This window comes from Rhizorhabdus sp. (genome assembly GCF_018006725.1).
In the GTDB taxonomy this organism is placed as follows: Bacteria; Pseudomonadota; Alphaproteobacteria; order Sphingomonadales; family Sphingomonadaceae; genus Rhizorhabdus.
Window position 1 is genome coordinate 1 of the sequence record NZ_JAGMXV010000010.1, and the last position, 49,646, is coordinate 49,646.

Genomic DNA, 49,646 nt, shown 5'->3' on the forward strand with positions numbered 1-49,646 from the left:
GCCGGCCTCCTGCTCCCGCAGGATCCCGATGATCTGCTCTTCCGTGAACCTTGATCGCTTCATTCGTCCGTCCTTTGGTCGGGCGGACTCTAGCTATTCCTGGCTGAGTTTCAGGGGGTCACGTCAGCGGTTATCCTGCGCAAGCGCGGAAAGCCGTTTGATTGCGAGCGTTGATTCCATATTTCCATGTTTATGGAATTATGGAATCGCGTCAAGCATAATTGCCGAGCCTCAAAAGAGGCTCAGCTGTCGTGAAGATTCGACATGGGCTTTCCATTCTTTCGACCGCGCCATGTGGTCGAGCCAAGCCGTGACATAGGCCACTGGGCCTCCGGCTTCATCGATATCGTTGCAGCCGGTGAAGTGGGAGCGATAGCCGGTTTCGGTGATCGGCAGCGGCGCCTTCTCGGGACTGATCGAGCGGATTTCCAGGTGAGCGGTCGTCACCTTGGCGAAGTCCTCCCCCATGTTCAGCCAGTCGGGTTCGTAGCTAACCAGGATGGTGATGCCTTCCCAGTCGAGGGTAGTGGTCGTCATGTTGCGTTGGTCGGTCATGGCTTGCTCCCGTGTTGCGCCGGATGGCGCGGTGGACGAGAGCGCCCCGCCGTTCGCAGGGGCCTGATGGGAACAGGCCGCGCGTCAGCGCGCCGGCCGGCCGGGGCTGTAGCTGCACGCAGCTTTGCGGAGGAAGCGGGCCGCCTTGGACATCCGGCGCGAACGTCGAGGTTTCGTCCTACCACCGCGCATCGGGCGACGGCGGATGCAGCGATCCGATCCCGCAATGCACACCATCTCATGTGATGGGCATCATCGGCTGACATCGACGACGATGAGGTCGCGGAAGATGGGCGCGGCGGCGAACCGCCGCGCCACTACTTAGGCACTCTCCGAGGTGAGGCTGCCGGTCGCTCGCTCTTTGCGGAACGGCAGCAACAGTCGGGAGATAGCTGGCAGCACGAAGAGGGTTAGCGCTGTCGCGGTGATCAACCCTCCGATCACCACGATAGCCAGGGGCTTCTGCACCTCTGCACCCGTCCCGTGCGCCAGCGCCATCGGCACGAAGCCAAGGGCCGGTACGAGGCCCGTAACGATGACCGGCCGCACCCGCTGCATCACGCCTTCATGGATGGCGTCCTCAAGCGGCAGCCCTAGGGCACGGTGCTGCAAGATACTGGTCATCACGACCAGCCCGTTCAGCACCGCCACACCGGAAAGGCAGACGAAGCCGACGGCTGCGGAGATGGAGAATGGCATGCCCGTGAGCACCAAGCTGAACACCCCGCCGGCGAGCGCCAGCGGCACCGCCGTGAAGACGGCTATGGCCGGTGCGAACCCTCCAAGGGCGAGGTAGAGCACGCCGAAGATCAGCACGAAGCAGATGGGCACGACGATGCTCATGCGCTGGGAGGCGGCGGCCAGGTTCTCAAACTGGCCTCCCCAGACCACCCAGGACCCGGCGGGTAGGTTCACCTCGGCCTTCACGCGTCGCTGGGCCTCGGCAACGAAGGAGCCCAGATCGCGTCCGCGCACATTGGCTTGCACCACGATGCGGCGCTTGCCGTCCTCTCGGCTGACTTGGTTCAAGCCCTCGGTGAACTCAAAGCGCGCGAGTTCGCGCAAGGGCACCGCACCACGACCATGTGCGCCTTCGCCGGGGAGAAGCACCGGCAATGCACCGAGCGCATCGAGGTCGTCGCGCTGCGCGGCGGGCACGCGCACCACCACATCGAAACGACGATCGCCTTCAAAGACCAGGCCTGCTTCGCGCCCGCCCATGGCAGTGGCGATGGTGTCAGCCACCTCCGTGACCGTGAGGCCGTAGCGCGCGATGGCGGCACGGTCGAACTGGATGTCGAGGGTGGGGAAGCCCTCGGTTTGTTCGACGCGCAGATCGGCAACGCCATCGATCTTCTGCAGGACGCTTGCGACCTGTGCGGCGGTGCGGCTCATCGTATCGAGATCATCGCCGTAGATCTTCACGGCGACGTCGCCGCGCACCCCGGCGATGAGCTCGTTGAAGCGCATCTGAATGGGTTGGGTGAGTTCGTAGTTGTTGCCGACCAAGGTTGCCATCTTGGCCTCGATGCGCTCCAGCACGTCGGCCTTGCTGTCGACGCCGTCCGGCCATTCCGACTTGGGCTTCAGCATGATGAAGCTATCGGATGCGTTGGGCGGCATCGGGTCGGTGGCGACTTCGGCGGTGCCGGTCTTCGAAAAAACCATCGCCACTTCCGGCAGCGTCGAGAGTGCGCGCTCGACCTGCATCTGCATCGCGTTGGACTGCGTCAGGGAAGTCGAGGGGATGCGCACGACTTGAGCGGCCACGTCCCGTTCGTCGAGTTGTGGGATGAACTCGCGACCGAGAAATCCAAAGAGCATGCCCGCGAGCGCAAACACGGCGAGCCCTGCCAGGATGAAGGGCCACGGGCGGAGGATCGCCTGTCGCAGTTGCGGCTCGTAATGGCGTTTGAACCAGCGCAGCGGTTTCACCTCGGTCTCGGCGACTTTGCCCGAGACGAGGATCGCCACCATTGCCGGGACAAAGGTGAGCGACAGGACGAAGGCGGCCGCAAGCGCGAGCATCAAGGTGACTGCCATAGGAGCGAACATCTTGCCTTCGACACCGGAGAAGGTGAGCAGCGGCGCGAAAACGAGGAAGATGATCACCTGGCCGAACACGGTCGGGCGGATCATTTCGCGGGAAGCTTCGACGACCTCACTCATCCGTTCGGACAGGTTGAGCAATCGCCCTTCGTGATGCTGTCGTTCGGCGAGACGCCGGAGGCAGTTCTCGATCACGATGACTGCGCCATCGACAATCAGCCCGAAATCAAGCGCGCCCAGGCTCATCAAATTGCCGGAGACATGCAGCCCATTCATGCCGATGGCGGTCATCAACATGGAGAAGGGGATCACCAGCGTCGCGATGATGGCGGCGCGGACATTCCCCAGCAACAGAAAGAGTGCAACGACGACGAGAAGAGCGCCCTCGGTGAGGTTGCGTTGGACCGTGGCGATGGTGGCATTGACGAGTTTGCTGCGGTCATAGACCGGCTTGGCGACGACACCGGCCGGCAGCGATGAAGCGATGGAATCGAGTTTCTCTGATACGGCGCGCGCAACCGTCCGGCTGTTCTCCCCGGTCAGCATGAGCGCGGTCCCGATCACGACTTCCTGGCCGTTCTTGGAAGCGGCGCCGGTGCGCAGCTCGCCGCCGGAACGCACGGTCGCAATATCCCGCACGGCGATACCGATGCCGCCGCGGGTGGCGACGATGGCGCGTTCGATTTCGTCGATGGACCGGATGCGGGCATCAGCGCGTACCAGGTAGGCTTCACCGCCCCGTTCAAGGAAGTTGGCGCCAACCGAGAGGTTGGTTTGCTCTAGCGCTTCGGCGAGTTCGGTGAAGGAGATGCCGTAGGCGGCAAGCTTCACCGGATCGGGTTCGACCACGTACTGCTTCTCGAAGCCGCCAATGGAATCGAGCCCGGCGACACCGGAGACCGTGCGTAGCTGGGGTCGGATGATCCAGTCCTGCACGGTGCGCAGATAAGCGGCCTGCGCGGTGGCGTCGGTCAGCCGATCGCCTTCCACGGTCAGGAACGATCCGTCGGATTGCCAGCCGGGTTTCCCGTCGACGACACGCGCACCTCGGCCGCCCGGATGGGTGAACTCGACGGCGTACATGAAGACCTCGCCCAAGCCGGTGCTGACCGGGCCCAATTGGGGCTCCGCACCAGACGGCAGTCCTTCCTTGGCCTGGCCCAGTCGCTCAGCGACCTGCGCACGCGCAAAATAGAGATCGGTCGATTCCTTAAAGACGACGGTGACCTGGCTGAAGCCGTTGCGCGAGATGGAGCGAGTCCCCTCCAAACCGGGAATTCCGGCAAGGGCGGTTTCGATCGGAAACGTCACACGCTTCTCGACCTCGACCGGACCCAACGACGGTGCAAGGGTGTTGATTTGCACCTGTTTGTTGGTGATGTCGGGCACCGCATCGATCGGCAGCCGCGTTAGTTGGAATGCGCCGTAGACGGCGACGACGAGGGTGAGGACGACGATGAGCCATCGCGCCCGTACGACGAGGAAGAGAAGCCGCTCAATCATCGTGGCTGGCCTCCGCCTTGCCGAGTTCGGCTTTGAGGAGAAAGGCCCCCCGTGTCGCGACGACCTGGCCGGGCTTTAGGCCCTGCAGGATTTCGGCGCGGCCACCGCTGCGGCGACCGACTGTCACCTGTTGCGCACGGAACCCGTTGGTGGTGCGCACAAACACAACGGAGAGTCCCTCGACGGTCTGTACCGCTTCGTCGGGCACCACGATGCCGGCGGGACCGGCAAGCTTGGGGGTGATGCGAACCTGGAGAAGTTGACCCGCTTGCAGCGCCGATGGGTCGACCACCGTCAGCACGACCGTCGCTGAACGGGTGGTTTCATCGAGCCCGGGCGTGACCGATCGCACGGTCGCCGCAACGGTTGTTCCGTTTCCGAGTTCGATCACCGCTGCATCGCCTGGCGTGATCCGGCGTGCGTCTGCTCCTGCCACCGCCGCTTCGATTTGAATGCGACGCGGATCACCGACACGGAAGAGTTCGGCGTTGGGTTCGACGAAGGCTCCGAGCTGCGCTGGTGCTGCAGTGATCCTGCCGCTAATCGGGCTCGAGACGACGACGGATCGACCATCACCGGACACGCGTGCTGCACCGGCCGCCGTGCGCGCGCGCCGTGCTTCAGCCTCGGCGGCCGCGGCTTCCGCACGGGCCGCGTCAAGGTCTTGCCGCGGGCTTACGCCCTGACCGAACAGCCGCTCTTCACGAGCAAGTTGTTGCCGCGCCAACGCGGCCTTAGCGGACGCCACCGAACGATCGGCGGCGATGCTTGCTGCATCCGCGCTTTCGACGAGGGCGATGGTTTCACCGGCGCGAACCGGATCACCGACACGTTTGAAGATGCGGGTGACGGAGCCGTTCACACGAGCGGTCAACACCGCCTGCCCGTCGGGCGCGGCCTCGACGCTCGCCTGGGCGAGGATCTCGCCCGCGAGGCCACTCGCTGCAACCGGTTGCACGGCGATGCCGGCGGCGGACAACTTCGCGGCGTCCATGACAATGACGCCCGCCTCCCCGTGTTCTTCGCCATGCTCTTCGCCGGCTTCGGTCGTGGCGGCAGGCTTAGCGGTCGTGAGTTTGGCGGCGGTGAAGCCGATACCGAGCGCGGCCAGGATGGCTGCACCCCCGAGCAGATACTGGCGGGACGTCATAGCGGTTCTCCGTACGGCGCGCGGCCTTGCAGCCGGGCCAGCCCGGCTTGCGCGCGCACGCGGGCCAGCTGGGCATCGATGGTGGTGAGACGGGCCGCAGCGAACGTGCGTCGCGCGGTGATGACTTCACTCAAGGGCAGCTTGCCACCCTCGTAGCCGATACGGGTCAGGCGGTAGGCTTCGGCAGCGGCCTCTTCACCTTCACGGGCAGCGGCGACCCTGCTTTCGGCGGCTTCAAGCTGACTAGTGGCGACGCGGGCATCCGCCGTGGCGTCGAGCTGGGCGGCGCGAAGCCGAGCTTCCGCTGCGCTGAGCACAGCCTGCGCCGCCTGGACGTTGCCTTTGTTGCGATCGAACAATGGCAGCGGCATGGAAACACCGGCGACCAGTGCCGAACTGTCGTCTTCTCCGAAGCGGCGCACGCCGACCGACGCCGTCACGTCCGGTGCGCCGGCCATGCGCTCGACACGCACGCGCCGCGCAGCGGCTTCGCGCTCCGCTTGGGCCGTCGATACGGCCGGGGTCGTCAGCGTATCGAGTGCCAGCTGCGATGGCAGCTGAGCTGGTATGTCGAGCACCGACGCGGATAACGAGGTGAAGGGCACGGGCGAACCCGACATCGCCGTCAGGCGTGCGAGGCTGGTGTCACGCTCGACCTTGGCGGCATCGCGATCGGCCTTCGCGGCGCTGACAGCGGCGCGGGCTTGAACGATGCGAACTTCCGCCTCGCGTCCTGCTTCGACCAGGGCCTTGGCGACGCGCTCATCGTCGAGGGCGAGTTTGAGAGCATCTTCGGCGAGGGCGTAACGGCGCTCGGCTGCTTCCGCCTCGGCGTAGGCGACGGCGAGATCGTAGGCGAAATCGGCGCGGGCTTGCGTGAACTTCGCTTGCGCCGCGACGATTTGGGCGTCGCCAGCGGCGATGCGTGCGCCGCGTTTGCCGGGCCATTCGAGCGGCTGGCCGATGGCGAAGGTGGTCTCAGCCCCTTGCATCCCCTGGTAGGGGCCGCGGCCGGAGAAATTCTCGATCTCGACGCTAGCTTCCGGATTGGGCCGCTCACCCGCTTGGGTGCGAAAACCTTGTGCCTGAGCAATGCCCGCGCGCGCCTCAGCAAGACGCGGCGCGTCGGTCTCGGCTTGGATCAGCAAGGCCGAATAGGTCGGTGCTGGATCAGCCAGCGCCGACGTACCGCACAAGATCGCGGCGAGAACCGCGATGGATGCGGTTCGAGGGAGGGCTGCTTTGCGCAGCCGTCCCGCATGGATGAAAGACATAGCTATCCCCTGCGTGTGAAATGACGAGCGGCGCGCACGAAGGCGCGGTACGTCACACGCGGGGTGGGCGTTCCAGTCCGAAGAGTGGTGCTGCAGGCAGGAAGCGTTGTGCGTTCGGCATCCACGTGGAGCGTTGGATGACCGGTTCACTCAGGCTCGTCGTGGGCGGCGGGGCGGCAAAGCCGTGACCATGACAATGGGCCGCGCAGCCGTGCAGGCCACCAGACTTATCTCCATGATCTTCGTGGTCATCCAGGACCGAGGTCTGCTGCGCGAGTTCAGCGGGATGGATCGGCTCGAACGCGTGCGCCGTCGTCAAAAGCAGAAAGCTCGACGCGACGATCACGGCGAGGATCGCCATGAACCGTTTCGCATGCTGTCGAGCTCGCCAAATCATGTAGCGGCTCGGGTGGTTTTGAGTTCGGCCATCGCTTGGCGGATGATGCGCATGGAGGAGGTGAGGAACAAGCCTGCCATGATCGCCGCCACGCCGAGGTCGGCCCATTTAGTGCCGGTCACGGCGACGATACCGGCGGCTGCTAGCACGGCGACATTGCCGATCGCGTCGTTGCGCGAGCACAGCCATACAGAACGGACATTGGCGTCGCCGTCGCGATAGCGCAGCAACAGCAGTGCGGCGATGACATTGACCGCCAAGGCGGCGGCGCCCACGGCGCCCATGGCAATCGCTTCGGGCGTGCCTTCGAGGAAGGTCCGCCATAGCGAGGCACCGAGCACATAGGCGCCCATGACTGACAGGCTGATGCCTTTAGCGAGCGCCGCGCCGGCGCGCATACGAAGGCTCATGCCGAGGACGGCGAGGGTGATGCCATAGGTCAGGCTGTCAGCGAGAAAGTCCAGCGCGTCGGCTTGCAAGGCCATCGAGCCGGCGACCTGACCGGCGACGATCTCGACCAGAAACATCGCCGCGTTGAGGGCGATGACAATCCACAGCACGCGCTTGTACGCGGGCGAAGCGCCGTCGAACGCCGAGGCGACGTCACTGCAGCCGCAATCACCGGCGCGCGGGGTCGCGTCACAAGTGGTTGGAATCATTGCGCTTGAAGTTGCCATGGCGCGGTTCTACATCCTCTAGCCACTAGAGGATCAAGCATAAAGTGGAGGATGTGTGTTCAGCATCGGCGAGTTATCAAAACGCACTGGCGTGAAGGTCCCGACTATCCGCTTCTATGAGCAAGCGGGTCTGCTGCCCGAACCCCCGCGCACACAAGCCGGTCGCCGCCTCTACGGCACGGACGACGAACGGCGCCTGGCTTTCATCCGCCATACACGCGATCTTGGGTTCGAGATGGATGCACTGCGCGCGCTTCTCGAACTCTCCGATCAACCGGATCGTCCCTGTGGCGAAGTCGATGCGATCGCTCGTGCGCACCTGGCGGCCGTCGAAGCGAAAATCAGCCAGCTAACAGCACTGAAGGATGAGCTCGCCCGCATGGTGAAGAGTTGCTCGCATGGGCAAGTCTCGCATTGCCGGGTCATTGAGGCGCTGGCCGATCACAGGCGTTGTGACAGCATCAATCATTAACGAAATGCCGTCTGGGCCTGATCCGAATAAGGACGGAGCGGAAGCGAGCTTGGACCCACGCGCCGGCGATCAAGGTAAATCCCCCCATCCAAGCCTCTTGAGCGCGGGGCAATAAGCAGACCTCGAAGCGCCAGCTCCGGCTATTCGCAGGGCGAGTATCGAGGTGGATGGCAGCGGAATTATATGAGGCCTGTGGAACCTATTGAAGCTGAGGTGCAAGCACTAGTCGCCTAGACCGCAAGCTTAGATCGGCGCGCTGTGTACCAGAAGCCAACGACCAAAACGACCAGCGCCGTCAATTGGGCGAGGACGCCCAGCACCGTCGGGTACAGGCCCAAGATTTCGATGCGCGGTGCGCCACCAAGAGGTTGCACCCCGAGCATGCCGGCTTCTTGCAGTGCCGCCACCCCCTTGCCAGTCAGCACCACGGCGAGGATGGCCATCAGGATGGAGCTCAAGGAGAAGAACTGCGAAATCGGAAGGCGACGGCTGTAGTTGAGCAGCAACCAGGCGATCCCTGCCAGCACGATTACAGCGGCGCCCGCGCCAGCGAGCATGCCCATCCGCCCGCCTTGGCTCCACATCGCCACGAAGAACAGGATCGTCTCGAAAACCTCGCGGTAGACGACCAGGAAGGCGAGGAAGAACAAGAACCAGGCAGATTGCTTCGAGAGGGCTGCAGAGAGCCTCTCGCGAATGTATTTCTGCCAGGCGTCGGCCTGCGCCTTACCGTGCATCCATAGCCCGACCGAGATCAGCACGAGCGCCGCGATGAGCGAACCGAACCCTTCTGTGAGCTCGCGGCTGGCTCCGCTGATGGTGATGATGGAGGTCGCGGCGAGCCAGGTCAGGCCGCCCGCGGCCAATGCCGCCACCCAGCCTCCATGGACGTAGGGAAGCACATCGTTTCGCTCGGCCTTGCGCAGGAACGCGATCATCGCGACGACGATGAGCAGCGCCTCAAGCCCTTCGCGAACGAGGATGGTGAACGCACCGGCGAAGCTCGAGCCGTTGCTTGCCTGATCCGGAGAAACGGTGCGCTCGGCTTGATCGATCAAGCCGTTGATCGTGGCGATCTGCGCGCGCACGTCAGAGACCGGCGCGCCAGCGGCGATGCTAGCGCGCAATTTGCCCATCGCGAGTTCGATCCGCTGCATGAGAGCGGCGTCCCGCGCTTTCAGAATCGGTTCAATCGGCTCGAAACCGTCGAGGTAGGCAGCCAGCGCCAGGTCGGTCGCTTTGCGGCGATCCCCTTGCTGGTAGGCGGCAAGGCTTTCCAAAAGACGGGAGCGAGTGATGTCGAGGGTAGCGGCTCCGGGCTTGGCTGCGACGGCGTCGGGATGACGCCGCAGGAAGGCGGTCAGCGCGATGGCCTTTTCTTCGCCGATCTCTTTGGCCAGGGCGGAAGGCGTCATCTGGCTGAGCGCTTGAAGATTGGGGAAACGCGCGCGCAGCGAGGCGTCGCTCTTCCAGAGCTTTTCGCCACGCGCGGCGTCTTCGTCGGTGAAGGCGAAGCGGCCGACATAGAAGGCGAGCGCCCATTGCTCGTCGTTCGGCAGATGCGCAAAGCTCGTCATCGCCGTGCCGTCGAGGCCTTGATGGATAACCTGGTAGAGACCGAACACGCTGCGTTCGCGCGCCCGCGCAAGATCAGCGAAAGCGATGGGCGGCGGATCCATGCCGGCGGCTGCCGGGCCGTCTGCGCGCCCACTTGTGCCGTGACATGCCGCGCATTGTTGTTGGTAGAGGCGCTCACCCAGCGCCAGGTCGGGCGGTGTCGTGGGGGCGAGCGCCGTGGGATAGGCCTTCAGAAGGTCGTTGCTGAGGCTACGGGAGAGCCCGGCGATCTCCTCGCCGCTACTCTTGCGGTCGATCGCTGCACGCAGCTGTTTGGCGCGACGCAGAAGCTCCGCTTTCGTCGGCCGATCCGGCAGGGCCGCGATACGGGTTTCGACCTGAGCGGCGAACTCCGTCATCTCCGCGTACTCGGCGGCGCTGATGATTTTGCCGCCCGCGACCGCGCCCGGATAGTCGACGCCGATATAGTCCAGAAGGCGCCACGCCGTCTGTGCGGAGGCCGGCTCCCGTTCCTGTGCGTACGCGGCCGGTGAAGCGACAACAAAGCACAAAGAAGCAAGAGCGAGGGCAAGAAGGCGCATGATGGACCAATGAGTGAGTTGCGAATGAGTATCTATTGCAGAGCGTTATGCGAAGCAACGGCTTAGCCGCTGCCGAACAGCTTGATTCCGAGGAATAGCAAGGCCCAGCCGACAGCCACCGGGCTACAGAACACCAAGGCGACTCCAGCGCGCAGGAGCACCTTGCCCTGATGCTCTTTCAGTTCGGCAGCTGTCAGCGGGCTCACGGCGAACTCCGGCGCATCATGCCGATCACCACGAGGGTGATGCCGACAACGACGGCAACGTCGGCGATGTTAAATGACGGCCAGTGCCATTCGTTGAGATGCAGGTCGATGAAATCGGTCACAGCCCGGTGACGCCACCGGTCAATCACGTTACCGATGGCTCCGCCGATCACGGCGCCCAGCCCCAACGCGGGCCAAATGCGGGTCTCGCGAACCAGTATCGCGCCCAGCCACGCGACGACCGCCATGGCTAGCAGCGAGAGGCCCCACCACGGAACTATGCCGTTGTTGAGCATGCCAAAGGTGACGCCCCGATTGCGTACCAGGACCAGATTTAAGAAGGGCAATATCTCGGTGCTCTGGGCGGCGAGGGGTGACGCCAAGGCGAGCGCCTTCGACCACTGATCGAGCGCGATCACCGCACCGCCTACCAGCAGTCCGGCGATGCGCGTCACCTGTTGTTGCTCACGCACGCTTGCGCCCTGCGGCAAGGTCGCGCCGCGCGTGCTGAATGATGGTCCAGGACGAATGGAGGAACAGGCCGGCGACGATGAAGGCGACGATGAGGTCGGGCCAGACAGTGCCGGTCAAAGCGACCACGCCGGCCGCGACAACGACGGCGGCATTTCCGATCGCGTCGTTGCGGCTGAACAGCCAAACCGCCTGCATGTTTGCGTCCCCCGTGCGATGGGGAACAAGCACCCACGCCGCCGCGATATTGACGGCCAAGGCGATGATGCCGAACAGCCCCATGAGGCCCGCCTCGGGTGGTTCGCCGCTGGCGATACGCATCGCGGTTTCAGCGACGACCCAGAGCCCGAGCGCGCCGAGGAAAATGCCTTGCACCAGCGCGGCGCGGGCACGCGCCTTGAGATGCCAACTGGCCGCAAGGATGCCGAGGAAGGTGATCAGCCCGTCACCCAAGAAGTCGAGAGCGTCAGCCTTCAGGGCTTGGGAACCGGCGATGAAGCCGCCCATGATCTCGATGATGCCGTACCCGACATTGAGCAAAACCACGATCCACAGCGCTCGCCGATAGGCGGGCGTGACATGGCTGAAGTCCGCGACGGCGTTTTCGTCCGCGTCATCCAAAAGGCGGGTCAGGCGGTAACCGAGCGCCGCCACGGTCTGCTCGATCTGCTCCAGCTGTGCGGCGTCTCGCGCGGTGACGTTCATCCGTTCGGAGGCGATGGAGACTTCGATGCGCTCCACGCCGAGTTTGCGCACTGCGCCTTCGATCTTTGTGGCGCAGGAGCCGCAATCCATGCCCGTCACCCGATATTGGGCGTCGATCGAAGCGACGTTTTCAGTTGGGCGTTGTGTCATGGCGGCGGACGCTACATCCTGTAGTGACTACAGGAGCAAGCGGAATTGTGATTACAATCGGGGCATTGTCGGAACGGACGGGCGTAAACATCGAGACGATCCGCTACTACGAAAAAGTGGGTTTGATGCCCGTTGCGCAGCGCACGGGCAGTGGGCGCCGCGTCTACGATGAAACACAAACCCGCCGCCTCCTCTTCATCCGCCATGCCCGCGAATTGGGTTTCTCGCCGGCGGTCATCCGCACGATGATTGAGCTCCAGGAAAGCCCCGGAACATCCTGCGAACGGGTGAGCAAACTTGCGCAGGATCAGCGCGATGCGGTCGATCTGCGCATCGCCAGCCTGAAACGCTTACGCAAGGAACTAACGAGGATGATCAGGTCATGTGAAGGTAGTACTGTTCAACATTGCCGCATAATCGAATCTTTGGCAGAACCGGTGACTTATTTACACGACACGCCTTAGTCGCGACGATGTAATACAGGGCGTCTTCGCGATCATCCAGCTGTTGGACGATCATTCGGAAACAAGGCCGCATCAACACGGTGCGCTGCCACCCGTAGTCCCCAACCCAGAGCCGGCCATCCTCACAGAGAACCTCACGCATGGCGGCGAGGCCCTCCCATTTTTCCCGCACGGGCATCTGGTGTAACACCAGGCTCGATCCGACCGCTGTCCCGACGCCAACAAGCGCTGCGGAAGCGGACGCAAAACCACGATGAAACTCAACGCCGACCCCGGCGCGACGGGCCTTTGCCGAAGCGATCGCCAGAGCCTCGGGATCAGGATCGAGACCGATGACCCGACAAATTTGGCGCGCGCATCTGACCAAGAGGCGAAGCTGCCGTGCCGCATCCGACGTTCAGGATCGTGTTGTCGGCCGTCGGCGCAAGCCGGGCGACCAGCGCCTCGCGCTAACGGCGCTCGCGCGCCGCTAGCGCAAGGGCGACATAATAAATCCGTTCCAACCCGCCCGGCCCAAAGCAGATGTGAAACGCCTGTCGTTCGTGACCACGGTAGAGCCCTATCGCGCGCGATCGAGCAGCGTCGATGGCGCCAGAGCATCCGTTGCAGCAAACAGGCTGGGCCTTGGCGCGGCCATGGCGGAGGCGGCCGATAGGCCGCCTACCCCCGCGCCCAGCATCAGCGCCAGGCCGACGGCAGCGGCGCGCACGGGCCCCATGAACAATGTCACGTCCCAGTGCTCGCGGCGACGCAGACGGGACTGCACGCGCAATTCGAGGCCGACCAAGGGATGATCGGACGGCTGTTCGCGCAGTTGCGCCAGAAGGGAATCGAGCTTGTCGGTCATTGGTCTACTACCCTTGCCTTCTCACCATACGCAGGCAGGCGTGCATACCCCTCATCGCCGGCGTTGAGGGGTCTGTCGCCGCGCCGCGTATCTATCTGTCGAGGCGCCCGGGGCGTGCGAACAAACTTGCAGGAGCAACCATGAAAACCAAACTGATGATCGCGGTAGCCGCCGCGCTGATTTCGACCGGCACCATCGCGATGCCGGCGCTGGCCCATCAAGGCGAGGATCACGCCCCCGCGCCCCAGACGGCTGAGGGCCAGGGCACGGTGAAGGCGGTCGATGCCAAGGCAGGCACGATCACCATCGCGCACGGTCCCATCGCGGCGCTGAAGTGGCCGGCAATGACCATGAAGTTCAAGGTCGAGAAGGCCTCGATCCTGAACGGCGTGGCCGTCGGCAAGAAGATTCACTTCGTGCTCAAGAACATCGGCGGCAAGCCCGTCGTCACCGAGATCCACATCATGTGATGCATCGAGGGCGCGCCAACGGCGCGCCCTCGACTGCGTTCTAAGGAGGGGCGCACGATGGCAAATCGGACTTATAAGGCGGGCGCGTTCGCCCTGCTCATGGCGTTGACCGTCTCGGTTGCGCCGATCCATGCGGCGGAGCCGGCGAGCGCGCCGGCGACCGCCGAAGCGACAGCACCCGCAACGACCGAAGCTGCCCCAGCGATGGCCGACGACATGCCGGTGACGGACATGGCCTGGCCCACCGAGGGTGGCGGCGGCATGCAGATGTCGCACGACAAGCCAAAGACCTTTCAGGGACGCCTGCTCTCCTGGCTCGGCATGTGGCACCCAGCGGTGATCCATTTCCCGATCGCGCTGGTGCTGACGGTCGGGCTTCTGGAAGCGGCGGCGGCGCTGCGTCGTCAGCCCCTTTACGCCGCAAGCAACAAGCTTCTGCTGGGCATCGCGACCCTGGGCGCCTTCGCGGCCGCGCCGCTGGGCTGGGCGAGCGCCGGGCTCCCCGCGCCAGACGATGAAAGCGCGCTCACGATCCACCGGTGGCTCGGCACAGCGATGCCCTTCCTGATCCTCGCGTTGTGGTGGCTCAAACGCCCCGCCGAAGCAGCGGCCCGCCGCCTGAGCACACGCGGGTATGAGGCGGCGCTTGGCCTCACCGTCTTGCTGCTGCTGGTCCAGGCCTATTTGGGGGCCGAGGTCACGCATGGCGCCGGCCATTTGAAGTTCTGAGGTTTTTCTTTGCGTGAGGGCTGCTGATTGCTCACGCGTATGAACAAGCGGACCCCGACTGGCGTATCGCGTTCGGGCGGGCCGAAAGTGACTGGGGTTTCGAATGGTTGATATTGCCCGCCGTACATTGCTGAGAAATGCCAGCCTGCTGGGTGCGGGCCTGGCGGTAACAAGCCTCTTCCCGGCCTGGGCGCGCAGCAGTTCTTTGGGACTGGTGCGCGACCTGCCCTCCCTCGCGGGCGCGGACATCAAGCTGCGCATTGGTCATACCGAATGGCCGGTCGACGGGCGCAAGGGCCATGCGGTTACCATCAACGGCACGGTGCCGGGTCCTCTCATTCGCCTGAAGGAAGGTCAGATGGCCCGCATCGCGGTGACCAACGACCTGCATGAGGACACTTCGATCCACTGGCACGGGCTGATCCTGCCCTTCCAGATGGATGGCGTGCCGGGGGTCAGCTTCCCGGGGATCAAGCCGGGCGAGACCTTCGTCTACGAGTTCCCGGTCGTGCAGTCGGGCACCTACTGGTATCACAGCCACTCGGGCTTGCAGGAGCAAGAGGGCCATTACGGTCCGATCATCATCGAGCCGAAAGACGCCGATCCTGTTGCGTTCGACCGGGAGTATGTCGTCGTCCTTTCGGACTTCGCGTTCATGCATCCGCACGAGATATTCAAGAAGCTGAAGGCCCAGGCGGGCGTGTTCAACTTCCAGAAGCAGACGGTCGCGGGCCTGTTGGCCGGCAAGGATCAGTCGCTCAAAGACCGCACCGAATGGGCCAAGATGCGCATGGACCCGACGGACGTCTCCGACGTGACGGGATCGGTCTACACGTTCCTGATCAACGGCCATGGGCCGGACGATAACTGGACGGCGCTATTTAATCCCGGCGAACGGGTGCGGCTGCGCTTCATCAACGCCGCCGCCATGACCATCTTCAATGTCCGTATTCCGGGCCTGTCGATGAAGGTCGTTGCGGCTGATGGCCAGAACGTCAAACCGGTCGATGTGGAGGAGTTCCAGATCTCGGTCGCCGAGACGCTCGACGTGGTCGTGCAGCCGACGGAGGACAAGGCGTTTACACTCGTGGCCGAGGCGGTGGACCGCTCCGGTATGGGCCGCGCCACGCTGGCGCCGCGCGCCGGGATGGTGGCGGCGGTGCCGCCGCTGCGCGAGCGCCCGCTCGCGACCATGAAGGACATGGGCATGGATATGTCCATGGGCGGCATGGAAGGCATGGACCATGGTGCGGACGGCGGCATGCAGATGGACATGTCGGGCATGGATATGTCTGGCATGGACATGTCCATGCGCAATCCCGACAACGCCCCGCAGGTGAAGATGGGGCCGGGTGTCCAGACCATCTCGCCGATGCCGATGGACCGCATGGGCGAACCCGGCCAGGGCCTGGAGAATGTCGGCCATAAGGTCCTGGTCTACACGGACCTTGAAGCGCTCGATCCCAATCCCGACACGCGCACGCCGAGCCGTGCGCTGGAGCTTCATCTCACCGGCAACATGGAACGGTTCATGTGGTCGTTCGACGGAGAGAAGTTCTCGGAAATCACCAAGCCGATCCCCTTCCGCCTCAACGAGCGGGTGCGGGTCACCCTGGTGAACGATTCCATGATGGCGCACCCCATCCACCTGCATGGGCATTTCTTCGAATTGCTCACCGGGCCGAAGGGAAAGCATCCAAGAAAGCACACGGTGAATGTCGCGCCGGGGGGAAAGGTCACGTTCGACCTGACGGCGGATGCGCCCGGCGACTGGGCCTTCCACTGCCACATGCTCTACCACATGCATGCGGGTATGTTCCGCGTGGTGAGTGTGCGCCCGATGACGGGAGCCGCCCAATGAGAGCCGCCGCTTACCTGACCGCTCTGGGCCTGGTGTTCGCGACGCCCGCCTTCGCGCAACAGCACCCCGGACATCCGATGCCGGCGCAACCCGCCCCCAAGGCGCCGGCCAAACCGACCCCGCCGCCTGCCAAGCCCGCCCCGGAAAGCGCGCCGGAAGCGGACGCCATGGAGGCGATGGATTGGCCGACAGAGGCGCCGGCCACGGACGCCGCGTCGGGCGACATGCAGGGGATGCCCGGCATGGAAGGAATGCCCGGCATGGAGGGCATGGATCACAGCGCCCACGGCGGCACCGATGAAGCGGTCGGCAGTGAACCGCCGCCGCCGGCCCCGGACGATCATGCGGCCGATGCGATTTTCGGAGCAGCGGCGATGACCCCTTCGCGCGATCAGCTGCGCGAGGAGCATGGGGGCAGCCTCAACTGGAAAGTCATGATCGACGAAGCCGAGTGGCGGGTGCGTGACGGCGAGGACGGTTACGCCTGGAACGGCGAGGCCTGGTTCGGCGGCGACTACAACCGGTTTGTCGTGAAATCCGAAGGCGAAGGCAGCAGCGGCGATCTCGATGACGCCGAAGTCCAGTTCCTCTATTCGCGGGCGATCTCGCCCTATTTCGACCTGCAGGCGGGGCTGCGCCAGGACCTTCAGGACGGCCCCAAACGCACCTACGCCACGTTCGGTTTCGAGGGGCTTGCGCCCTATTGGTTCGAGACCGAGGGCGCGGTGTTTCTGTCCAACAAGGGTGAGGCGCTGGCGCGACTGGAAGGCAGCTACGATCTGCGTTTCACGCAACGGCTGTTCCTTCAGCCGCGCGCGGAGATGAACTTCTCCGCGCAGGACATTCCCGAGCTCGAGCTCGGGTCGGGGCTCACCGACCTCGAACTGGGCCTGCGGCTGCGCTACGAGCTGAAGCGGGAGTTCGCGCCTTATGTCGGCGTGACCTACGGCCGCAAATTCGGTGGCACCGCGGACTACGCCAAGGCGCTGGGGCAGGACGACAGCGAGACAAGCTTCATCGTCGGGGTGCGCGCATGGTTCTAGGCACGCGCCGCGTCTTCTTCGCTGTCGCCGCCGGCCTGTTGCTGGTGGCTTGCCAGCCCGGCAGCGCCGCCGCTGCGACCGTGACCGTCTACAAGGATCCGAGCTGCGGCTGTTGCTCGGGCTGGGTGGAGCACCTCAAGGCCGCCGGGTTCACCACGGCCATTGTCGAGACCACCGACCGCACCGCGTTGCAATCGCGGTTGAAACTGTCCCCCGGCATGGGCTCGTGCCACACGGCCCAGGTTGAGCAGTACCTGATTGAAGGCCATGTCCCGGCGTCCGATATCCAGCGGCTGCTGAAGGAGCGGCCGGACGCGCGCGGGCTGGTCGTGCCCGGCATGCCGCTTGGCTCTCCGGGGATGGAAATGCCCAACGGTGCGCGACAGCCCTACGACGTTCTGCTCGTGAAGGTGGACGGTACGACCACCGTGTTTTCCCACCACCCCTAGGGCAAGACCCCCATGAACGCGCTGCGCTGGGCGCTCCAGTTTCACAAATGGGTCGCGCTAGTGATTGGCATCCAGATTCTGCTCTGGGCGCTGGGCGGCCTGGTCATGACGGCGATCCCGATCGATCGCGTGCGCGGCGAGCACCACGTGCCGGAGCCCGCCGCGACAGCGCTGCCGACAACCGAGCTAATGCCCTTGGCGCAGGCCACGGCCAAGGCGGGTTTCGCGCCGGTGAAGGCGGAGCTTCGGCAGACGCCCCGCGGCGCGGTCTGGGTGCTGCATCCGGTGAAGGGGGAGGCCTCGGTGCTTGACGCCCGCACCGGCGAGCGTCTTGCGCCGTTTGGGGCGGAGGACGCACGAGCGTTTGCGAAGGGCGCCTATCGCGGCGCGGGCGTTCCGGTGCGGGCCGTGCTTCTGAAGAATGCTCCGCAAGAAACCGGCAAGCAGGGGGCGCTGTGGCGTGTCGACTTCGCGGATGCGGAGCGCACCACCCTGTACCTGGCGCCGCTGACGGGCGAGACGGTGTCACGCCGTTCCAATCTCTGGCGCTTCTACGATTTCTTCTGGCGGCTGCACATCATGGATTGGAGCAAGGGCGAGAACTTCAACCACCCGCTCATCATCGGCGCAGCGATGCTGGCGCTGACGACAGTGCTCAGCGGCTTCGTGCTCCTGTGGTCGCGCCTCGGCAGGGATTGGAAGAAGGCCAAAGCGAGCCTGCGACCCCAAAAAGGGCAGCCCGCCTGAGGGATAGCGCCTGGGTCTGCGTAAGGCTCACTGTGGCTATCGCCATCCATTGAGGAAAGCGCCTCCGGGAAGACACCAGCCAACACGGAACGATCTGACCTCCCTAAAGTTGAGGCATGAGATCGCCTCGATGATTGATGTATTCGCGGTTCAAATGAATGGCGAATTTATGTCGCTTGCGGTCTGAACAAGGTCCATCGCAAGGAGACAGACCATGAAGATTCGTCACATTACTCTATCACTGGCAACGGCCGCGCTTCTCATCGTCGGCGCCGCGTCCAGTTCTATCGCCGCTGATCAAAAGACCATGGCGGGCGACATGCGTGATCCGTTCATGCAGGCGGAAATGCAGATGCATGACGCCATGATGAAGGCCAAGGACGCGGACCCGTCCCGCGCCTGGACGCTCAAGATGATTGAGCATCATCGCGGCGCGATCGCCATGTCGAAGATCGTTCTGCAGCACGATCCCGATCCGGAAATCCGGAAGATGGCGGAGAAAACCATCGCCAAACAAGAGAAGGAAATTGGCGAGATGCAAGCCTGGCTGAAGCGCCATCCGCGCTAGCGCAATCCGCGGGGCCTGACGGCAACGAAAGGTCGTCAGACCCGCCGTACGCCTGAGGGCTTCGCATCGCGGCTGCGTATGGAATGACGAGGGGAGCGTCATCCATGCGAAGCGATCAGCAGGACCAATGTGGGTTCGCCCACCGTCGGAGCGCTCGATGTGAGCGCGGCTGATCGCGCTAAGGGAGTTTTTCCCTCCCAACTCCACAGCCTCACCGCGCTGCGCTTCTTCCTCGCGCTTGGCGTGGTGCTGTTTCATCTGCATCTGGGCTGGCGCTACGACGACATGGCCGTCACCTGGCTGTTCGAGCGCGGGCGGCTCGGGGTCGATGTCTTCTTCATCCTGTCCGGATTCGTGCTGACGCATGTCTATGCCGGCGCGCTTGAGGCTGGGCGGTTCAGTTATCGAAGCTTCTTGACGGCCCGGGTCGCCCGGATCTTTCCGGTGCATGTCCTGGCCCTGGCCGGCATGCTGGTGATGGTGCTGGCGGCGGAGTTGTTGAACCAGGAATATCGCAGCGAGCATTTCACGGCGGTGGGCTTTCTGAAGACCTTGCTGTTGGTTCAGGCTTGGTTTCCGACGAACACCTTGAACGAATGGAATGGTCCGTCCTGGTCGCTCTCGGCCGAATGGTTCGCCTACCTTGCCTTTCCCCTTTTTGCGTGGATCGGCATCCTGCTGCGGCGCCGACCCTGGTTCATCGTGGTCTTGTCCGCGATCCTGTTCATCGGACTGGATGACTTCTACCGTTCGACGTTTGGCAAGCTGCTGACGCATGCGGAGGAAAATCTCGGCATCCTGCGCATCCTTCCCGAATTCCTGCTTGGGGTCGGCCTCTACCATTGGGGTCGCCGGCTGAATCCCGGCCCGATCCTGGCGTGGTTTTGCGCCGGCGCGAGTGTGATCGCGATGCTGCTGGCGATGCATCGCGGTCTCGATGATCGCCTGATTGTCTTCCTTGCCGGGGCCTTGGTCTTGAGCCTGGCGCTGCTATCCAAAGCGCGGAGTGGAGCCCGATCTTCGGGCGGCGTGCTCGTGCTGCTTGGTGAGGCGTCGTACGCACTCTACCTGATCCATATTCCGCTGTTCACCGCCTGGCGCGGCCTGATGGCGGCGCTGCTGGGCAAGCCCAGCTCCTACAAGCTGCACTGGGTAGAGGCCGGGGCCATGCTGCTGGCGGCGCAGGTGATCGCTATCCTTCTTTTCCTGTTCTTCGAACGGCCCGCGCGCGACTGGATCAAGTCGCGATGGGGTGGGCCTCGCGCTCAATCTGCTGAACCTCAATAAGGAACCCGCTTCATGGATCGTCGTACCCTTCTTGCCTCCGCGCCGCTCGGTCTGCTCGCCACCGCCACCCCGGCGCTTGCCGCCGCCGATAGTGGCGCGGTCCAGGCCGTGGAGCATTTTCACGCGGCGATGGGCCGTGGGGATGCGGCCGCTGTCGCTGATCTGCTGCTCGATGACGCGGTGATCTTCGAGCAGGGCGGCGCGGAATCGTCCAAGGCGGAGTATGTCGAGGCGCACCTGCCGGGCGACATCGCCTACAGCCAGGGCATGACCGACACGGTCACCAGCCGGCGCTCCACGGTCGAAGGTGGCGTCGCCTGGGTTCTGACGCAAGGCCGCACCAAGGGCAGCTATGACGGCAAGACGGTCGACCGGCTGACGACCGAGACCATGGTGGTGAAGAAGGCGAAGGCCGGTTGGCGCATCGCCCATATCCACTGGTCGTCGCGAGCGGCGCCTGCCGCTTAGCGGCCGGACTTCTCGTTCAGGATCGCGGTCAGCTGGTCGATCTCGGCCTGCTGACCGGCGATGATGGTCGTGCAAAGCTTGCGCAGGCGCGGATCGGACAGATCGGCTTCGCGGCACATGAGGATCGCGCCCGAATGGTGCGGGATCATCGAGCGCGCGAACTCCTTGTCACCGACAAAGGCCTGTTGGCGGATGGCGAGGAAGCACAGCAGCCCCAGCACCGTCGCACCGAGATAGATCGCGATGTTCCAGCGCCGGTTCTTGTACATCATGCCCATCAGCATGAGCTCGAGAACGACCATCGGGGCGGTCATCAGACCGGCCATGTAGGCCTGATTGAAGCTTGGGTAGACGTTGCTGAGGGTGTTCACCATCGCGTACATCAGAATGTACATCGCGATGAAGGAGAGGATCGTCATCAAGGCGAGCCGGCGATAATGGCCGACCATCATCTGTCGGTGTTCCTGGGCCTTGTCGTGTTGTTCCATGGCGCGTTCCTCTCCTGATGGGTCAGACCCACCCCTCCCTTAGCTACGCAAGGAAGTGCCTTCGCCCTCAGCCGCCATCCCGGAAATTGGCGGCCTGTCCAAGCCGCGGCTAGAGATCCTGCAAGGCGAGCGTTTCGGAGAGCGCCCGACGGGCGCGGTAGACGCGCACTTCGATCGCCTTGGCGGTAAGGCCGAGCAGCTTGCCGGCTTCGTCCTGGGACAGGCCTTCGATGGCGGTGAGGATCAGCGGCTCCTTGAGGCCTGCCGGCAGGTTGGCGATGGCCTGGTCGAGGCGGGTCAGCTGTTCCTGGTCGGAAAGCACGGCCTCGGGCGAGGGATCGTCGGTCGTCAGGTTCTGACCGGTCCAGCTGTCGAGGCCCTCGTTGCGGGTCAGCCAGCGGCGCACCGTGCGGCGCCGCGACCAGTCCCGGCATTTGTTGAGGGCGATGCGGCGCAGCCAGGTCGGGAACGGCCGCCCCCGGTCATAGCGGTTCAGCGCGCCCCAAGCGGCGGTGAAGCTCTCCTGCAAGAGATCGTAGGCTTCGTCGGCGTCGCCGGTGTAGCGGCGGATGAAGCGGTAGAGCCCATCCTTGTGGCGTTGCATCAGCCACGAGAAGGCGCGCTCGTCGCCCGCGACCGCGCCGGCGGCAAGTTCTGCGTCAGACGGCTCTGACGCCGCGCTCACCGTCCCTCTTCGGTGAGCGCCGAGACGATTTCTGCGTCGAAGGTCTTTGCCTGTTCGGGCGTCAGCACCGAGCGCATGTCGAAGACATGGGCGATCGTCGCCTTCTGCAGCGCGCCCATCGCCATGTGCAGATGATCGATGGCGGCGTTCAGCTCCGGCGAATCCTTCTCACCCTTCTGGATCGCGACGGCGAGTTCGCGGTTGGCGGAGCGGATTTCGCCTTCCAGCCGCTTGCGTTCGGAAGCGTAGCTCTTCTCGATGGCATCCAGCCGCCGCGATTGTTCGGGCGTAAGGTCGAGGTTCTTGTGCACCATGTCGTGCAGCGACGGCCGGCCCGTGTGGTGACTGACCACATAGTGCGCGCACAGCCAGGCGCCGCCCCCGGCGGCCAGCACCACGAGGACGATGGTCAGGATCAGGTTTCGAAGGCCCGGTTTCATCCATGTCCCTCCAACAGTTCGGACGGGGCGAGTGACGGTGTGGTGAGTTGCGCGGCCTGCTGCGAGCGCAGTGCGGCGGTAGCTTCGGCCCCGCCGAGCGCAACGCCCGTGACCAGCGCGAAGGAAGCGGCCAGCATCTGGGCGGTCCGCCATTGGCGTTCGAGCACGGCATTGGCCCGCACGGCGCGCACGCGTTCCCAGACCCGGTCTTCGAGCCCATGGAGCATCGGCGCGGCGGTGGTGGCGCGCAACGAGCGCAGTGTTTGATCGAGCGTATTCATGAAGCGGCGCACCTCCCGCACCCCCTTGCTGATACGCATCAGGCCCGCTGATCCCTCACGCGTGCGAGGGATGGGCGTCGGGGCTGCGTAGAAAGAGGTAGGCGCGCCGGTCATCGCAGGGACCGTTGCAGAATGGCGACCAGTTCATCGGCCTTGGCGCGCTGTTCCGCGGCATCGCCGCTGGCGAAGGCGGTGGTGACGCAGTGGTCGATATGCTCGCGAAGAAGCTCTTGCTCGACCTTGTTGAGCGCGGCCCGGACCGCCTGGAACTGGGTGAGGATGTCGATGCAATAGCGGTCATCCTCGACCATCCGGCCGATGCCCCGGACTTGGCCTTCGACCCGGTTCAAGCGGTTCAGGAGTTTGGCTTTGTTTTCACGATGCATGGTTCACCTATCGCCACAACCCTATACCCCCACGGGGTAATTGACAAGTACCCTATGGGGGTATATCTCAGCCCCAATCACCAATGCCCCCCGGGGGTATACAAGCGAAGGAGGTCGTCGTGAGCGATCATCAGCATGGACACGATCATGATCACCACGGCCATAGCTGCTGTTCCGCCAAACCGAAGGTGGACGCCCACGCGGTGACCGACCCGGTCTGCGGCATGAGTGTCGATCCGGCGACCACCCCGCACCATGCCGAGCACCAGGGCGACGCCTTCCATTTCTGCTCGGCGGGTTGCCGTACCAAGTTTACCGCCGATCCGCAGAAATACCTCTCCAAGGATCGCGCCGAAGACCCGCCTGCCCCACCCGGCACGATCTACACCTGCCCGATGCACCCCGAGATCCGTCAGGTCGGACCGGGCAGCTGTCCGATCTGTGGCATGGCGCTGGAGCCGGAGACGATCACCGCCGATAGCGGCCCCAACCCCGAACTCGCCGACATGACACGCCGCTTCTGGGTGGCAGTCGCCTTGAGCCTGCCGGTCTTCGCATTGGAGATGGGCGGCCATCTGTTCAACCTGCACCATTACGTGCCCGGCCAGTGGTCGAACTGGATTCAGTTCGCGCTCGCCACGCCGGTCGTGCTCTGGGCCGGTTGGCCCTTCTTCGAACGGGGCTGGGCCTCGCTCAAAACCCGTAACCTCAACATGTTCACGCTGATCGCCATGGGCGTTGGCGTGGCCTGGGTCTACAGCGTGGTGGCGGTCGCCGTCCCCCAGATATTCCCCGACGCCTTCCGCAAGGAAGACGGCAGCGTGCCCGTCTATTTTGAAGCGGCGGCGGTGATCACCGCGCTGGTCCTGCTGGGCCAGGTGCTGGAACTGCAGGCGCGTGAACGCACCTCGGGCGCGCTCAAGGCCTTGCTCGATCTCGCACCGAAAATGGCGCGCCGTCTGCGCGACGACGGAACCGATGAAGAGGTGTCGCTGGACCTGATCGCGGTCGGCGATCGGCTGCGCGTGCGCCCCGGCGAGAAGGTGCCGGTCGATGGGTCGATCCTTGAGGGCCGCGCCGCGCTCGATGAATCGATGGTCACCGGAGAATCCATGCCGGTGACCCGCGAGATCGGCGATGCCGTCATCGGCGGCGCGATCAACAAGACGGGCTCGTTCGTGATGCGCGCCGACAAGGTCGGGGCCGACACGTTGCTTTCGCAGATCGTGCAAATGGTGGCGCAGGCGCAGCGCTCCCGCGCGCCGATCCAGCGGCTGGCCGATAAGGTTTCCGGCTGGTTCGTGCCGGCGGTGATCGCGGTCGCGGTCATCGCCTTTATCGCCTGGGCCGTGGTGGGGCCGGACCCCCGTTTCAGCTATGCGCTCGTGGCGGCGGTCTCGGTGCTCATCATCGCCTGTCCCTGTGCGCTGGGCCTTGCGACCCCGATCTCGATCATGGTGGGGGTCGGTCGTGGCGCCCAGGCCGGCGTGCTGATCAAGAACGCCGAAGCGCTGGAGCGCTTTGAGAAGCTCGACACCCTGGTCATCGACAAGACGGGCACGCTGACCGAAGGCCGCCCCTCGGTCACGGCGATCACGCCGGTGGAAGGCGTGGATCGCCTCACGTTGCTGCGCTTGGCGGCAAGCCTTGAGCGTGGCTCGGAGCACCCGCTGGCCGACGCCATCCTGCGCGCCGCCGCCGATGAAGCGGTCGATCTGACGGAGGCCAGCGAGTTCGATTCCCCGGTGGGCCGCGGCGTGCTCGGCATTGTCGAAGGACAACGCGTCGCCATCGGCAGCCGCCGCTTCATCGCTGAGCAAGGCGCCGATATCACCCCGCTGGATCCCCAGGCTGACGCGTTGCGCCGCACCGGCGCAACGGTCGTCTACGTGGCGTTTGATGGAAGGCTGGCCGGGCTGATCGGTATCGCCGATCCGATCAAGGCCGGGGCGCGGGCTGCGATCGACGCCTTGAAGGCGGATGGTCTGCGCATCGTCATGATGACGGGCGACAACGAGACCACCGCCCGCGCCGTGGCCGACACGCTCGGCATCACCGAAGTCGCGGCGGAAGTGCTGCCGCAAGACAAGGCGTCGGTGGTGGAAAAGCTACGCGGTGAAGGCCGGGTCGTGGCGATGGCCGGTGACGGGGTGAACGATGCCCCGGCCCTGGCGGCGGCCGATGTCGGTATCGCGATGGGCGCCGGCGCGGATGTCGCCATCGAGAGCGCGGGCGTGACCCTGCTCAAGGGAGAGCTGGGCGGGATCGTCAAGGCGCGCATGCTGTCGCGGGCAGTGATGCGCAACATCCGCCAGAACCTGTTCTTCGCCTTCATCTACAATGTGGGCGGGGTGCCGATTGCGGCGGGGATTCTGTACCCGGTGTTCGGCGTGCTGCTCTCGCCGGCCATTGCGGCGCTGGCGATGGCGCTGTCCTCGGTCAGCGTCATCGGCAATGCGCTTCGCCTGCGCGCGGTGCGTCTGTAGAAAAATCCGCCCGCATCGCTCCGGCGTGAGGGATGCGGGCGCGAGCGCCGTATAGCCCCTAAAGGGGCTTGGCCAACGAGCCCTCTGCACGGGGGCGCGCATGTATCCGAATGATATTCGGCCGTTGACGTCGTTGCGGATCGCGGCCGCGTTGTGGGTGTTGGTCTACCATTTCCGGGACCATCTCGGTCTGGATGTCGACCGGCTGGGTTTTGTCGCCAAGGGCTATCTGGGCGTCGATCTCTTCTTCATCCTGTCGGGCTTCATCCTGAGCCACGTCTATCTCGGCCGCGTCGAGGAAAAGCGCTTCAACTACGGATCGTTCCTCTGGGCGCGCCTGTCGCGCATCTACCCGGTCCACCTGGTGACGCTGGCGGCGACGGTTGCGATCTGGCTGGTCGCCATGAAGCTGGGCGCACGCTTCGATCCGGTCGCCTTCGATCCGTTGGTGCTGCCCCAGCACCTGCTGCTCATTCACGCCTGGGGAACGACCCCATCGGTGCAGTGGAATTTCCCCTCCTGGTCGATTTCGGCGGAATGGTTCGCCTACCTGATTTTCCCGCTCGCGGCGCTGTTGGTGCTGGCGCTGCGACGCCTTGCCTGGCTCGCGGTCGCGCTCTCGCTGGGCCTGTTCTTCGTCATGTTCTGGAGCGTGGAATCGAACGGTCTGCCGCTTTCGGAAGTGACCCGGCTGGGCATCATCCGCATCGTGCCAGCGTTCCTGTTTGGCGCCGCGCTCTATCAGTTGGGCCGGACGGTGGTGCTGCCGGGCTTTGCGGCGCTGCTTGGGGCGAGCCTCGCCGTCCTGTGGATCGTCGTTGGGTCCAGCCTGCATTGGAGCGACGCCGCGATCTGGCCGGCCTTCGGCTTGCTGATCTTCTCGCTGGCCGAAGCCTCCAAGACGAACCCGCGCGGTGTGCTGGGTTCGGTCGCGCTCGTCTATCTGGGGGAGGTTTCCTACTCGGTCTACATGGCGCACCTGCCGGTCGATATCGCCTACTTCCACGCGCTCGACCGCATCGCCCCGAACCTGTCGGGCGCGGCGGCCTGGGCCGCCTGGCTCGGGGTTTTCGTGGCGACGCTCATCGCTTCGATCGCCCTCTATCACCTGGTCGAACGCCCGGCACGCAACTGGATGCGCGCGCATGATCCATTCTTGCGCAAGCCGCCTTCCGAACCCAACCATGAACCGGTGATCTGATGTTGGTGCGGATCAGTGGGGATAGAATGAAGAAGATGATGCCTGTTTTAACGCGTGATGATTTAGATTGATCTGATGTTCCGCCTACTGCTCACCGCCGTGTTTTCGATAGCGATGCTGGTCAATCCAGTGCTCGCTGCGACAGCGCGTGTTGATTGCGAGCAGGCGATGAGCCAGGCCGACGCGCCGGTCAAGGCAAGTGATCAAACGGCCTCCGATGAAGCCATGATGGCGAGCAGCTGGGGGGAAGACCCGTGCTGCGACCATAACAAGACGGCAACCGAGTGCGCCAAGGGCTGCGCGGCATTACACATCATGAGCGCTGCGCCACCGCCGACTTCCTCCGCGCTCGTGGTGTTCATCGATGGTGACGTCGGCCCTGGGCGGCCGGCGTTGAGCCCTTCGACCTTCGACCCAAACGGCCTCGAACGACCACCCAAGCTTCACGGCTGACCCAACCCACAGCGCACGCTGCGGGATGAGCTGCGCCTGGAGCATGCGGGCGGCGCATGGCGCCCCCCCATTGTCGCTCCGCATGAGCGCACGCCGCCCCGGCGATGCCTGGCACACCCCCGTTTTTGAACGACCGGGCGCATTGCGCCCGAGGAACCATGCCTATGCGATTGCCATCATTTTTCGTCGCGGCCTGCCTGCTTGCCGGCCCGGCGCTCGCCGAACCACTCACCTTTGATCAGGCCATCGCCCGTGCGGTCGCCGAAGGCCCCTCTGCTCGCGCCGCCGGCCTTGAGATCGATGCCGCAAAACGCGACGCGGCGGCGGCTGGTCGCCTGCCGGACCCGAGTTTGAACTTCGGGATCATCAACTATCCGGTCTCCGGCCCGGTGGCGGGACGCTTTGATGGCGATAGCGGCACGATGCAGACCATCGGGATCAGCCAGGACGTACCAAGCGGCGCGCGGCGCGAAGCGGAGCGGACCAGGGCCGGAGCGGACATCGCGGCGGCACAGGCACGAAGTCGGATGACCGAGCGGGAAATCCAGGTCGCAACGGCGCTCGCCTGGATCGACCTCTATTACGCCAAGCGGCGTCTGGCCGCTGTCGATGACGTCTTGCGGGAGCTGGAGCCTCTTTGGGCGAGCAGCGGTGCGGGCGTGGCTTCCGGGACCATGCGCCCTGGGCAAGCGCTGGAGCCGTTGCAAATGAAGGCGGCTCTGCAGGATCGACGCAGCGAACTGGCGGCGGCCGTCGGCAAGGCACGCGCCGAACTGGTTCGGTGGACCGGCGATCCGCTGGCGGATGTCGCCGGCGCGCCGCCTCCCTTCACGGTCGACGCGGTCTCGCTGCGCGCCGGCATCGATCGCCACCCCATGCTTCTGGAGTTCGACGCCCGCGTCCGGCAAGCGCGCGCGGACGTTGGACTGGCTGAGGCCGGAAAGCGCCCGGACTGGAATTTTGGCCTGAGCTATGGACGGCGCGATCCGATGTACGGCGACATGGTCTCCGCCACGGCGACGGTCAGTCTGCCGCTGTTTGGGGAACGACGGCAGGATTCGCGGATCGCGGCGCGCCGGATCGACGCGTCGCGCCTCGAGATGGAGCGCGAAAGCGCCCGCCGCGCGCTTGTCGCCGCGCTCGAAGCGGACTTGGCCGAACATGCCATGCACCAGGACCAGTGGGTGCGGGCGCGCGACGTGACGCTGTCACTCGCCAGGGAGCGCGCCGACCTTGAAACGGCGAGCTACGGCGCGGGCCGCACGAGCTTAGCCGATGTCATCGCAGCGCTGACGGGGCTCGCCGAGGCACAGCTTGCGATGCTCGACCGCGAGGCGCTGGTCGCTCGCGACGGCGCCCGAATTGTCATGACCTATGGGGGAGAAGGCCAATGAAACATATTCCAACAACTTGGCCTCAGCTGGCGGGGGCCGCCCTGTTGATCGCGCTCCTCGCCGGGGCTGCGGGCTGGGGCTTGGCCTCGCGGCAACGGCCGGTGGATCCAGGTCAGTCGGCGGATGGGCGCACCGTGCTCTATTGGTACGACCCGATGGTTCCCGGACAGCGCTTCGACAAGCCGGGAAAATCGCCCTTCATGGACATGCAGCTCGTCCCCAAATACGCCGATGAGGCTGGGACGGCGGGTGTGTCGATCGATCCGGCCGCGCAGCAAAGCCTTGGCATGCGGGTGGCGACCGCCCGAAGCGGCATGCTCGATCAACGTCTGACGGTCTCGGGCACTGTCGAGTTCGATCAACGCAGCGTCGCCATTGTTCAGGCGCGTGCGGGTGGGTTTGTTCAACGTGTGTATGCGCGCGCGCCGGGCGACATCGTCGCACGCAACGCCCCGCTCGCGGACATACTGGTCCCGGAATGGGCTGGTGCGCAGAGCGAGTTCCTGGCGGTGCGGCGGGGCGGTTCGCCAGCGCTGATCGCCGCGGCTCGGCAGCGGCTCGTGCTTCTGGGGATGCCGCCCGAGCTCATCGCGCGCGTGGAGCGCAGCGGCAAACCGCAGAATCTCTTCACCGTGACGACGCCGATGGATGGGGTGATCAAGGCTCTGAATGTCCGCGCCGGCATGAACGTCATGGCGGGCCAGACCCTCGCGGAGATCAACGGCGTGGGCCGCGTCTGGGTCGTCGCCTCCGTTGCGCAAGCTCAGGCTGGAAGGATTGGCGACGGGCGCTCGGCGCAGATTGCCGTCGATGCGTTTCCGGGCCGGGTGTTCACCGGCCAGGTTCGGGCCATTCTTCCGGAAGCGCAAAGCGCCAGCCGGACGGTGCAGGTCCGCATCGAGGTTGATAATCGTGACGGCCAACTCCGTCCCGGGATGTTTGCCCGGGTGGAATTGTCCGGGCCGAAGATGGAAGCGGCGGTGCTCGTACCTGCCGAAGCGGTGATCCGCACGGGTCAGCGCAGCTTGGTCATGGTCGTCAGGGATGGTGGGCGTTACGAAGCGCGAACGGTTCGGGTGGGTCGCGAAGCCAACGCCGAAATCGAGATTCTCGAAGGCCTCGTGGCCGGCGAACGTATCGTTGCGTCGGGACAGTTTCTGCTGGATTCCGAGGCGAGCCTGAGCGGCGTCGGATCGACCACGCCGCCGTCGGCGGCACCCAAGAGCCCGACCATGTACGACGCACAGGGCCGGGTTGAGGCCGTATCGCCGCGCTCGGTCACGCTTTCCCACGGGCCGGTTCCTGCACTGAACTGGCCGGCCATGACGATGGAATTCCGGATAACCGACGCCGCGTTGCTGCGCGGCATCAAGGTTGGCGATGAAGTGCAGGTACGTTTCGATCAGCGTGACGGCGAGACGACCATCCGCAGCCTGACCCGATCGGGAGGCCGGCCATGATTGCATCGGTCATCCGCTGGTCTGTCGCCAACCGATTTGTCGTGCTGATGATGACGCTGGTGGTGGTGGTCGCGGGCATTTGGGCGGTGCGCACCACCCCGATCGACGCCCTGCCCGATCTGTCCGACGTGCAGGTCATCATTCGAACGAGCTACGCGAACCAGCCGCCGCAGGTGGTCGAGGATCAGGTCACCTATCCGCTGACCACGACGATGCTGTCCGTGCCGGGCGTGAAGACGGTCCGGGGCTACTCCTTCTTCGGCGACAGCTTTGTCTACGTGTTGTTCGAGGATGGCACCGATCTCTATTGGGCCCGCTCGCGCGCGCTGGAGTACCTCAACCAGGCGCAAGGCCGATTGCCGGAAGCAGCCAGATCGGCGCTCGGTCCGGACGCGACGGGGGTCGGATGGGTCTATGAATACGCCTTGGTGGATCGCAGCGGGCGGCATGACCTGTCCCAACTGCGCGGCCTGCAGGACTGGTTCCTACGCTACGAACTCAAGTCCATCCCCGGCGTCGCCGAGGTGGCGAGCGTGGGTGGGATGGCGCGGCAGTACCAGGTCGTCGTCGATCCCGTGAAACTCGCCGGCTACGGCGTCACCTTCGGCCAGGTGGTGGAGGCGCTGAAGCGGGGCAACCAGTCGACAGGCGGTTCGGTCATCGAGCTGGCGGAAGCGGAATACATGGTTCGTTCCGGCGGCTATCTGAAGAGCCTTGACGATTTCAGGGCCTTGCCGCTGAAGACCGACGCGGGCGGGGTCGCGGTGCGTCTGGGCGATGTCGCCATCGTTCAGGTCGGACCGGAACTGCGGCGCGGGATCGCCGAGCTGAACGGCGAAGGCGAGGTTGCCGGCGGCGTCATCATCCTGCGTTCAGGAGCTGACGCGCGCGCTACGCTGGCGGCGGTGGAGAAGAAGGTTGCCGAGCTCAAACGGAGCCTGCCTCCTGGCGTCGCGATGGTCACGACCTACGACCGTGCGCCGCTGATCGATCGCGCGGTCGCCAATCTCACCCAGAAGCTGGTCGAAGAGTTCATCGTCGTCGCCTTGGTGTGCGGCCTGTTTCTCTGGCGCGCGCGATCCGCCCTGGTTGCGGTCATCGCGTTGCCGATTGGGGTCTTGGCCGCGTTCATCGTGATGCGCCTGCAGGGGGTGAATGCGAACATCATGTCGCTGGGCGGTGTCGCCATCGCGATCGGTGCGATGGTCGATGCGATTGTTGTGATGGTCGAGAACGCGCACAAGCGGCTGGAGATCTGGCAGGAGGCGCATCCGGGCGAAGAGCTCGACCACCCGACACGTTGGAAGGTGCTTACCGAAGCAGCCGTGGAGGTGGGACCACCGCTGTTCTTCAGCCTTCTGATCATCACCCTGTCGTTCATCCCGGTCTTCACGCTGCAAGCGCAGGAGGGGCGGCTCTTTTCACCGCTGGCCTTCACTAAGACCTACGCCATGGCGGCGGCGGCCATTCTCTCCGTCACCATCGCGCCGGTCCTGATGGGGTATCTGATCCGGGGACGTGTGCCTTCGGAGAATGCCAACCCGATCAATCGCTGGCTGACGGCCATCTACCGTCCTGCGCTGGACTGGGTGTTGCGATATCCCCGTGCAACGCTGCTGGTGGCGGCGATGTTGCTGGCCACCACCGCGTGGCCGCTGACGCATCTGGGCGGTGAGTTTATGCCGCCGATGGCGGAGGGCGATCTTCTCTACATGCCCTCGGCGCTGCCTGGCTTGTCCGCTGCGAAAGCATCGACGCTGCTCCAACAGACCGACCGGATGATCAAGACGGTCCCAGAGGTGGAGAGTGTCTTTGGGAAGGCCGGCCGCGCCGATACCGCAACGGACCCGGCGCCGTTGGAGATGTTTGAAACGACGATCCGCTTCAAACCCCGCGATCAATGGCGGGCGGGCATGACGCAGGAGAAGCTGGTCGCGGAGCTGGATCGCGCCGTGCAGGTGCCGGGCCTGGCTAACGTCTGGGTGCCGCCGATCCGCAACCGCATCGACATGCAGGCAACGGGCGTCAAAAGCCCGATCGGCATCAAAGTCACCGGCTCCGACGCCGGCAAACTCGATGCCATTGCCCAGGAGATTCAGCGGGTCGCCAAAACGGTGCCGGGTGTGCGCTCGGCGCTCGCCGAACGGCTGACAGGTGGACGCTATGTGGATATCGATATCGATCGCGAGGCGGCGGCGCGGTATGGCCTCAACATCGAGGATGTTCAGCAGATCATCTCGGGGGCAGTCGGCGGCGACACTGTGGGCCAGACCGTGGAGGGGCTCGCCCGCTACTCGATCAATGTCCGCTATCCGCGTGAGGTGCGCGATTCCCTCGACGGTTTGCGGATGCTTCCGATCCTCACCGGATCGGGCCAGCAAATTACGCTAGGCAGTGTCGCGTCAGTGCGCATCGTCGACGGCCCTCCGATGCTCAAGAGTGAGAACGGACGTCCCTCGGTCTGGGTCTATGTCGATGTCGGCGAGCGGGACTTGGCCTCAGTCGTGACCGATCTGCAGCGCGCCGTCACGCGCGAGATCACGCTGCCATCGGGTGTAAGCCTGGCCTATTCCGGCCAGTTCGAATACCTGGCGCGCGCTGTCGAACGGCTGACCATCGTGGTGCCTGCAACGCTGTTGATCATCTTCATCCTCCTCTTCCTGACCTTTCGGCGTCTGGACGAGGCGGCCTTGATCCTGTTCACGCTGCCCTTCGCGCTGACCGGAGGGATCTGGACGCTGTATCTGCTGGGCTACCACCAGTCGGTGGCGACAGCGGTGGGCTTCATCGCACTGGCGGGCGTCTCGGCGGAGTTCGGGGTGGTGATGCTGATCTACCTCAAGCATGCGCTTGAGGAGCGGGGTGTGGACCCCTCGCGCGCCGCAATCACCGAGGCGGTGCGTGACGGCGCGGTGCTACGTGTGCGTCCGAAGGCGATGACGGTCGCGGTGATCCTGGCCGGGCTGTTTCCGATCCTGATTGGGCACGGCGCGGGCTCGGAAGTCATGAGCCGTATCGCGGCCCCGATGATCGGTGGAATGATCACCGCACCCCTGCTGTCGATGTTCATCGTGCCGGCCGCATTTCTGTTGCTTCGAAGGCGCAAGCTGCCACTGGCTAGAACCGGGTAGCGGGCGCGCAACGCCTCAGAGCGCGCTGCTCGCATGCAGCCAGTCCACGGCCGCCTGCGCCTTGCCGGCGGCAGTGAAGATGGCCCGGCTATCGGCCTTCAGCACCTCCAGCCAGGAGGCGAGGTAGGCGGCGTGATCCGGCCGGGGTTCGGGAGAAATCCCGAGATCGGCGCAGAGGAAAGCAGCGCCGAGTTCAGCGACGAGTTCTTCCATCGCGTAGGCGTTGGAGCCAAACCGGCCGCTCAGGTCACGGTCCAGGCGATCCTTGTGACCGGTGGCGTGAACGCTCTCGTGGCCGCGGGTAGCGTAGTAGGCCTGGGCATTGCGGAAGCGACTGAAGGCGGGAAGATGCACGCTATCGCTCGACGGCCGGTAGAAGGCGCAGTCCTGATCGTGATGCACGGTGATGGGCAGCCCCGCGAAGAACGTCTCGGCGGCCGCGATGCGTTCGACGTCCGACAGGGTCGGTAGCAGGGGAAGCTCGAAGCCGTCGACCTGGGCGGCGTTGAAGACATGGTAGGCGCGGGCGACGAACCGGGGACGGTCTTCCTCGGACGAGGCGGCTTCCTCGCCGGCGCTGCCGAGTTGTTTCCAGAACACGACGGTGGCGGACGTCTCCCCCTTGCGGACCGGATGACCGAGTTCGCGCCACTGCTTGAAGGTGGCCCAGAATGGCGTGGCATAGCCTCGGGTGTTGCCGATCAGCCAGAGCAGAAGGGTGTTGATCCCGCGATAGGGCCGATCGCTTGCCAAGTTCTTCGGCAGACCGGGAATGTGATGCCAGGGAAGCTCGAAGCCGCCGCTGCCGGCCTCGATGGCGGTGACGATCTGTTGGGTGACCTCCTCGTAGAGGTCGCGACGGGAAGATGGGCTGGTGGTCATGGTTGGCTCCTTGGAGCCGCGCACCGCGCGCGGCTGATGGAGCCCGTCCGCCCAACCGCATCCGGTGGTGGGGCACACGCCGCGCTATGCGCGCCGACGATGTCGGGGCGGAGCTGCACGAAGCAAAGCGGAGGAAGCGAGCCGGGTTGCCCTACCGGCGGGGTTGGGCAGGGTCATCCATCGATAGCCGCCTTGTGCGCGCCAAACCCACTAGACCAACGCCGCTTGAGCGAGGATCAGTCGTCACCCGTGCGTCGCCGGCTCAGCCGCTGGCCTGCGTCGATCATCGGTTATCCCCAGTTCCGCCGCAGCAGGCTGAGGTCTGACCAAGCGCCTGCGCCTCCTGGATGGGAGGGCAAGCCACATCACCGTAGGAGCAGTAGACGCAGCAGTCGCCCGGCTTCGGCTTGAGGACGACATCGCAACCCTGGCAGTCGTAGAAGTACTGGCAGGCGTCGGTCGGCATGATCTCGATCGCCCGATGGCCGCAGTGGGGGCAGGTAAGCGTGGAGCGAAGCTCGGTCGACAGATCGCTCATCCGCGGGCGCTCCGGATCAGAGCCAAGGCCCACGGTTCGACGAACGGCTGCCAGGCGAGTGCGAGAAGCGCAAGCACCGTTGCCGCGGCGAGCAGGCCCGTCCCAAGCCGCGAGGGCGGAGCGCAGGCGCTGTCCGTCCGACACATCCGAGCCCGCCGCCATGTCAACAGCCAGCCAGCGCCAATCACGCCCAGCGCCGCAAGCGTGATCCAAGCGCGTTGCTGAGCAAACCAGCTCAGGCCTCCCAAGCCTAGGCCGGCGACGGCCAACGACATTGGCAAGACGCAGCACGCTGCCCAAGCGAAGACCGCACCAGCTGCGGCGGCGAACGCGGCCCAGCTCAGGCCGGTTTCGATGGGCTTGCCGCCCTTTTCCTCTCCGAGTCTGGAAGGCGTCATTCGATGGTCCTTTGCATCATGCCACCCACGATGCCATCTGTAGCGACTACAGACTCAAGCCCCAATCGGAAGGCTTCGCATGGCGGACAGCGCGATACCCATCGGCGAACTCTCGCGCCGTACGGGCTGCAATATTGAGACGATCCGCTACTACGAGCGCATCGGTCTGCTGCCGGTGCCGCCTCGCCGAGGCCGCTACCGAAGCTATGGGGCAGACGACGTGGGCCGACTGGGCTTCGTGCGCCGGGCTCGCGAGCTGGGCTTCACTCTAAGCGAGGTCCGTGCGCTGCTTGGACTGGTCGCCGGCGGTGAGGCTTCGTGCGCTGAAGCGCGGGACTTGGCGGCTACCCATCTGAAGGATGTCCGAGCGCGGATCGCTGACCTCAGGCGCATGGAACGGGCGCTAACTTTGTCCGTCCGCGCCTGCGACGCCGGCCACGACCCGGGGTGCCCGCTTATCCAAGCATTGTACGCCGAGGGTTCCGACCGCGCTGGGCGTCCGGATTGAAGGACGGCTTTGACGGGGAGAATTGCCAGCCTGCATGGTGGCGCAGCGGCGCCGATGGCGACCGTCCATTCTCCCATCGGGACCGGTCGCGAACGCCTTGAGGGAGAAACCGAGTTCTCGGCCGACAAGGTCGCGGCAAAGGTGTTCTCAATCCGCTTGAGTCATACGCCATAGGCGATACCCGCGAGCGCATAGCTCGTGCTGCGGCCGCCGCCGGGCTCCTTGACCAGGATGCCGCGCTCGACGAGATCGGTGATGTCGCGCAGTGCGGTGTCCGGTGAGGTCTTGGTAATGACCGCCCATTTGCCGCTGGTGAGTTTGCCCTCGAACCCGTCCAGCAAGCGGTTGATCATGGTGCGCTGGCGGTCGCTGAGCGGCTGACCAGCGAGGCGCTCCCAGAAGCGTGCCTTGGTAAGAACTGCGCCGAGAATATCTTCGGCACCGTCGATGGCGCGAAGCAGACATTCGAGGAACCACGCCAGCCAGGCATCGATCGTGAGGTCACCCTTCTGGGTGGCTTCCAGCACATCGTAGCAGCGCTTCCGCTCAACGCGGATCTGCGCCGACATGCTGTAGAAGCGCTGCGGGCTGTTTTCCGAACGGGCGAGCGCCATATCGGCGATGGCCCGGGCGATCCGCCCGTTGCCGTCCTCGAACGGGTGGATGGTCACGAACCACAGATGGGCGATGGCGGATTTGAGGACCGGCTCCATCCGGTCGTCGCCGTTGAACCATTTCAGGAAGCGATCCATCTCGGCCTCCAGGAGGGCTCCGCCCGGCGCTTCGAAATGGACTTTCTGTTTTCCGTAGTAGCCGGAGACAACCTGCATGGGATCGACATCCGCCGGCCGCCAAGCGGCGACGGTGATCTTGCTCATGCCGCTATGGCCGGTGGGGAACAACGACGCGTGCCAGCCGAACAGGCGCTCCTGGGTGAGCGGCTCGGCGTAGCGCTGGGTGGCGTCGAGCATCATCTCGACAACGCCATCGACGTTGCGATCCGCCTCCTCGGTCCCGCCGACATCCATGCCCAGGCGCTTGGCAATCGAGGAACGCACCTGGCCTTTGTCGAGGATTTCGCCTTCGATCTCGCTGGACTTGAGAACATCCTCGGTGAGGGTCTCAAGCAAGGCTTCGGCGCGCAGTTCGAAGCCCAACGATTCCATCCGCCCAAACAGGCGACCCTGACGATTGCGAACATCGCTGAGGGGTTTCAGGATCGCTTCCTGGTCCCATCGAAATTCGGGCCAGGATTTTTGCTGGTGGATATAGAGGCTCACATAATCTCCGCTAATTATGCGGTGATTATAGGGAGCATTCCCCGCAAAGGCAAGATTATTCACCGCGCATATTGCGGCGAATAATCCGCCCAATCTCCGCACGCCTATTTTAAGCGGCGCTCTCGCGTGGCCCGGAAAAGGGTCACGAAAAACGCGTCCGCGATCGCGAAGGCCGTCGGAGGGTCCAGCCCCTCGATGGTCCCGACAAAGGGGGAGCCCTGATACATCGGCTTCCCGCTGGCATGTATGGCGAGGCGCTGGAAGGTGGCGAACATCGCTCGCCCGAGTTCACGGCTTCCCTCCCCCGTGACCCCTTTATCGCCGTTTCCTTCAGTCGAGATGCAGTCCCATTCAAGGCGGGCGTACTTGCGCGCAACGTTGACATAGATGTCGGGAATGTCGTCGCGCCGACACTGGTAGAACCAGGCATTGATGGCGGGGATGTTTCGCCGAGGCAGCACCCGCCAGCACGGATCGGGCAGCGCATCGTCGCGGACGATGGGCGTCAGGGCCTCGCCGCTCAGGCTCGGGTAGCCGAGCTCGGTGAGCCGCTGGCGCCAGCGATCCCGATCCAGTTGGACGGGCTCCGCTTCTGCCTGACCCGAGATCCGAGCAAGCAGCGCCGCATGCGTGTTTTCGCCGACGGCCGCGGCAAGGCCTTCGGTGAGGTGGGAGGATTTCACGTTCGGATAGGCGGCGCGCAGCGAGCGCTTCACGAACGTCAGGTTGGCAGGGGTCAGCCGGAGTACGGCCATGGCACCGTTCCTTCTCATCACCGTCGATCGCCGATTACACGCCGGCGTCGAGGAAGGACGGGGCGGGACGCTTGAGGGACTAAAGTTCGCTTTGACCCGGCGATAGGTCAGGTGGAACGACCGGCCATGAGCATGGCCGAACCGGACCTGAGTTCAAGGGCAAACTGCGCGTTGTCCCCATACATCGCGATGTATGGCAGCGGCCCTCGCGGGGGTTCCGGGGGGGGGTGACGAACGCCTCGGACCAGGGTGCGGGACGGGGTCCTGCTCCACCGGTCGCCGGTGGAATGCGAGGGTGTCGGGGCAGCGCCAAAGCGCCCTGACCGGGGTTGTTCAGGGGCAGCGCCCCTCCGGCGAAAAGCAAGGCTGAGAGCCGGTCCCGCCGGGGTGTAAGGGGGTGGCGGAAGAACCCCTGCCAAGCCGCCGAACCTGTTGCTGCATCGCATCATAGTTGTGGAAACAACGATCGCAGCAACCCTGACGCGAGAAATCCCTGTGGGCACATTCGCAAGAATGTATAAGTGCACACCTAGCGGTTTAGCGCTCTCTTGTTTCTAGCTCGGCGGCAGAACGGGGGTTCAGGCTTGGCTATCTATCACCTCAGGCTGAAGGTGATCTCGCGGTCCTTGGGACGGGCCGCCAAACCGGGCGGCGCAACGCGCCGGTCGGTGGTGGCCGCGGCCGCTTACCGCTCGGGCGAACGTCTCTTTGATGTGGCCCAGGGCAAATGGTTTCACTTCGACAAGCCCGACATTTTTCACACGGAGATCCTCGCCCCCGAGGGCGAGACACCGCCTTGGGTGTTTGACCGGCAGACCCTGTGGAACATGGTCGAGCGGGCGGAGAAGCGCAGCGACGCACAGCTGGCCCGCGAGGTCGAAATCACCCTCCCCCGCGAGCTCCGCCCCGAGCAACAGATCGACCTGGTGCGCGGGTTCGTGCGCGAGCATTTCGTCAGCAAGGGCATGGTCGCCGACATCGGCGTGCACCGGCCCGATGCGTCCGACGGACTAGAGCAACCCCACGCGCATGTGCTGCTGACGCTTCGTCGTTTGGACAGCAGCTCGCCCACCGGCTTCGCCGCGAAGAAGGAGCGCGACTGGAACGAGCGCGAGGACATCGCGCGGCAGGTTGCCGAAGCGCGCAAGCGGTTCAACAACACCGGCCTCGAGGAAGATCGCGAAGCGCTCGAGGCGGTGGAAGCGCTACGCAACGTGAACGTCTGGCGGGAACGCTGGGCAGCGCATGCGAACGCCAGCCTGGCCGATGCGGGATCCGATGCGCGCATCGATCACCGCACCTTGGAGAAGCAAGGGATCTTCCGCATCCCGCAGCTGAACCTCGGCCTGGCCCGCCATGTCGGGAAGGCTTACGACTACCTCAAAGAGCGCGTCACCCAATGGGTCGCGATCAAGAAGCGGGCGCAGCTTTACGAGGAAGTCGAGCACTACAAGCAGCGCGATCCGAACGCGCTGGCCGACTTCGTGCTGCGCCTCGGCGACATGGCGGAGAGCTTCGCCAACCAATTCAAGAAACCTACTCCCATCCCGGAGGTGGACCTTGAGCGATGAGTTCGACCAGGTGTTCGGGCGACCGAGCTTCACCGAACGGATGGGGCGGGAGACGCCACCATTGACAGAACCTGAGCGGCCGGAAGGCGCGGTCAGCAGCGAGCCCTACAAGCCTTACGGCTTCATGCCGAGTGGCACGGTGGGCGAGTGCTGCGATGTCCAGCGCTGGGTCGACAACACCGAGATCGCCGAGGGCATCGAGTTCCAGTATCGGTTCCTGATGCAGATCGGCTATGTCGGCGAAGAACAGCTTCGCCTCTTCCTGCCCGACTGCATCGTGGTCATCGAGGGACGCTTCCTGCGCGACCTGCGCAAGAAGCTGGCGCGCCGGATGGTGACCTACATCCAGCAATTTAATCCGCGGGTCTGGCCGGCGCCGGGCAATGGCGAGCCGGTTGTCACCCGCATCGACATCGTCCGACCGGAGCCGACCGCGAAGCGGTAACTACACATCGATGCCCCGGTCGCGCCCGAGCTCACGCTCGGGCGCGGGGCCGATAACCGTGTCGCGCAGCGCCTCGGTCATCGGGGTCAGATCGCGTGTATGCGACGCGATCGAGGCATCGAGCCAGGTCGCGCGATCAAGCCGCGTCAGGTCGACCGCGTGGCCGGCCCCTTCGGCCAGTTGGCCGAAGAACTGCAGCTGCACCCGGCCATTGCCTTCACGAAAGGGGTGGAGGTGGTTGATGTCGGCCAGGAGATCGGCCGCCGCCGCCGCGAAGGCGTCCGGCTGCAGGCCACGCAGGTGGTCGGCGTCCACGAGACGCCAATGGATGTCGTCCATACCGCGTCGGATCAGCGACGCCGGCATGAAGACACTGTCCCCCTTCTCGATCTCGACGGTGCGCAGCTCGCCTGCCCAGTCATAGACATCCTGGAACAGGTGGCGATGGATGCTGCGCAGATGGTCGAGGTCGAACTCGCCTTTGGGTACGAAGTCGCGAGCCCGGCTCGCGACGAAGAGACGTTCGGCCTGGTCGAGCGCTTCGGCGGTGGTCAGGCCAAGGCGATTGTAGAGGACGCCGGTTGTGGGGTCGGCGTACGGGTCGCTCATTTCAGCGCGGGTGCGATGCCGAGTTGGTCGCGGATGAAATCGCGGCAGCGATCACCGGACCAGCCTTCGCGGTCGAACATGTCGAACATGGCGATCTCGGCCGGCGTCAGCGCGTTGCCTTCGAGCGCTTGCAGATGCTGCGCGACGAGCCGCCGCTTACGGGCGGTGGCGATCTCGGCAGGGCTTAATGGAACGACGTCGGACATTGTTATACTATAACAGAGAGGCGGTCGATTGGTAGCAAAACCCGCATTGCCGCCGTCACCCCATGATGCGCCGGCAGTAGTCGGGCAGCGATTGGTAGGCCTGGTTCAGGCTGGCCGACTGCCCGGGACGAGCCAGGCAGTGGCTGACAAAATCGGCGCCCCTTCGGGGCGCGGATTTGCCTCGTTTGATCAGCCGAAAGATGGCGACCCCAATCCCGAGCGCCGTGCCTGCCCAAAACATCGCAAGGGGAATTTCGAGGCCCGGCGTTCCGGTCGCGCCAAGCGCCATGAAGCCGAAGACGATCCAGACGATGACGCCGAGCACGACGCGGAGCTTGCCCCAGCCGGGTAGCGCGAACTGCCGGGGCGCCTTGCCGTCCATGGCGTTCCATTCGCGCTGCCAGTCATTGTAGGCGCGGATGCGTTCGTTGGCCTTGTAGGCGGCGCTTCCGGCGATGAGGAAGATGAGGGCCAGCATCCCGCCCTGGCCTGTCGTCAGAAACTGAAAGCCGAAGACGAGCAGGCCGATGCTGAGGCCAACGAAGCTGAGGCCGTTGCCGATGAGGTAGGTGAAGAAGTTGGGGCGGTTCATTGGCGGAACGTCACATGCAGGTAGTTTCGACGGCTGTCGTTGAAGGTCTTGCCGGCCTGGAACCACACCCCGGTCACCTGACCGGCATTGGCGGTGCCCCCGGTCTTCAGGTAGCGGGCGAAATCCGCGGGCTCGATCTCGTAATCCATCTGTTCGGAGTAGCCGTCGGTGTAGCTCTCACCGGTATTGAGGCCGCGATTGCGACCCCAGCTTTCGCCGCCACCCTTGTTCGAGCCCCAGGTCGAACCGGACTGCGAGCCGTGATTACTGCTCGACGCGCTGGAACCTGAACTGGACCCCCAGCTCTTGTTCTCGCCGGCATTCATGCCCATCGACCGCGAGCTGTTGGTGCCCTCGCTGTAGGTGTTCCGACGAACCAGGCTGCGGCCGACCGTGGTCGCCGCCCATTGGTTTGTCTCCGGGTCGGCATTGTTGTGGAAGATCTTCGTCACGAAGTTCGCCAGCAGCATGTCGGCTTTGTGCTTGGCGTTCTCACCGCCCATCTTCGCGTAGTAGGTCGGCAGCGACTGGGTGAGAAACACCGTGCAGGCCCGCGCCGAACGGCAGGTCGACTGGAAGTCGGTGTCGAAGGCATTGACGAAATACTGGCTTTCGTCCGCCCACAGGAACACCGGCCGGTCGCGGTGCGCCGGATCGAGCCCGTTGCGGGCGAGCACGGCGCGCTGCCACATGTACTTGAACAGCTGCTGGCCGATGATGCCGTCCTCGTTCCAGGTCAGCGCCGACATGTCCATGACGATGATCGCGCCGTGGAAGGTCAATTCGGGCACGATGTTCGTGCCGGTGCAGAACGCGTCGTGCAGCCGGCCGCGATTGAAACGGTCGAGCGCGGTCGACAAGGAGATCGCGATATTCCCGCGCGTCTTGTTGTCGAGCTGGCTGTACTCGTCACGCCAGTAGGCGGCGGTCTTGTCGAAATCCGATTCTGACAACGGCACGATGGGTTCGCGGCGGGCGCGGGCCAGCGCCGCGAACATGAAGGAATGTTCCTGCCAATCGGGATCGCGCAGCTGATCAAGGCTGACCGGCGCCGAAGCGACGAAGCGGATGATCTCGGGGATGGTGACATTGCCGGTCGCCGCGAACAGGATCGGGATGGTGTTGCGCAGCACCTGGCGCGTGGCGTCTTCCCAGAACGCCTCGCTGCTGCGCCCGGCGTTGGGGTTGGCGAGGCGCGCCGCGTCGAGAATGCGCATCAGGCATTCGACGACGCTGCCCAGGCCGGCCATTCCCTGGCGCGACAGTTCGTAGGTGATGAAGTTGAAGCAGCCGCCGCGATCGCCGAACAGCACCAGCGAGTTTCCGCGCCCGTGCTCATGGGCGTAGGCGATCCACTGTTCGACTTCGTCGGGCTTGGCGGCGAGCACCAACCCGCCCATGCCGGCGCGAAGGTACGCCCCGGCCAAGGCCTTGCCGCTGCCGGAGGTCTTGCCGGAGCCGATGCCGCCGAAGACGTGCACACCCTGACAGGCGTCGCGAAGCGTGAAGCGATCCTGCGGCGATAGCTGCAGTAGCGGTGCGTCGAGGTTGTTGACGTAGCTCACGATCGGATCGCCCCCGCTGATCAGCGGCATTTCAACCTAGGATTCCTTAAATCGTAAAGACTCCTCTTGCGATAGCATCGCTTTCTGTGGTGCCGTGACGTTCGGGGAGGCGGTCATGGCGCTGTTTGATTTCCTGTTCCGCGAGGCGGCGAACGCCATTCAGGACGTTCGTCAGAAGGTCGTGGAGGAAGGCTGGTTCGGTCGCGTCGTCACGGCGGCGCCGGTGATCGAAGTCGAGAAGCTCGGCGAAGCCGCATCGGCCGAGCTGTATGGAAGAGGCCCCGCCATCGAACCGCCCCGAACGGCCTCGTTCGAAGAGCAGTGGGCGCCGCGCGAACGCGGGGTCGATCCGGCGGGTCCGGAGCACGGCCACGATCTGGGGATCGACCGATGACCGAACTGGCCGTGCTGCCTTCCGCTGCGCCGGTCAAGGCGCTCTCGCACGATCAGATGCTCCACTACGCCGACCCCTTCTACGACATGCGGTCGGGGAAGTTTCAGTGGAGCCTATTCTGGAACATGCTCGGGCTCTTCGCGCTCGGGCCGTTCGTCTCGATATTCCTGCTCTTCGGGATCGGGCCCTTCCTGATGACTATCGCCGGTCTCGGGCTGGCCCATCGGATGGCACGGTTGGAAGGCACGGCTGTGGCGGTCGAAGCGACGCGCCAGCATGCAATCAAGTTCTTCTACACCCACTTCGCCATCGTCATCGGCCTCAAGCTCGGCGTGGCGGTCCTGGGCGGCGTCGACGGGATCGGTGGGCTCCTCATCGCCGCCTACTGGCTGTTTTCCCTCTACGCGGCCGGAAGGATCGCTTTCCATTTCCGGCGCGCCAAGCTGTGGGAGAAGCCGCGCGCGGATCACGGCAAGGCGGCGGCGCCTGCCGCTTCACTGGAAGCCCTTCGCGCCCAACGCGCGGTGATCCTGTCCAACCTGGAGGAGATGACCCGCTTCGAGGTGTTCGACGCCTCAGACCCCGTCCTGGCGGACGCTTGGACGCGCAAGCAGACCGGGATCCTCGAAAGTACGATGAAGGACGGCGATGCGCTCACCCGCCGAAGCTGGCAGCTTGCCTATGGCATCTACAATCACGCGGTGGCGACGGTCGACATGGCCCGGCGCTCGACGAGTGACGTGCTCCAACGGGCCGAAGCCGTCCTTGCCCGGCTTGGGATCACGCCGGCGCCGGTGGAGGAAGCGAGCGTTCAGCTGGCCCAGGATGTCGGCTTCGCCGAAGTGAAACGTGGCTTCACCCAGAAGCTCAACTACATGGGCGGCTTCAACCAGGTGGCCGCAAAAGTCGGCACGGGTCAGATGCCCTGGCAGGCCGCGGTGGCGGCCGCCGCCTTCACGTTGATCATGACCGCGATCAACGAAAGCAAGTTGCTACGGCAACTCAAGGAGCTCGAGGGTGATCTCACCCTGCGAGCCCAGACGGCCAAGTCCGACATGCAATGGACGGACACGCTCATTCGCACGCGCCTGCTGCCGCAATTCGATGGGCTGGTTCAAACCATCGAGGCCCTGGATCAGGCCCTTGCCGATCCATCGTTTGCCGACGGGGCTTCGTCCGATGAAGCCCGGCGGCAGGCGCTGCAGCTCGCGATGCTGGTGACCGAAGGCAAGCAGCTACTTAAGCAGACGGCGGGAAGCTAATGAGTGACGATGTAACAGGACGACGGGACGAGCTTCTGGATGCCGCGCGGGTGCGCGGGCGCGCCCTGCTCGCGGGCGAGGTACTGCCGCCGGCCCTGGACCAGTTCACGGTCTATACGGGCCTGATCGACAAAGCGCTCGATCTCGGCAAGCTCATCGCGACCGAGGAGCGCGACCTGCATGTGATCGATTCTGCCTACCGCTTGGAGATGGCCGCTATCACGGCGGAGTTCGCGAAGATCGAAAACAGCATGCGCATCGACGCGGAGAACGACAAATCCTACCGCGATCAGCAGTTCGCGATCATCAATAAACTCATCGATGCTGGAAATTTCGAACTGGCCTCGGAAATCCATAAGCGCCTGATCGACAGTAAAGCGCGCTCGGCGATGGACCAACTCATTGAACTACGAAACAAAGCCTCGCCCGATTTCCCGGCACGACCCAAATAACTTCATGCAACTGTAATACTAACTGGCCGTCATTTTGATAAAATGAAGGCCTATGTCACGATTTGCGCAGTGGTCACGAGACCCGAATGCCAAGGTCCCGGCGGAAGTATTCGCCAGGCGCACCGTCGCCGAAAGCGATACGTTTCACCAAGGCCTGCGTGATCTCGTTGAAGGATCGAAAGACTTCAAAGGCAAGGATGAAATCCTCGGCCACATCAACGCGATGCACGACATCGACCGGGGCTATGCCCAGCGCATGGCGGCGATGGCGGTCGAGCAGCGCGCCGAACGTGCGGCCGCGTTAGGCTTGTCCGGCGCGGAGAGCGCCACGAAGGCGGCCGGTGCTTCGGCTAACGGCGCCGTAGCCAGCGGAGCGAAGGCCGCCGGCGCTTCGGTGAATGGAGCGGCCGCAAGCGCGGCGAAATCGGCCACGACCGCCAAGGCCCTGCCCAAAGGCATGGGGAAAGCCGGCCTCGTCGCCGCCGCGGTTGCTTGTGTCGCCGTGATCGGCACCGCCAGCTACCTTCACCACAAGAAGAAGCAAGAAACGAAGAACGCGCAGTGGACCGACAGGATCGACGCCCGCCGGGCGCAGGCCGCAGCGCGCGGCACGGGGCTTGGTGCCTAACGCAAATTTGGTCCCATTGACACCAAACAAGTGATCATGCATTTTGGTCCCGTCAGAACCAAACTGGGTGTCGTCTTTGGAACTTCCCTCTGTCACCTCTGCCCGTGCGGCCGATATCGTCGGCCTCGGCTATGAAGGTTTCCGCAGCTACCTGAAGCGTGGGCTCCTCGGCCGTACCGGCATGCTGCCGGGCTTTCACGCGCCGGGGTCCGACAGCTTCGATGACCCGGCCCCTCGGGCGGGCTGGAAGCGCTTCGGGGCAACCGACCTCTGCCTCATGCGGGTCGCCAAAATCCTGATGGACCATGGGTTCAACTTCACCCAGGCCAGCAGCATCGTCTCGCGCCATAAGCTGTGGTCGGACATTCAACACAGCGACGCCCCGGTCGATCGCTACCTCATGGTCTGGCCGCCCTATGCGGACCACATCTTCTACGAACTGTCGGATCTTCATCACCTGCCCCGCGACCTTCAAGCGCTCTCAGCGGAAGGCCCGGTGACGCTCGTCAACATCGGCGACGTCCAGCGCTATGTCGCGGCCGAACTCACGTCGGCCGATCCGAGCTAGAGGTCGGGCCGCTCGGACGCATCCCAGAGGCGTTGGGCCAATCGCCGCTCCTCCTCCCCGACGACCTGCTGATAGATCGCCGTGGTCTGAGGCTTGGCGTGCCCCATCCAGCGCTGGGCCAGGGCCAGCGGGACATGCTCGGCGGCGAGCACGCCGAAGCGATGGCGCAGCCCCTTGGCGGTCGCCTGTGGCCCGGCGATTTGCGAGTTCTTCATTAGCCGCTTGATGCGGCGCCAGGCCGTCTGTCGGCAGCACGACCACAGGCGCTGATCATCCCGACATCCGCTCGCCAACAGTGTCAGCTCGTCCATGAGCGCGCTGGGGATAGGCACCACGCGATAGCAGAGCCGCCGGCGCTTGAGGGTGCGGATCACGATCTGGCCGCCGGAACGATCAAGGCTGGCGGGGGTCAAGGCGAGCCCCTCGCTGATGCGGCAGCCCGTATAGGCCAGGAGCAGGGCGAAGGTCCGCGTGCGCGGATCAGCCTGGCGAGCAGCCGCCAGAAACAGGCGCGCTTCGGGAGCACAGAGATACTTCCGGCGTCCCACCGGATCAAAGAGGCGCGCCGGATCAGCGGCGTCCAATCTCCAGCCGCGTGTCACGATCCCTCCCAAACGCTGCAACAGAATGGCCTATTCTGTTGCAAGGCGTGACCCTGCGTTGACGCTCGCTCATTACAAATAGTGATCGCTTTCAGAAATACCCCGGCGGCGGACGGTAGAATAACTATGATTCAAAACAAACTCTTAGCTGCTACCGCAACAGAATAGGCCATTCGGTAGCATCGCCCGGCTCCCTTTTCTTGCCGGTGATGCATTATGAACAAGCCCGCCTCATGGATGGTGGTTGCCCTTATAGCCCTGATCGAAGTGGCTGGTGCGCACGTCGCCCAAGCAGCGGTGACCAACCGCGAGCCCTACGACGTCGCCATCCGCTGTTTCGTAGCGAACGGGATCGCGTCCGGCCAGCGCCAGCGGGCCGGTGACTTGGCCAAGGCGGCCTATTACGAAAGTAAGGCTAAGGAATCCTTCGGCGTGGCGTACGGCCTCGGCGACATTCTGAAGTTCAGCCGAGCCCAGATCGACGCGGACTTCGAGCGAGCACTTAAAGTTGAGGCCCCTGCGATGCGACGAGATCAACCGTATTTCTATCGCGTTGTCGCCGAATGCAAAGCTTACCAGCTTATGTAGTGCGGACCGGGGTTTCGTTCGCCGAACCCACGCTGAGGCCGTGCCCACCCTGCTCGGTCTCGCCAACGATCACTTTGGTCGCCGGGGCAATGGCATCGAGCGGGTCTCGCGAGACCGATATTGCGGTATCAGGTTGCGCCGCAAGGGCGGTACCGAGACCTTCCTCAACGCTACGGACACGCTCGAACATCGGCAAGTAGTCTGGGCTTTGGTCAGCACCGTGTGCGCCAGCATCGCGCAGCTGATCTTCCATGAGTTGGGCGGCACGCAGGTTGCCTTGCGGCGTGCCCTCGGCCAGCGCCTTCTGAATAGCGGCTTGGCGCTCCGCCTCGCGCTTGCGGTACTCTGCCTCGTCTTCGGGCGACGAGAAGCGCAGGTAGGGATCGAGGACCTTCTTCTCGTAGTAGTCGTCGACCAATCCCAGGACCGTCTTGCGCGCCCGCTCACTGGCGTCCTGGATAGATGCAGCAGCCGACATCGCCGAGCTGCTACGCGCTTGTTGGGCTGCTAACTGAGCCGCTGCCGAGATCGCGAGGACCTCACCGCGAATGCTGACCAGGTCCGCGCCGCGGGCTTGATCGACGCGTCGCTGCAGGCCTGCCAGAACCTGCAGCTGCGCCTCAGCCAAGGCGACCGACGCAGTGTCGCCGCCATGCAGAAGGATGGCCAAATTGGCTTCGAGGTCGGATTGGGCGCTACCGATCCGGCCGATCAAATCCGCCTTTAGTCCATCCTCACTTTGGAGGCGGGACGAATTGTCGGCTTCGACTGTTATGCGGTAAACGATACAACCTCACACTACACGCAATACTAGAACATATCTCATTAACTTTTCGTTAATTCCGCACTTGGAAGCCGTATTTCTTCTCGAAACTGTAATACTGCCGCCCGCTCCGATCTGATATTCCTGAAGTTCTATGAGTAAGCTGGATACAGATGCCACACCTGCGGACGTCAAAGCCGAGCAATTTCTCAATGCTGGAGCTCGCTATGAAGAGTTCCTGCTGAGACGCGGCGCATCGCCGGAACAAGCGGCCGATCAGCGGCTCGCCCTCACCCTATTCATGGCTCAAGAAATGCCGGACATCGGCGTGTTGGAAGCCGTGCAAGAGCTTCGCGAAATAGCCACGCGGAAGCCAGTACCGAAACGAAGGCCCTATCCGGGCCGTGAAGCATGCGAGCTTACGCCGCTCAACTTCCTTCACAAATACTATGGGGATGACATTGCCGCTGGAGGAATGGGCCCCGGTAGACTTTCGGTCATTGACCAACGGCTCTATCGCGCTGTCTCTTGGGAGTTATCTCAACAGAATCCCCCGCAGGACATCCGTACCTACTTCGAACAACTTTGCGATGAATCGAAAAGAGGCCGAACAAGCGATCGCCGTTCGCGCGCATGCGCAACGGTCCTTGGTACGAGCGAAGATACCGCTAATCGCTTCTTCCGAAGCGTGAGCTTTGCACGCCTTGAGCCAGATAAAATACGAACACCTCGTGCCTTTACGCTGTGATCCTGACTTAAGAAGGCAAACAAATATGATTCAGCGCGCGGCGTTTTGATTTCGAGGAACCGGTAAGTTCATCAACGGATTTATATCGCGGGTGGCGACCGAGGGTTAAAACATCTCCTCGGTAGAACGCATTTTCGATAGGCACGACCATGATGCACACGCGCGTTCAATCCCTCCTCAAAGCGAGGAGCGAACAGGCGAACCTGCGTTTTCACCAAATGCACCGCTCATCGCTGTTCATCGGCGCGATGTTCGTGCTCTTCACCTACGGCTTTTTCCGAGCGGTCCTGGGACACTCGGTTACCGCCGATGAATACCTGAAGGAGATCGGCATTGTGTTCGGTGCGGTGGCGATCATCGCCGAAGGCGCGCGCATGATTGGCCGTCTCTGGCTGCAGCATGCGCGGGGGAAATGCCACGACACTCTCCTTCAGGCCCCCGATGCTGAAGAGCCCGAAGAAGCTGTCGTCATCATTTTGGTTCGTCGGCGTCGGCCGGGAGACAATGCCCGGCGGGTGAATTCCGAACCGCTTGGGAAAGCGGCGGCCTAGCAGGTGATGGGGCGGCCGAAGCCGCCCCGAGCCAGGCCTAACGGCTCCACATGAGCTGATGGCCGCCTTCCGCGCCGTAGACCAGGCGGCAGAAGATGGCGCCGCCGAAGCTCGGATCGTCGAGCTTGACCGATAGGTAGGGGCGTTCGCCTTGCTGGCTCTTGCGAGACCAGGCCGCGCCGATCTCGACCCCACCGGAGAAGACCCGGTAGTCCGGAGCGCTGTCGGTGGCTTTGACGACCGACTGGATGGTGGCCTTGGCCTTGAGCGCCAGGGTGACGATGGAGCCGACGAAGTTCTCGCCGTCTTTGGTGAAGGTTCCGATGATTGCCATGATGGCCTCCGTTGCTGTTTTGGAAGCCGCCCGATGCGGCCTCGCATGCGCACCGACGGAAGGCGATGCAGGGGCGGGATCAGCCCGCAGGGCAGGACGGGAATTTTGAAGCGCAGCGGTCGCGAGGAACGGCTGTAGGCCGGGGGAAAATACTCGTTGATCCCGACACGCGAGCTGACGTGACCCCCGTTTCTCATCCAGTCGTAACGAGAGTCCTGGGTTGATCTGAGCCGTGCTCGGCGGGGGTTGCAAGAGGCCGGCGCGCGGAGACATCAGGTATCGCAGCGTGCCGGCCGGACTC

At 64.3% G+C, this 49,646-nt stretch carries 57 protein-coding genes; 28 read left to right on the forward strand and 29 right to left on the reverse strand.

The genetic code is table 11. The annotated features are described in order from the left end of the window. Positions 1-231 precede the first annotated feature (231 nt). The 6 genes from KAY22_RS02860 to KAY22_RS02885 form a co-directional block, all read right to left on the reverse strand. Positions 232-555, reverse strand: a complete 324-nt coding sequence (locus KAY22_RS02860; protein ID WP_296619753.1) for a hypothetical protein — start codon at positions 553-555, stop codon at positions 232-234. A 321-nt stretch (positions 556-876) separates the two neighbouring features. Further along, positions 877-4,107, reverse strand: coding sequence for a CusA/CzcA family heavy metal efflux RND transporter (locus KAY22_RS02865; protein WP_296619755.1), 3,231 nt, complete (start codon positions 4,105-4,107; stop codon positions 877-879). Next, positions 4,100-5,257, reverse strand: coding sequence for an efflux RND transporter periplasmic adaptor subunit (locus KAY22_RS02870; protein ID WP_296619757.1), 1,158 nt, complete (start codon positions 5,255-5,257; stop codon positions 4,100-4,102). The genes KAY22_RS02865 and KAY22_RS02870 overlap by 8 nt, the downstream gene beginning before the upstream one ends. After that, positions 5,254-6,405 carry a TolC family protein gene (locus KAY22_RS02875; RefSeq protein ID WP_296619759.1) on the reverse strand — a complete coding sequence of 384 codons (1,152 nt, stop codon included), beginning with the start codon at positions 6,403-6,405 and terminating at the stop codon, positions 5,254-5,256. Before KAY22_RS02875 ends, KAY22_RS02870 begins: the two co-directional genes overlap by 4 nt. 178 nt (positions 6,406-6,583) lie before the next feature. Continuing rightward, positions 6,584-6,892, reverse strand: coding sequence for a hypothetical protein (locus KAY22_RS02880; RefSeq protein ID WP_296619762.1), 309 nt, complete (start codon positions 6,890-6,892; stop codon positions 6,584-6,586). A 32-nt stretch (positions 6,893-6,924) separates the two neighbouring features. Further along, on the reverse strand, positions 6,925-7,587 hold the full coding sequence (locus tag KAY22_RS02885; RefSeq protein WP_296619764.1) for a cation diffusion facilitator family transporter: 663 nt from the start codon (positions 7,585-7,587) through the stop codon (positions 6,925-6,927). Positions 7,588-7,660: 73 nt separating this feature from the next. On the opposite strand from KAY22_RS02885, the gene KAY22_RS02890 reads away from it, so the two are divergent. Continuing rightward, a complete protein-coding gene (locus tag KAY22_RS02890; RefSeq protein ID WP_296619766.1) occupies positions 7,661-8,077 on the forward strand; it encodes a helix-turn-helix domain-containing protein in 417 nt (138 codons plus the stop codon). Positions 8,078-8,307: 230 nt separating this feature from the next. On the opposite strand, the gene KAY22_RS02895 is transcribed toward KAY22_RS02890, so the two are convergent. The 4 genes from KAY22_RS02895 to KAY22_RS02910 all read right to left on the reverse strand — a co-directional run bounded on the left by KAY22_RS02895 (position 8,308) and on the right by KAY22_RS02910 (position 11,768). Next, positions 8,308-10,236 carry a cytochrome c/FTR1 family iron permease gene (locus tag KAY22_RS02895; RefSeq protein WP_296619768.1) on the reverse strand — a complete coding sequence of 643 codons (1,929 nt, stop codon included), beginning with the start codon at positions 10,234-10,236 and terminating at the stop codon, positions 8,308-8,310. A 62-nt stretch (positions 10,237-10,298) separates the two neighbouring features. Then, complete coding sequence (locus tag KAY22_RS02900) at positions 10,299-10,442, reverse strand: hypothetical protein (protein ID WP_296619771.1); 144 nt, start codon at positions 10,440-10,442, stop codon at positions 10,299-10,301. Then, a complete protein-coding gene (gene lspA, locus KAY22_RS02905; RefSeq protein WP_296619773.1) occupies positions 10,439-10,915 on the reverse strand; it encodes a signal peptidase II in 477 nt (158 codons plus the stop codon). The genes KAY22_RS02900 and lspA overlap by 4 nt, the downstream gene beginning before the upstream one ends. Then, on the reverse strand, positions 10,908-11,768 hold the full coding sequence (locus KAY22_RS02910) for a cation diffusion facilitator family transporter (protein ID WP_296619775.1): 861 nt from the start codon (positions 11,766-11,768) through the stop codon (positions 10,908-10,910). The genes lspA and KAY22_RS02910 overlap by 8 nt, the downstream gene beginning before the upstream one ends. 47 nt (positions 11,769-11,815) lie before the next feature. Here KAY22_RS02910 and KAY22_RS02915 point away from each other — a divergent pair, with 47 nt between their 5' ends. Further along, positions 11,816-12,232 (forward strand): helix-turn-helix domain-containing protein, encoded by a 417-nt coding sequence (locus tag KAY22_RS02915; RefSeq protein ID WP_296619778.1) that lies wholly within the window; start codon positions 11,816-11,818, stop codon positions 12,230-12,232. Here KAY22_RS02915 and KAY22_RS27890 read toward each other — a convergent pair. Together KAY22_RS27890 and KAY22_RS02920 are read right to left on the reverse strand one after the other, a co-directional pair. Continuing rightward, positions 12,144-12,599, reverse strand: a complete 456-nt coding sequence (locus KAY22_RS27890; RefSeq protein ID WP_366514058.1) for a class I SAM-dependent methyltransferase — start codon at positions 12,597-12,599, stop codon at positions 12,144-12,146. The two genes, KAY22_RS02915 and KAY22_RS27890, sit on opposite strands and share 89 nt — an antisense overlap. A 192-nt stretch (positions 12,600-12,791) precedes the next feature. Further along, positions 12,792-13,079, reverse strand: a complete 288-nt coding sequence (locus KAY22_RS02920; protein WP_296619781.1) for a hypothetical protein — start codon at positions 13,077-13,079, stop codon at positions 12,792-12,794. 140 nt (positions 13,080-13,219) lie between these two features. Here KAY22_RS02920 and KAY22_RS02925 point away from each other — a divergent pair, with 140 nt between their 5' ends. The 9 genes from KAY22_RS02925 (at position 13,220) to KAY22_RS02965 (ending at position 20,701) form a co-directional block, all read left to right on the forward strand. Beyond that, positions 13,220-13,549: a copper-binding protein gene (locus tag KAY22_RS02925; protein ID WP_296619784.1), complete on the forward strand. Its 330-nt coding sequence runs from the start codon at positions 13,220-13,222 to the stop codon at positions 13,547-13,549. A gap of 57 nt (positions 13,550-13,606) precedes the next feature. Further along, the gene (locus KAY22_RS02930) at positions 13,607-14,278 is read left to right on the forward strand and encodes a DUF2231 domain-containing protein (RefSeq protein WP_296619787.1); all 672 of its coding nucleotides are present in this window, start codon (positions 13,607-13,609) and stop codon (positions 14,276-14,278) included. A gap of 103 nt (positions 14,279-14,381) precedes the next feature. Further along, the gene (locus tag KAY22_RS02935; protein ID WP_296619789.1) at positions 14,382-16,139 is read left to right on the forward strand and encodes a copper resistance system multicopper oxidase; all 1,758 of its coding nucleotides are present in this window, start codon (positions 14,382-14,384) and stop codon (positions 16,137-16,139) included. After that, positions 16,136-17,182: a copper resistance protein B gene (locus tag KAY22_RS02940; protein ID WP_296619791.1), complete on the forward strand. Its 1,047-nt coding sequence runs from the start codon at positions 16,136-16,138 to the stop codon at positions 17,180-17,182. The genes KAY22_RS02935 and KAY22_RS02940 overlap by 4 nt, the downstream gene beginning before the upstream one ends. Further along, entirely contained in the window at positions 17,173-17,631 is a 459-nt protein-coding gene (locus KAY22_RS02945) for a DUF411 domain-containing protein (RefSeq protein WP_296619793.1), read from the forward strand. The genes KAY22_RS02940 and KAY22_RS02945 overlap by 10 nt, the downstream gene beginning before the upstream one ends. Positions 17,632-17,643: 12 nt before the next feature. Further along, positions 17,644-18,378 (forward strand): PepSY domain-containing protein, encoded by a 735-nt coding sequence (locus KAY22_RS02950; RefSeq protein ID WP_296619796.1) that lies wholly within the window; start codon positions 17,644-17,646, stop codon positions 18,376-18,378. 196 nt (positions 18,379-18,574) lie between these two features. After that, complete coding sequence (locus KAY22_RS02955) at positions 18,575-18,946, forward strand: DUF305 domain-containing protein (protein ID WP_296619872.1); 372 nt, start codon at positions 18,575-18,577, stop codon at positions 18,944-18,946. A 129-nt stretch (positions 18,947-19,075) separates the two neighbouring features. Next, positions 19,076-20,233, forward strand: coding sequence for an acyltransferase (locus KAY22_RS02960; protein WP_296619798.1), 1,158 nt, complete (start codon positions 19,076-19,078; stop codon positions 20,231-20,233). A 12-nt stretch (positions 20,234-20,245) separates the two neighbouring features. Continuing rightward, positions 20,246-20,701 carry a DUF4440 domain-containing protein gene (locus KAY22_RS02965; RefSeq protein WP_296619800.1) on the forward strand — a complete coding sequence of 152 codons (456 nt, stop codon included), beginning with the start codon at positions 20,246-20,248 and terminating at the stop codon, positions 20,699-20,701. On the opposite strand, the gene KAY22_RS02970 is transcribed toward KAY22_RS02965, so the two are convergent. The 6 genes from KAY22_RS02970 to KAY22_RS02995 form a co-directional block, all read right to left on the reverse strand. Further along, positions 20,698-21,189 (reverse strand): DUF305 domain-containing protein, encoded by a 492-nt coding sequence (locus KAY22_RS02970; protein ID WP_296619802.1) that lies wholly within the window; start codon positions 21,187-21,189, stop codon positions 20,698-20,700. The two genes, KAY22_RS02965 and KAY22_RS02970, sit on opposite strands and share 4 nt — an antisense overlap. 109 nt (positions 21,190-21,298) lie before the next feature. Then, positions 21,299-21,874 carry an RNA polymerase sigma factor gene (locus KAY22_RS02975; RefSeq protein ID WP_296619804.1) on the reverse strand — a complete coding sequence of 192 codons (576 nt, stop codon included), beginning with the start codon at positions 21,872-21,874 and terminating at the stop codon, positions 21,299-21,301. Next, the gene (locus KAY22_RS02980) at positions 21,871-22,314 is read right to left on the reverse strand and encodes a periplasmic heavy metal sensor (protein ID WP_296619806.1); all 444 of its coding nucleotides are present in this window, start codon (positions 22,312-22,314) and stop codon (positions 21,871-21,873) included. Before KAY22_RS02980 ends, KAY22_RS02975 begins: the two co-directional genes overlap by 4 nt. Continuing rightward, positions 22,311-22,634, reverse strand: coding sequence for a hypothetical protein (locus KAY22_RS02985; protein WP_296619808.1), 324 nt, complete (start codon positions 22,632-22,634; stop codon positions 22,311-22,313). Before KAY22_RS02985 ends, KAY22_RS02980 begins: the two co-directional genes overlap by 4 nt. 71 nt (positions 22,635-22,705) lie before the next feature. Beyond that, positions 22,706-22,981, reverse strand: coding sequence for a metal-sensitive transcriptional regulator (locus tag KAY22_RS02990; RefSeq protein WP_296619811.1), 276 nt, complete (start codon positions 22,979-22,981; stop codon positions 22,706-22,708). A gap of 77 nt (positions 22,982-23,058) precedes the next feature. Beyond that, positions 23,059-23,265, reverse strand: a complete 207-nt coding sequence (locus KAY22_RS02995) for a hypothetical protein (RefSeq protein ID WP_296619878.1) — start codon at positions 23,263-23,265, stop codon at positions 23,059-23,061. Here KAY22_RS02995 and KAY22_RS03000 point away from each other — a divergent pair. The 6 genes from KAY22_RS03000 to KAY22_RS03025 all read left to right on the forward strand — a co-directional run bounded on the left by KAY22_RS03000 (position 23,206) and on the right by KAY22_RS03025 (position 33,106). Then, positions 23,206-25,467: a heavy metal translocating P-type ATPase gene (locus KAY22_RS03000; protein ID WP_296619875.1), complete on the forward strand. Its 2,262-nt coding sequence runs from the start codon at positions 23,206-23,208 to the stop codon at positions 25,465-25,467. The genes KAY22_RS02995 and KAY22_RS03000 overlap by 60 nt on opposite strands. 100 nt (positions 25,468-25,567) lie before the next feature. Next, the gene (locus KAY22_RS03005; RefSeq protein WP_296619814.1) at positions 25,568-26,668 is read left to right on the forward strand and encodes an acyltransferase; all 1,101 of its coding nucleotides are present in this window, start codon (positions 25,568-25,570) and stop codon (positions 26,666-26,668) included. 75 nt (positions 26,669-26,743) lie between these two features. Then, positions 26,744-27,121, forward strand: coding sequence for a hypothetical protein (locus KAY22_RS03010; RefSeq protein WP_296619815.1), 378 nt, complete (start codon positions 26,744-26,746; stop codon positions 27,119-27,121). 164 nt (positions 27,122-27,285) lie between these two features. Continuing rightward, a complete protein-coding gene (locus tag KAY22_RS03015) occupies positions 27,286-28,515 on the forward strand; it encodes a TolC family protein (protein ID WP_296619817.1) in 1,230 nt (409 codons plus the stop codon). A gap of 44 nt (positions 28,516-28,559) precedes the next feature. Then, entirely contained in the window at positions 28,560-29,975 is a 1,416-nt protein-coding gene (locus KAY22_RS03020; protein ID WP_366514059.1) for an efflux RND transporter periplasmic adaptor subunit, read from the forward strand. Next, positions 29,972-33,106 carry an efflux RND transporter permease subunit gene (locus tag KAY22_RS03025; RefSeq protein ID WP_296619821.1) on the forward strand — a complete coding sequence of 1,045 codons (3,135 nt, stop codon included), beginning with the start codon at positions 29,972-29,974 and terminating at the stop codon, positions 33,104-33,106. Before KAY22_RS03020 ends, KAY22_RS03025 begins: the two co-directional genes overlap by 4 nt. A 15-nt stretch (positions 33,107-33,121) precedes the next feature. Here the strand turns inward: KAY22_RS03025 and KAY22_RS03030 are convergent, their stop codons facing one another. Both KAY22_RS03030 and KAY22_RS03035 read right to left on the reverse strand, forming a co-directional pair. Continuing rightward, positions 33,122-33,988 (reverse strand): zincin-like metallopeptidase domain-containing protein, encoded by an 867-nt coding sequence (locus KAY22_RS03030; RefSeq protein WP_296619824.1) that lies wholly within the window; start codon positions 33,986-33,988, stop codon positions 33,122-33,124. Between the two features lie 283 nt (positions 33,989-34,271). Continuing rightward, complete coding sequence (locus tag KAY22_RS03035; protein WP_296619827.1) at positions 34,272-34,526, reverse strand: GDCCVxC domain-containing (seleno)protein; 255 nt, start codon at positions 34,524-34,526, stop codon at positions 34,272-34,274. Between the two features lie 477 nt (positions 34,527-35,003). Between KAY22_RS03035 and KAY22_RS03040 the strand changes: the two genes are divergently transcribed. Beyond that, the gene (locus KAY22_RS03040) at positions 35,004-35,432 is read left to right on the forward strand and encodes a helix-turn-helix domain-containing protein (protein WP_296619829.1); all 429 of its coding nucleotides are present in this window, start codon (positions 35,004-35,006) and stop codon (positions 35,430-35,432) included. Positions 35,433-35,593: 161 nt separating this feature from the next. Here KAY22_RS03040 and KAY22_RS03045 read toward each other — a convergent pair whose 3' ends face one another. Together KAY22_RS03045 and KAY22_RS03050 are read right to left on the reverse strand one after the other, a co-directional pair. Further along, on the reverse strand, positions 35,594-36,712 hold the full coding sequence (locus KAY22_RS03045; protein WP_296619832.1) for a Fic family protein: 1,119 nt from the start codon (positions 36,710-36,712) through the stop codon (positions 35,594-35,596). Between the two features lie 104 nt (positions 36,713-36,816). Further along, positions 36,817-37,467 (reverse strand): hypothetical protein, encoded by a 651-nt coding sequence (locus tag KAY22_RS03050; protein ID WP_296619834.1) that lies wholly within the window; start codon positions 37,465-37,467, stop codon positions 36,817-36,819. 584 nt (positions 37,468-38,051) lie between these two features. Here KAY22_RS03050 and mobQ point away from each other — a divergent pair. Together mobQ and KAY22_RS03060 are read left to right on the forward strand one after the other, a co-directional pair. Further along, positions 38,052-39,038 carry a MobQ family relaxase gene (mobQ, locus tag KAY22_RS03055; protein ID WP_296619836.1) on the forward strand — a complete coding sequence of 329 codons (987 nt, stop codon included), beginning with the start codon at positions 38,052-38,054 and terminating at the stop codon, positions 39,036-39,038. Then, positions 39,028-39,483 (forward strand): hypothetical protein, encoded by a 456-nt coding sequence (locus KAY22_RS03060; RefSeq protein WP_296619838.1) that lies wholly within the window; start codon positions 39,028-39,030, stop codon positions 39,481-39,483. The genes mobQ and KAY22_RS03060 overlap by 11 nt, the downstream gene beginning before the upstream one ends. Here the strand turns inward: KAY22_RS03060 and KAY22_RS03065 are convergent, their stop codons facing one another. From KAY22_RS03065 to KAY22_RS03080, 4 genes are read right to left on the reverse strand one after another with little or no spacing between them, the layout of a single operon-like run. Next, positions 39,484-40,092, reverse strand: coding sequence for a Fic family protein (locus tag KAY22_RS03065; RefSeq protein WP_296619840.1), 609 nt, complete (start codon positions 40,090-40,092; stop codon positions 39,484-39,486). Further along, positions 40,089-40,298: a hypothetical protein gene (locus KAY22_RS03070; protein ID WP_296619842.1), complete on the reverse strand. Its 210-nt coding sequence runs from the start codon at positions 40,296-40,298 to the stop codon at positions 40,089-40,091. Before KAY22_RS03070 ends, KAY22_RS03065 begins: the two co-directional genes overlap by 4 nt. Positions 40,299-40,353: 55 nt before the next feature. Further along, positions 40,354-40,890, reverse strand: a complete 537-nt coding sequence (locus tag KAY22_RS03075; protein WP_296619844.1) for a hypothetical protein — start codon at positions 40,888-40,890, stop codon at positions 40,354-40,356. Next, the gene (locus KAY22_RS03080) at positions 40,887-42,485 is read right to left on the reverse strand and encodes a TraM recognition domain-containing protein (protein ID WP_296619846.1); all 1,599 of its coding nucleotides are present in this window, start codon (positions 42,483-42,485) and stop codon (positions 40,887-40,889) included. Before KAY22_RS03080 ends, KAY22_RS03075 begins: the two co-directional genes overlap by 4 nt. 85 nt (positions 42,486-42,570) lie before the next feature. Between KAY22_RS03080 and KAY22_RS03085 the strand changes: the two genes are divergently transcribed. The 5 genes from KAY22_RS03085 (at position 42,571) to KAY22_RS03105 (ending at position 45,759) form a co-directional block, all read left to right on the forward strand. Continuing rightward, the gene (locus KAY22_RS03085) at positions 42,571-42,849 is read left to right on the forward strand and encodes a hypothetical protein (RefSeq protein WP_296619848.1); all 279 of its coding nucleotides are present in this window, start codon (positions 42,571-42,573) and stop codon (positions 42,847-42,849) included. Further along, positions 42,846-44,111 carry a hypothetical protein gene (locus KAY22_RS03090; RefSeq protein ID WP_296619849.1) on the forward strand — a complete coding sequence of 422 codons (1,266 nt, stop codon included), beginning with the start codon at positions 42,846-42,848 and terminating at the stop codon, positions 44,109-44,111. The genes KAY22_RS03085 and KAY22_RS03090 overlap by 4 nt, the downstream gene beginning before the upstream one ends. Beyond that, positions 44,111-44,563 (forward strand): hypothetical protein, encoded by a 453-nt coding sequence (locus KAY22_RS03095; protein WP_296619851.1) that lies wholly within the window; start codon positions 44,111-44,113, stop codon positions 44,561-44,563. Before KAY22_RS03090 ends, KAY22_RS03095 begins: the two co-directional genes overlap by 1 nt. 52 nt (positions 44,564-44,615) lie before the next feature. Continuing rightward, entirely contained in the window at positions 44,616-45,191 is a 576-nt protein-coding gene (locus tag KAY22_RS03100; protein WP_296619853.1) for a hypothetical protein, read from the forward strand. A gap of 76 nt (positions 45,192-45,267) precedes the next feature. Beyond that, positions 45,268-45,759 carry a hypothetical protein gene (locus KAY22_RS03105; RefSeq protein WP_296619854.1) on the forward strand — a complete coding sequence of 164 codons (492 nt, stop codon included), beginning with the start codon at positions 45,268-45,270 and terminating at the stop codon, positions 45,757-45,759. Here the strand turns inward: KAY22_RS03105 and KAY22_RS03110 are convergent. After that, positions 45,756-46,343 (reverse strand): site-specific integrase, encoded by a 588-nt coding sequence (locus KAY22_RS03110; RefSeq protein ID WP_296619858.1) that lies wholly within the window; start codon positions 46,341-46,343, stop codon positions 45,756-45,758. The genes KAY22_RS03105 and KAY22_RS03110 overlap by 4 nt on opposite strands. A 234-nt stretch (positions 46,344-46,577) precedes the next feature. Here KAY22_RS03110 and KAY22_RS03115 point away from each other — a divergent pair, with 234 nt between their 5' ends. Beyond that, positions 46,578-46,949, forward strand: coding sequence for a hypothetical protein (locus KAY22_RS03115; RefSeq protein WP_296619860.1), 372 nt, complete (start codon positions 46,578-46,580; stop codon positions 46,947-46,949). Here the strand turns inward: KAY22_RS03115 and KAY22_RS03120 are convergent. Further along, positions 46,942-47,664 carry a hypothetical protein gene (locus KAY22_RS03120; protein ID WP_296619862.1) on the reverse strand — a complete coding sequence of 241 codons (723 nt, stop codon included), beginning with the start codon at positions 47,662-47,664 and terminating at the stop codon, positions 46,942-46,944. The genes KAY22_RS03115 and KAY22_RS03120 overlap by 8 nt on opposite strands. A gap of 202 nt (positions 47,665-47,866) precedes the next feature. On the opposite strand from KAY22_RS03120, the gene KAY22_RS03125 reads away from it, so the two are divergent. Both KAY22_RS03125 and KAY22_RS03130 read left to right on the forward strand, forming a co-directional pair. After that, positions 47,867-48,460 carry a hypothetical protein gene (locus KAY22_RS03125; RefSeq protein WP_296619864.1) on the forward strand — a complete coding sequence of 198 codons (594 nt, stop codon included), beginning with the start codon at positions 47,867-47,869 and terminating at the stop codon, positions 48,458-48,460. 149 nt (positions 48,461-48,609) lie between these two features. Further along, complete coding sequence (locus KAY22_RS03130; RefSeq protein ID WP_296619867.1) at positions 48,610-49,011, forward strand: hypothetical protein; 402 nt, start codon at positions 48,610-48,612, stop codon at positions 49,009-49,011. A 37-nt stretch (positions 49,012-49,048) separates the two neighbouring features. Here the strand turns inward: KAY22_RS03130 and KAY22_RS03135 are convergent, their stop codons facing one another. Beyond that, positions 49,049-49,345: a DUF736 domain-containing protein gene (locus KAY22_RS03135; protein WP_296619869.1), complete on the reverse strand. Its 297-nt coding sequence runs from the start codon at positions 49,343-49,345 to the stop codon at positions 49,049-49,051. Positions 49,346-49,646: the final 301 nt, after the last annotated feature.

Excerpts from the sequence above, each read along its gene's own strand:
- KAY22_RS02860 (WP_296619753.1), bottom strand. The coding sequence starts at position 555 with ATGACCGACCAACGCAACATGACGACCACTACCCTCGACTGGGAAGGC.
- KAY22_RS02865 (WP_296619755.1), bottom strand. The coding sequence starts at position 4,107 with ATGATTGAGCGGCTTCTCTTCCTCGTCGTACGGGCGCGATGGCTCATC.
- KAY22_RS02870 (WP_296619757.1), bottom strand. The coding sequence starts at position 5,257 with ATGACGTCCCGCCAGTATCTGCTCGGGGGTGCAGCCATCCTGGCCGCG.
- KAY22_RS02880 (WP_296619762.1), bottom strand. The coding sequence starts at position 6,892 with ATGGCGATCCTCGCCGTGATCGTCGCGTCGAGCTTTCTGCTTTTGACG.
- KAY22_RS02885 (WP_296619764.1), bottom strand. The coding sequence starts at position 7,587 with ATGATTCCAACCACTTGTGACGCGACCCCGCGCGCCGGTGATTGCGGC.
- KAY22_RS02895 (WP_296619768.1), bottom strand. The coding sequence starts at position 10,236 with ATGCGCCTTCTTGCCCTCGCTCTTGCTTCTTTGTGCTTTGTTGTCGCT.
- KAY22_RS02910 (WP_296619775.1), bottom strand. The coding sequence starts at position 11,768 with ATGACACAACGCCCAACTGAAAACGTCGCTTCGATCGACGCCCAATAT.
- KAY22_RS02920 (WP_296619781.1), bottom strand. The coding sequence starts at position 13,079 with ATGACCGACAAGCTCGATTCCCTTCTGGCGCAACTGCGCGAACAGCCG.
- KAY22_RS02925 (WP_296619784.1), top strand. The coding sequence starts at position 13,220 with ATGAAAACCAAACTGATGATCGCGGTAGCCGCCGCGCTGATTTCGACC.
- KAY22_RS02930 (WP_296619787.1), top strand. The coding sequence starts at position 13,607 with ATGGCAAATCGGACTTATAAGGCGGGCGCGTTCGCCCTGCTCATGGCG.
- KAY22_RS02935 (WP_296619789.1), top strand. The coding sequence starts at position 14,382 with ATGGTTGATATTGCCCGCCGTACATTGCTGAGAAATGCCAGCCTGCTG.
- KAY22_RS02940 (WP_296619791.1), top strand. The coding sequence starts at position 16,136 with ATGAGAGCCGCCGCTTACCTGACCGCTCTGGGCCTGGTGTTCGCGACG.
- KAY22_RS02945 (WP_296619793.1), top strand. The coding sequence starts at position 17,173 with ATGGTTCTAGGCACGCGCCGCGTCTTCTTCGCTGTCGCCGCCGGCCTG.
- KAY22_RS02950 (WP_296619796.1), top strand. The coding sequence starts at position 17,644 with ATGAACGCGCTGCGCTGGGCGCTCCAGTTTCACAAATGGGTCGCGCTA.
- KAY22_RS02965 (WP_296619800.1), top strand. The coding sequence starts at position 20,246 with ATGGATCGTCGTACCCTTCTTGCCTCCGCGCCGCTCGGTCTGCTCGCC.
- KAY22_RS02970 (WP_296619802.1), bottom strand. The coding sequence starts at position 21,189 with ATGGAACAACACGACAAGGCCCAGGAACACCGACAGATGATGGTCGGC.
- KAY22_RS02980 (WP_296619806.1), bottom strand. The coding sequence starts at position 22,314 with ATGAAACCGGGCCTTCGAAACCTGATCCTGACCATCGTCCTCGTGGTG.
- KAY22_RS02985 (WP_296619808.1), bottom strand. The coding sequence starts at position 22,634 with ATGCGTATCAGCAAGGGGGTGCGGGAGGTGCGCCGCTTCATGAATACG.
- KAY22_RS02990 (WP_296619811.1), bottom strand. The coding sequence starts at position 22,981 with ATGCATCGTGAAAACAAAGCCAAACTCCTGAACCGCTTGAACCGGGTC.
- KAY22_RS03000 (WP_296619875.1), top strand. The coding sequence starts at position 23,206 with ATGAGTGTCGATCCGGCGACCACCCCGCACCATGCCGAGCACCAGGGC.
- KAY22_RS02995 (WP_296619878.1), bottom strand. The coding sequence starts at position 23,265 with ATGGAAGGCGTCGCCCTGGTGCTCGGCATGGTGCGGGGTGGTCGCCGG.
- KAY22_RS03005 (WP_296619814.1), top strand. The coding sequence starts at position 25,568 with ATGTATCCGAATGATATTCGGCCGTTGACGTCGTTGCGGATCGCGGCC.
- KAY22_RS03010 (WP_296619815.1), top strand. The coding sequence starts at position 26,744 with ATGTTCCGCCTACTGCTCACCGCCGTGTTTTCGATAGCGATGCTGGTC.
- KAY22_RS03015 (WP_296619817.1), top strand. The coding sequence starts at position 27,286 with ATGCGATTGCCATCATTTTTCGTCGCGGCCTGCCTGCTTGCCGGCCCG.
- KAY22_RS03025 (WP_296619821.1), top strand. The coding sequence starts at position 29,972 with ATGATTGCATCGGTCATCCGCTGGTCTGTCGCCAACCGATTTGTCGTG.
- KAY22_RS03030 (WP_296619824.1), bottom strand. The coding sequence starts at position 33,988 with ATGACCACCAGCCCATCTTCCCGTCGCGACCTCTACGAGGAGGTCACC.
- KAY22_RS03035 (WP_296619827.1), bottom strand. The coding sequence starts at position 34,526 with ATGAGCGATCTGTCGACCGAGCTTCGCTCCACGCTTACCTGCCCCCAC.
- KAY22_RS03040 (WP_296619829.1), top strand. The coding sequence starts at position 35,004 with ATGGCGGACAGCGCGATACCCATCGGCGAACTCTCGCGCCGTACGGGC.
- KAY22_RS03050 (WP_296619834.1), bottom strand. The coding sequence starts at position 37,467 with ATGGCCGTACTCCGGCTGACCCCTGCCAACCTGACGTTCGTGAAGCGC.
- KAY22_RS03065 (WP_296619840.1), bottom strand. The coding sequence starts at position 40,092 with ATGAGCGACCCGTACGCCGACCCCACAACCGGCGTCCTCTACAATCGC.
- KAY22_RS03070 (WP_296619842.1), bottom strand. The coding sequence starts at position 40,298 with ATGTCCGACGTCGTTCCATTAAGCCCTGCCGAGATCGCCACCGCCCGT.
- KAY22_RS03075 (WP_296619844.1), bottom strand. The coding sequence starts at position 40,890 with ATGAACCGCCCCAACTTCTTCACCTACCTCATCGGCAACGGCCTCAGC.
- KAY22_RS03080 (WP_296619846.1), bottom strand. The coding sequence starts at position 42,485 with ATGCCGCTGATCAGCGGGGGCGATCCGATCGTGAGCTACGTCAACAAC.
- KAY22_RS03085 (WP_296619848.1), top strand. The coding sequence starts at position 42,571 with ATGGCGCTGTTTGATTTCCTGTTCCGCGAGGCGGCGAACGCCATTCAG.
- KAY22_RS03090 (WP_296619849.1), top strand. The coding sequence starts at position 42,846 with ATGACCGAACTGGCCGTGCTGCCTTCCGCTGCGCCGGTCAAGGCGCTC.
- KAY22_RS03095 (WP_296619851.1), top strand. The coding sequence starts at position 44,111 with ATGAGTGACGATGTAACAGGACGACGGGACGAGCTTCTGGATGCCGCG.
- KAY22_RS03100 (WP_296619853.1), top strand. The coding sequence starts at position 44,616 with ATGTCACGATTTGCGCAGTGGTCACGAGACCCGAATGCCAAGGTCCCG.
- KAY22_RS03115 (WP_296619860.1), top strand. The coding sequence starts at position 46,578 with ATGAACAAGCCCGCCTCATGGATGGTGGTTGCCCTTATAGCCCTGATC.
- KAY22_RS03125 (WP_296619864.1), top strand. The coding sequence starts at position 47,867 with ATGAGTAAGCTGGATACAGATGCCACACCTGCGGACGTCAAAGCCGAG.
- KAY22_RS03130 (WP_296619867.1), top strand. The coding sequence starts at position 48,610 with ATGATGCACACGCGCGTTCAATCCCTCCTCAAAGCGAGGAGCGAACAG.
- KAY22_RS03135 (WP_296619869.1), bottom strand. The coding sequence starts at position 49,345 with ATGGCAATCATCGGAACCTTCACCAAAGACGGCGAGAACTTCGTCGGC.